Source organism: Paenibacillus glycanilyticus NBRC 16618 (assembly GCF_004000805.1).
Classification (GTDB): domain Bacteria; phylum Bacillota; class Bacilli; order Paenibacillales; family Paenibacillaceae; genus Pristimantibacillus; species Pristimantibacillus glycanilyticus.
This window is the reverse complement of sequence record NZ_BILY01000007.1, coordinates 1-57,671: the sequence shown is the minus strand read 5'-3', so window position 1 is coordinate 57,671 and position 57,671 is coordinate 1. Positions and strand designations below refer to the sequence as shown.

At 52.7% G+C, this 57,671-nt stretch carries 43 protein-coding genes (1 of these 43 running past the window's edge); 34 read left to right on the top strand and 9 right to left on the bottom strand.

Annotated elements, in window-relative coordinates; all coding sequences use genetic code 11:
- A protein-coding gene (locus PGL01S_RS07170; protein WP_127492928.1) for a glycoside hydrolase domain-containing protein crosses the window boundary here: on the top strand, positions 1-842 show its final stretch. The gene continues 4,972 nt to the left of window position 1, outside the view; the window shows 842 of its 5,814 coding nt (coding positions 4,973-5,814); its start codon lies beyond the left edge, outside the window; the stop codon is at positions 840-842.
- A 194-nt stretch (positions 843-1,036) separates the two neighbouring features.
- Here PGL01S_RS07170 and PGL01S_RS31230 read toward each other — a convergent pair whose 3' ends face one another.
- From PGL01S_RS31230 to tlp, 3 genes are all read right to left on the bottom strand, one after another.
- A complete protein-coding gene (locus tag PGL01S_RS31230; RefSeq protein WP_244935536.1) occupies positions 1,037-1,279 on the bottom strand; it encodes a type II toxin-antitoxin system death-on-curing family toxin in 243 nt (80 codons plus the stop codon).
- A 341-nt stretch (positions 1,280-1,620) separates the two neighbouring features.
- Positions 1,621-3,198, bottom strand: a complete 1,578-nt coding sequence (locus PGL01S_RS07160) for an acetate--CoA ligase (RefSeq protein WP_127492925.1) — start codon at positions 3,196-3,198, stop codon at positions 1,621-1,623.
- A 118-nt stretch (positions 3,199-3,316) separates the two neighbouring features.
- Positions 3,317-3,529 (bottom strand): small acid-soluble spore protein Tlp, encoded by a 213-nt coding sequence (gene tlp / locus PGL01S_RS07155; protein WP_127492923.1) that lies wholly within the window; start codon positions 3,527-3,529, stop codon positions 3,317-3,319.
- A gap of 233 nt (positions 3,530-3,762) precedes the next feature.
- On the opposite strand from tlp, the gene PGL01S_RS07150 reads away from it, so the two are divergent.
- From PGL01S_RS07150 to PGL01S_RS07095, 12 genes are all read left to right on the top strand, one after another.
- Positions 3,763-4,305: a YkvA family protein gene (locus tag PGL01S_RS07150; RefSeq protein WP_127492921.1), complete on the top strand. Its 543-nt coding sequence runs from the start codon at positions 3,763-3,765 to the stop codon at positions 4,303-4,305.
- Between the two features lie 95 nt (positions 4,306-4,400).
- Positions 4,401-4,880, top strand: a complete 480-nt coding sequence (locus PGL01S_RS07145) for a hypothetical protein (RefSeq protein ID WP_127492919.1) — start codon at positions 4,401-4,403, stop codon at positions 4,878-4,880.
- A 64-nt stretch (positions 4,881-4,944) separates the two neighbouring features.
- The gene (locus tag PGL01S_RS07140) at positions 4,945-5,871 is read left to right on the top strand and encodes an AraC family transcriptional regulator (RefSeq protein WP_127492917.1); all 927 of its coding nucleotides are present in this window, start codon (positions 4,945-4,947) and stop codon (positions 5,869-5,871) included.
- Between the two features lie 99 nt (positions 5,872-5,970).
- Positions 5,971-7,479, top strand: coding sequence for an alpha-glucosidase/alpha-galactosidase (locus PGL01S_RS07135; protein ID WP_127492915.1), 1,509 nt, complete (start codon positions 5,971-5,973; stop codon positions 7,477-7,479).
- A 542-nt stretch (positions 7,480-8,021) separates the two neighbouring features.
- The gene (gene xynA / locus PGL01S_RS07130) at positions 8,022-8,657 is read left to right on the top strand and encodes an endo-1,4-beta-xylanase XynA (RefSeq protein ID WP_116394279.1); all 636 of its coding nucleotides are present in this window, start codon (positions 8,022-8,024) and stop codon (positions 8,655-8,657) included.
- A 117-nt stretch (positions 8,658-8,774) separates the two neighbouring features.
- Positions 8,775-9,683, top strand: coding sequence for a formylglycine-generating enzyme family protein (locus PGL01S_RS07125; RefSeq protein ID WP_174806533.1), 909 nt, complete (start codon positions 8,775-8,777; stop codon positions 9,681-9,683).
- 134 nt (positions 9,684-9,817) lie between these two features.
- On the top strand, positions 9,818-10,474 hold the full coding sequence (locus PGL01S_RS07120) for a M48 family metallopeptidase (protein ID WP_127492913.1): 657 nt from the start codon (positions 9,818-9,820) through the stop codon (positions 10,472-10,474).
- 234 nt (positions 10,475-10,708) lie between these two features.
- On the top strand, positions 10,709-16,591 hold the full coding sequence (proA, locus tag PGL01S_RS07115; RefSeq protein ID WP_127492911.1) for an anti-phage protein ProA: 5,883 nt from the start codon (positions 10,709-10,711) through the stop codon (positions 16,589-16,591).
- A gap of 138 nt (positions 16,592-16,729) precedes the next feature.
- Positions 16,730-17,500, top strand: a complete 771-nt coding sequence (locus tag PGL01S_RS07110; protein ID WP_127492909.1) for an NUDIX domain-containing protein — start codon at positions 16,730-16,732, stop codon at positions 17,498-17,500.
- 82 nt (positions 17,501-17,582) lie between these two features.
- Entirely contained in the window at positions 17,583-18,260 is a 678-nt protein-coding gene (pnuC, locus tag PGL01S_RS07105) for a nicotinamide riboside transporter PnuC (RefSeq protein ID WP_244935535.1), read from the top strand.
- Positions 18,250-19,275 (top strand): AAA family ATPase, encoded by a 1,026-nt coding sequence (locus PGL01S_RS07100; RefSeq protein ID WP_127492906.1) that lies wholly within the window; start codon positions 18,250-18,252, stop codon positions 19,273-19,275. The genes pnuC and PGL01S_RS07100 overlap by 11 nt, the downstream gene beginning before the upstream one ends.
- Positions 19,275-20,156 (top strand): ADP-ribosylglycohydrolase family protein, encoded by an 882-nt coding sequence (locus tag PGL01S_RS07095; protein WP_244935534.1) that lies wholly within the window; start codon positions 19,275-19,277, stop codon positions 20,154-20,156. The genes PGL01S_RS07100 and PGL01S_RS07095 overlap by 1 nt, the downstream gene beginning before the upstream one ends.
- A 1,183-nt stretch (positions 20,157-21,339) precedes the next feature.
- Here PGL01S_RS07095 and PGL01S_RS07090 read toward each other — a convergent pair.
- The gene (locus PGL01S_RS07090; RefSeq protein ID WP_127492902.1) at positions 21,340-22,065 is read right to left on the bottom strand and encodes a TylF/MycF family methyltransferase; all 726 of its coding nucleotides are present in this window, start codon (positions 22,063-22,065) and stop codon (positions 21,340-21,342) included.
- 188 nt (positions 22,066-22,253) lie between these two features.
- Here PGL01S_RS07090 and PGL01S_RS07085 point away from each other — a divergent pair, with 188 nt between their 5' ends.
- The 15 genes from PGL01S_RS07085 to PGL01S_RS07015 all read left to right on the top strand — a co-directional run bounded on the left by PGL01S_RS07085 (position 22,254) and on the right by PGL01S_RS07015 (position 45,221).
- The gene (locus PGL01S_RS07085; protein ID WP_127492900.1) at positions 22,254-24,293 is read left to right on the top strand and encodes a glutaminase family protein; all 2,040 of its coding nucleotides are present in this window, start codon (positions 22,254-22,256) and stop codon (positions 24,291-24,293) included.
- Between the two features lie 162 nt (positions 24,294-24,455).
- Positions 24,456-25,589, top strand: coding sequence for a GntR family transcriptional regulator (locus tag PGL01S_RS07080; RefSeq protein WP_127492898.1), 1,134 nt, complete (start codon positions 24,456-24,458; stop codon positions 25,587-25,589).
- Positions 25,590-25,755: 166 nt separating this feature from the next.
- A complete protein-coding gene (locus PGL01S_RS07075) occupies positions 25,756-26,754 on the top strand; it encodes a carbohydrate ABC transporter permease (protein WP_116394290.1) in 999 nt (332 codons plus the stop codon).
- Entirely contained in the window at positions 26,751-27,674 is a 924-nt protein-coding gene (locus PGL01S_RS07070; RefSeq protein WP_127492896.1) for a carbohydrate ABC transporter permease, read from the top strand. The genes PGL01S_RS07075 and PGL01S_RS07070 overlap by 4 nt, the downstream gene beginning before the upstream one ends.
- Positions 27,675-27,767: 93 nt before the next feature.
- Positions 27,768-29,231 (top strand): extracellular solute-binding protein, encoded by a 1,464-nt coding sequence (locus PGL01S_RS07065; protein WP_127492894.1) that lies wholly within the window; start codon positions 27,768-27,770, stop codon positions 29,229-29,231.
- 276 nt (positions 29,232-29,507) lie between these two features.
- Positions 29,508-32,507, top strand: coding sequence for an alpha-mannosidase (locus PGL01S_RS07060; RefSeq protein WP_127492892.1), 3,000 nt, complete (start codon positions 29,508-29,510; stop codon positions 32,505-32,507).
- Between the two features lie 95 nt (positions 32,508-32,602).
- Positions 32,603-34,783, top strand: a complete 2,181-nt coding sequence (locus PGL01S_RS07055; protein WP_174806532.1) for a DUF4350 domain-containing protein — start codon at positions 32,603-32,605, stop codon at positions 34,781-34,783.
- A gap of 30 nt (positions 34,784-34,813) precedes the next feature.
- Positions 34,814-36,823, top strand: coding sequence for a GxGYxYP domain-containing protein (locus tag PGL01S_RS07050; RefSeq protein ID WP_127492890.1), 2,010 nt, complete (start codon positions 34,814-34,816; stop codon positions 36,821-36,823).
- 220 nt (positions 36,824-37,043) lie between these two features.
- Complete coding sequence (locus tag PGL01S_RS07045; RefSeq protein ID WP_127492888.1) at positions 37,044-38,750, top strand: sensor histidine kinase; 1,707 nt, start codon at positions 37,044-37,046, stop codon at positions 38,748-38,750.
- 2 nt (positions 38,751-38,752) lie between these two features.
- Positions 38,753-40,357: a response regulator transcription factor gene (locus PGL01S_RS07040; protein WP_127492886.1), complete on the top strand. Its 1,605-nt coding sequence runs from the start codon at positions 38,753-38,755 to the stop codon at positions 40,355-40,357.
- A gap of 101 nt (positions 40,358-40,458) precedes the next feature.
- Positions 40,459-41,439 carry an ABC transporter permease gene (locus PGL01S_RS07035; RefSeq protein WP_127492884.1) on the top strand — a complete coding sequence of 327 codons (981 nt, stop codon included), beginning with the start codon at positions 40,459-40,461 and terminating at the stop codon, positions 41,437-41,439.
- Between the two features lie 11 nt (positions 41,440-41,450).
- Complete coding sequence (locus PGL01S_RS07030) at positions 41,451-42,386, top strand: carbohydrate ABC transporter permease (protein WP_127492882.1); 936 nt, start codon at positions 41,451-41,453, stop codon at positions 42,384-42,386.
- 103 nt (positions 42,387-42,489) lie between these two features.
- On the top strand, positions 42,490-44,037 hold the full coding sequence (locus PGL01S_RS07025) for an ABC transporter substrate-binding protein (RefSeq protein ID WP_127492880.1): 1,548 nt from the start codon (positions 42,490-42,492) through the stop codon (positions 44,035-44,037).
- Positions 44,038-44,228: 191 nt separating this feature from the next.
- The gene (locus PGL01S_RS07020) at positions 44,229-44,777 is read left to right on the top strand and encodes a TetR/AcrR family transcriptional regulator (RefSeq protein ID WP_127493176.1); all 549 of its coding nucleotides are present in this window, start codon (positions 44,229-44,231) and stop codon (positions 44,775-44,777) included.
- Between the two features lie 18 nt (positions 44,778-44,795).
- Positions 44,796-45,221, top strand: coding sequence for an SRPBCC family protein (locus tag PGL01S_RS07015; protein WP_127492878.1), 426 nt, complete (start codon positions 44,796-44,798; stop codon positions 45,219-45,221).
- Positions 45,222-45,258: 37 nt separating this feature from the next.
- On the opposite strand, the gene PGL01S_RS07010 is transcribed toward PGL01S_RS07015, so the two are convergent.
- Positions 45,259-46,176 (bottom strand): AraC family transcriptional regulator, encoded by a 918-nt coding sequence (locus tag PGL01S_RS07010; RefSeq protein WP_127492876.1) that lies wholly within the window; start codon positions 46,174-46,176, stop codon positions 45,259-45,261.
- 209 nt (positions 46,177-46,385) lie between these two features.
- Here PGL01S_RS07010 and PGL01S_RS07005 point away from each other — a divergent pair, with 209 nt between their 5' ends.
- Positions 46,386-47,123 carry an SDR family oxidoreductase gene (locus tag PGL01S_RS07005; protein ID WP_127492874.1) on the top strand — a complete coding sequence of 246 codons (738 nt, stop codon included), beginning with the start codon at positions 46,386-46,388 and terminating at the stop codon, positions 47,121-47,123.
- Positions 47,124-47,460: 337 nt separating this feature from the next.
- On the opposite strand, the gene PGL01S_RS07000 is transcribed toward PGL01S_RS07005, so the two are convergent.
- Positions 47,461-48,213 carry a DeoR/GlpR family DNA-binding transcription regulator gene (locus PGL01S_RS07000; protein ID WP_127492872.1) on the bottom strand — a complete coding sequence of 251 codons (753 nt, stop codon included), beginning with the start codon at positions 48,211-48,213 and terminating at the stop codon, positions 47,461-47,463.
- A gap of 181 nt (positions 48,214-48,394) precedes the next feature.
- Here PGL01S_RS07000 and PGL01S_RS06995 point away from each other — a divergent pair, with 181 nt between their 5' ends.
- A complete protein-coding gene (locus PGL01S_RS06995; protein ID WP_127492870.1) occupies positions 48,395-50,041 on the top strand; it encodes a hypothetical protein in 1,647 nt (548 codons plus the stop codon).
- Positions 50,042-50,079: 38 nt separating this feature from the next.
- Here PGL01S_RS06995 and PGL01S_RS06990 read toward each other — a convergent pair whose 3' ends face one another.
- Together PGL01S_RS06990 and PGL01S_RS06985 are read right to left on the bottom strand one after the other, a co-directional pair.
- The gene (locus tag PGL01S_RS06990; protein ID WP_127492867.1) at positions 50,080-50,988 is read right to left on the bottom strand and encodes a sugar phosphate isomerase/epimerase; all 909 of its coding nucleotides are present in this window, start codon (positions 50,986-50,988) and stop codon (positions 50,080-50,082) included.
- A gap of 197 nt (positions 50,989-51,185) precedes the next feature.
- Positions 51,186-51,920: an MBL fold metallo-hydrolase gene (locus PGL01S_RS06985; protein WP_127492865.1), complete on the bottom strand. Its 735-nt coding sequence runs from the start codon at positions 51,918-51,920 to the stop codon at positions 51,186-51,188.
- A gap of 950 nt (positions 51,921-52,870) precedes the next feature.
- Between PGL01S_RS06985 and PGL01S_RS06980 the strand changes: the two genes are divergently transcribed.
- Both PGL01S_RS06980 and PGL01S_RS06975 read left to right on the top strand, forming a co-directional pair.
- Positions 52,871-53,305, top strand: a complete 435-nt coding sequence (locus PGL01S_RS06980) for an Rrf2 family transcriptional regulator (protein ID WP_116394308.1) — start codon at positions 52,871-52,873, stop codon at positions 53,303-53,305.
- A 27-nt stretch (positions 53,306-53,332) separates the two neighbouring features.
- On the top strand, positions 53,333-53,968 hold the full coding sequence (locus PGL01S_RS06975; protein WP_127492863.1) for an NAD(P)-dependent oxidoreductase: 636 nt from the start codon (positions 53,333-53,335) through the stop codon (positions 53,966-53,968).
- A 92-nt stretch (positions 53,969-54,060) separates the two neighbouring features.
- Here the strand turns inward: PGL01S_RS06975 and PGL01S_RS06970 are convergent, their stop codons facing one another.
- Positions 54,061-55,326 carry an MFS transporter gene (locus PGL01S_RS06970; RefSeq protein ID WP_127492860.1) on the bottom strand — a complete coding sequence of 422 codons (1,266 nt, stop codon included), beginning with the start codon at positions 55,324-55,326 and terminating at the stop codon, positions 54,061-54,063.
- Between the two features lie 188 nt (positions 55,327-55,514).
- Here PGL01S_RS06970 and PGL01S_RS06965 point away from each other — a divergent pair, with 188 nt between their 5' ends.
- Complete coding sequence (locus PGL01S_RS06965) at positions 55,515-56,684, top strand: exonuclease SbcCD subunit D (RefSeq protein WP_127492858.1); 1,170 nt, start codon at positions 55,515-55,517, stop codon at positions 56,682-56,684.
- Positions 56,681-57,671 (top strand): AAA family ATPase (locus tag PGL01S_RS06960; RefSeq protein WP_164775400.1); only part of this gene is annotated, 991 nt, incomplete at its 3' end. The genes PGL01S_RS06965 and PGL01S_RS06960, both read left to right, overlap by 4 nt.

Here is a 57,671-nt window from a genome sequence, read left to right as displayed (position 1 = left end):
TTGAGAACAATAATGGCGGCCAGACGATCGGCAATACGTACACAGGCGCATGGCTGGGCTTCAAGGACGTTGATTTTGGCTCGGAGAAAGGCAAAAACCAAGTATCCATTGTCTACGACGCACCAACGAATAGAGCCCCTGCGGATGTAAAAGCAGAGATCAGACTCGGCAGCCCAACAGGTACCTTGGTCGGAACGGTAGCGATCCCTAATACGGGCAGTACATGGGGTCAATACAATACGGCGACAGCGGATCTGAATACGACGATCAAAGGCAAGCAGGATTTGTATATCGTATTGACAGGCAGCACAACTTCGAGTCTGCTTTACGTAGGCAACTATGACAGCTTAACCTTTGGCTACAAGACGGTTCGCAGCGACTTTGCGAAGCTGGAGCTGGAATCGTACGACGAATGGACAACGGCTGTGAACCCGCTCAACAACAATACGCCGCTGAAGACGGAAGCGGGTAAAGGCGGAGCGGGCAAGCAAGTCGCGAACACGTTCAATGGCGCATGGTTGGCCTACAAACGAATGGACTTCGGTACGGAAGGTGTTAATACGTTCGCAGTTGAGTATGCGGGCAATACCACTAACTGTTTTACGAACTCCGCAGTTGAAATACGCCTCGGTAGTCCAACAGGTACGCTCGTAGGTAAAATCTCCACTCCTCCTACGGCAGGAAACTGGGCAACCTATGACACCGTAAGCAGTGCCTTGACGCAAAAGCTAACAGGCATTCAAGATGTATACCTGGTGCTTACCGGCTCGGTCGGCAATGGCGAGACAGGCAAGAAATACATCGGCAATTTCGATAACGCAGCATTTTCGTTAAAAGTATAAGGCACTAACAAGCACAGCCCCCAATCCTTTTGAAGGATTGGGGGCTGTGTTTATTTACTCACAATTATTTTGAAGCCAAATACTTAATTCATCTATATCCATCGTTTTAGTAGCGACTTTTATAGCTACTTCATACAACTCATCATCATCGGCAATTAGCTCTTGGTTGTGGATAGCAAGAAAAACATAACAAGTTAAGACGGCAGTGCGTGTTTATTTGCATCGTTAAATGCGTGAGCAGTGGCTAATGTATAAAAATAAACAGCGGCCTTCCTAAATAATCCGGGATAGAGTTCTTGTGAGAATGATTCCATGAAGGGTTGCTCAGCAATGAAATCAAGTCTTCCTCTATCCTTAATACCAGGTAGGCCGCCGTATACTTTTAATTGTTCATCATGAATTTGAATAATCTGCTCTGCGGTAAGTTGTACATACATTAACTTTTCGACAACCTTTTAAGTGTCTTGTCGTATTATTTCATGCCTTTTTTCATAGCTTCTTCAACGACCCGATCACTGGCAACGGTTGTTTTGATAGTTTCTTGTTTATTAGCCACATCCTTCTCCTCCTCTTTGCCCTCCAAGAACAGTCCTCCCCTACAAACGTGCTAGTAGAGAATATGTCCTTTAATAGGTTAATCATACCAATGCGATAGATGATTGCCTAGAATACGTTATTTACTGTCGCAAAAGAGCGCAATAACTATCGTAATAAACAAGCCGCTATTCAAAACTAAGTCTTAGTAAAAGCTTGGCTTGAATAGCGGCTGTTAATTCGCTTAAGAATTCAGAAACGCCTCGCGTTGGCGAAGCTCAATCCGGCGAATTTTTCCTGAGTTGGTTTTTGGCAGCTCGTTAATGAATTCGATTTTACGCGGATATTTGTATGGCGCCGTTACGGATTTGACGTGATCCTGCAGCTCTTTGACCAGCTCCGGGGAGCCGGAGATGCCGTCCCTCAACACGATAAACGCCTTCACGATATGGCCGCGGATTTCGTCCGGACTTGCGACTGCCGCACATTCCTTGACGGAGGGGTGCCGGAGCAAGGCTTCCTCAACCTCAAACGGTCCAATTGTATAGCCGGAGCTGATAATAATATCGTCCCCGCGGCCTTCGAACCACAGATAACCTTCCTCATCCTTGCTCGCGCGGTCGCCGGTGATGAAGTATGAACCAACAATGTTGGCGCCTTTGCGTTCGGGATCCTTGTAATACGACTTGAACAGGGCAGGCATGTCGGTATGAACGGCAATACTGCCGACCTCTCCCATCGGCTGGGGACGGCCTTCGTCATCAATAATCTCGACGAGACCCGGAACGATAGACTTGCCCATGGAGCCAATCTTGATCGGGGAATCCTTGAGATTGCCGATCAAGAGCGTATTTTCCGTCTGGCCGTAGCCGTCGCGGATGATGAAGCCGAACAGCTCCTCGAACTGTTTGATCACGGCTTGGTTAAGCGGCTCGCCTGCCGATACCGCGCTACGGATCGACGACAGGTCGTAACCGGATAAACCATCCGTCTTCGCCATAATGCGGTATTCCGTTGGCGTGCAGCACATCACCTGAACCTGGTTTTCCTGAATGATCCGCAAGTAACGCTCCGCGCTGAACGAACCGTTATAGATCAAGCCGGTTGCGCCACTGCCCAGCACGGATAAGAACGGCGTCCAGATCCATTTCTGCCAGCCGGGCGCAGCGGTTGCCCAGACCAGATCGGAGCTTTGGATACCAAGCCATGCAGCGGTGATGCGCAGATGCGCGTAGCCCCATCCGTGGCTGTGAACGACGCCTTTTGGATTGCCGGTTGTCCCCGACGTATAAGCGAGAATCGCCATATCATCGCGGTGGGTAGCCTCGGATTCGCGTTCCTCGGGCTGTCCTTCCACTAAAGAGCCAAGAGTAATCCAGCCGCCCGTTTGTCCGCCGCTTGCGTCAATCCGGAACTGAAGCGCCGGCAGCTCTTCCGTAATGTTGTCTACTTCAGCGGCACCTTCGGCCCAGGCGATAACCGCACGCGCTTCGGAATGCTGGAGGCGGTAGGAGAGATCCTTCGCCCGGAGCATTTCGGAGGATGGAATAATGACAAGGCCAAGCTTCAAGCAGGCTAAGTAGATCATATACGCTTCGATAGTTCTTGGGACCATGACGAGGACGCGGTCGCCTTTTACCAGACCTAGTTCGTTCAAGCCGCCCGCTAGCCGGTTCACCTGCTTCAGCAGGTCGTTATATGTAATTGACGTGGTATGGCCCTGATCGTCCAGCAAGCGGAGCGCAAGCTTGTCCGACTTGTGGCGCTCAATCTCAGAGCTGATGTTATAGTGTTCGGGTGCGATCCATTGATCGAAGTTCATTAGGGCCTACTCCTTTGTCGAGTGCGTGATTCGCAGCTAATTAGCGACAGTATAGCATAGGTTGCGAACATGAAAAAGAAGACTTCCGCCGAATGCGGAAGTCTTCTGTGCTTAACTGTTAGCCCTCTTCGTCTGCGAGCTCTTCTTCGAATTCCGCAACGCTTTCTCTGCGGCGTTCGTTCTTTTCCTCGAGCTGGTTTTGCTCCGTGCCGCTGATCTCCGAGCTGAACTCGTTCAAATACTGTTCAGTCTCCTGGATATTTTGCTGCGTGTTAGCGATATGCTCCTGCAGATGTTCTGCATTGTCCGCGCGATTGTCCGGCTTTGCCATACGTATACCTCTCCTTTATTCGTGTTGGTAGTCGGGCACCGCTTAGCACCCAACAGCTATTGTGACCCAAAGGCTGGATTTTTTATGCAAAAATAAACCAAAGTTAATTGTCTAAAGATTGGTTTTTCTGTTTAATGATATAAGAGGGCTTGTACAAGCCCGGCTTACGTCCAATCCAGCTGTATATCGGGAAGCGAATATAGAACTATTTTCAAATAGGAGGGCGGCTTTCTATGTCGGAAATTACGGTTGAATGTCCAAGTTGCGGTCACAAAAATCAGGTTGAAGCCCTGAAGCTGAGGCAGGCCAAATGCGAAGTATGCCACGAAAGCTTCATTCAAGAAGAGGTTATTCCGGCCGACTTATCGGATGAAGAGATTGCAAGCAGCGTAGAATCGCCTCCTTCGGTAAGGCAGGAGGAAGAGGTCGATACCGACTCCTGGTCCGCCAAGATTGGCGATTACGAGGAGCAAGTGAAATACGTAAACAAAGGCTTCTGGTCCAAGGTGAGAAAATACGCGGGCAAGGTGCCTTTCTCCCATGAAGCGGTGGCGATGTACTATTGCGCGATGGACCCCAATACCCCGGTAAAAGTAAAAGTTACCGCAATCAGCGCGCTAGCTTACTGGATTCTGCCGATCGATCTTGTGCCGGATATTTTCCCGGTTATCGGTTACGGGGATGATGCTACGGCGATTTTCGTTGCCTATAAGGCCATCAGTTCGCATATTACGGACGAGCACCGGGATAAGGCTGCAACCTTTTTTGCGAAATAACGGTTAAATATTTGTAAAGTACCTCGCTTATCGTTAGCGGGGTATTTGCATCGGAAAATGATTCAGTCAGGAAAGGGCTAGGAGGAAGCAGCAACGTGAATATGACGGAAGAGAGATGCGCGATAGTAACGGTAGAGGCAAGGCGGAAAAAGGTGCTGGCCTACATCCATTCGGATGCGGAGGGCTGGAAAGAGGCCGGGACGGCTCAGCAGCTCCAGCAGGTGTATGAACAGCATCGTCCGCTGTATTACGATATTTATATGGACCTCTGCAAAGGGGAATGGCTGGCGAGGGGCGAAGCCATGGAGCTGTCTGCAGCAGATGTGTGCGTGTTATTCCGAATGATTACCGAAGGCTTGTCCTGTACCTCCGAGATGATCTTCATGGCCAGATACAAGCAGGAGCTCGAGCCGGGCAACAAGAAGGATAGAGGCAGACTCGACAGCTACTATCGAAGATTGAAGGAACGCTTGAAGCTGTACGGCATTACAACCGAGCATTATACGGTGAAGCCGGGGACCAGGTATTTCGTCATCTATCCGGAGCAATGGAACGAGGAGAGCGGGAAGCGTTGACCTTCCTTGTCGGCAGGTATATGCTGACCTTAGTGGCTATACCGGTTGCAAAGGTGGGGAAAGCATGAATTCGAACAGCTTTTACGATGCAAAGTGGAGAGATGGGGAGTTCCGGCCCAAGATCATGGCGTATTACTACAAGCAGTGGGAGGATTTCCACATGGGCTTCCATCAGCACGACTGGACGGAGTTCATGTACGTTATTTCCGGAAACTGCACGGTGGAGACGAATAAGGACGTTATCGCGATGCGCAAAGGCGATCTTATTATGCTGGACGCCGGCGTACCGCATAGGCTGATCGTCGAGAGCGGCAGTCCGTGCCGGATGCTGAACGTAGAGTTTGGCTTTCAGCCCTGCGACGGCATCTACCCGTCCATGAATCAAATGGCCAATCATAATCCGATGTTCGCGAAGCTCTTGGAGCAGCGGCTCGATACCATTGTGCTGAGAGACTATGAAGATATTCAGGTGAACCTGCGGAATCTCGTGTTTGAGCTGGATCTGGGCGGCGAAGGCAAGGAGCAGGGGCGCGAGCTGATGACCAATCTTCTGATGTCCCAGCTGCTCGTCCGCGTTGGAAGGCTAGTTGCCGTTGAGGCGAAAAATAGCACGGAGCGCCAAATCCATCAATACGTGCGGCAAGCAACGGAATACATTCATCAATATTATGACACCGCTATTCAGGCCAAAGATATTGCGGCTGCCGTTAATCTTCATCCCGTGTATCTCCAGCGTATTTTCAAATCGAATATGAACAAGACCATTAATGAATATCTGGTGGACTTGCGTATGGATAAAGCCAAAATGCTGCTCGCCAGGACGGATGTGCCCATCATCGAGGTGGCTGATCATATCGGGCTGAACAGCCGCCAATATTTCAGCATGCTGTTCAAGAAAATGACGGGCATATCGCCTGCCGAATACCGCAAATCCAAGAATACGATCTCCAGCTGGACCGATTATGAAGTTGAAATAGTTGACAACATCTAACGCAAGCTGTTGCGAATGTGGAAACGCCTTCTTTTTCCGCCTGCTAGAATAAGGGTAAAGAAAGACAACACCCTTATAGGCGAAGAGGAGGCGTTTTTTATGAGTTTTAAGGTGGCGTTTGTAGGTGCGGGAAGTATCGGGTTCACGCGCGGCTTGATGAGAGACTTGCTCGCCGTGCCGGAGTTTAAGGATATTCAGGTTGCTTTTACAGACATTAACGAACATAATCTCGACATGGTGACCCAGCTTGTGCAGAGGGATATCAACGAAAATGGCTTGTCCATTGAGATCCAGGCCACAACCAACCGCAGAGAGGCGCTTAAGGATGCGCGTTACGTGTTCTGCGTGGTACGGATTGGCGGACTTGAAGCGTTCCAATACGATATCGACATTCCGCTCAAATACGGCATCGACCAATGCGTCGGCGATACGCTCTGCGCGGGCGGCATCATGTACGGCCAGCGCGGCATTGCCGAGATGCTGAACATCTGCAAGGACATCCGCGAGGTAGCGGAACCAAACGCGTTGCTCCTCAACTATGCGAACCCGATGGCGATGCTGACTTGGGCTTGCAACAAGTACGGCGGTGTACGTACCATCGGTCTCTGCCATGGCGTACAAGGCGGCCATCACCAGATCGCGCGCGCACTGGGCCGGGAGAAGAAGGATGTCGACATCATCTGCGCGGGCATTAACCATCAGACTTGGTATATCTCGGTTAAGACGGACGGTATTGACCGTACAGGGGATCTGTTGGAGGCATTCGAAGCGGTGCCGGAATTCGCTCAGACCGAAAAGGTCCGCATCGACATGCTGCGCCGCTTCGGCTACTACTCCACCGAATCCAACGGTCACTTGAGCGAATACGTGCCGTGGTACCGCAAACGCGCCGATGAGATCAAGGACTGGATCGATCTTGGCGTATGGATTAACGGCGAGACCGGCGGCTATCTCCGCGTCTGCACCGAAGGTCGCAACTGGTTCGAGACCGACTTCCCGAACTGGATGAAGGCAGAGCCGTTCAAGTACACGGCCGAGAACCGCGGCGAAGAGCATGGTTCTTACATTATTGAAGGCCTCGAGACAGGCCGGGTCTACCGCGGTCACTTCAACGTCGTGAATAACGGTGTGATCACCAACCTGCCGGACGATGCCATCATCGAAGCGCCAGGTTATGTCGACCGCAACGGCATCAACATGCCGGTTGTCGGCGACCTGCCGCTCGGCCCAGCAGCCGTCTGCAACGTCAGCATCTCCGTCCAACGCATGGCCGTAGAAGCCGCCGTCCACGGCGACGACAAGCTGCTCCGTCAAGCGATGATGATGGATCCGCTCACCGGAGCGGTGTGCAATCCGAAGGAAATTTGGCAGATGGCTGATGAGATGCTGGTTGCGCAGGCGAAGTGGCTGCCGCAGTATACGGAAGCAATTGCGGCAGCGGAGGAGCGGTTGGGACGAGGTAACTTGTTGCCAACACGGGAGAATTATCAAGGCGCTGCGCGCTTGAAGACGAAGTCGATCGAGGAGCTCAGCCAGGACCGGGAAGCGGCGACTCGCAACGCGATCGAGTCGGATAAGGCGAAGGAGCGGCCTGCGGCCGGGGTTTGAGGTAGTTAATTCACTCTTGCTAGTTAAGTCTACTATGTAATCTTTTGACTCAAGCTAAGAAGTGCATATGTTCCCGCATACGGTGCTTGTAGAAGTAATAAAAATACCGCAAATCGATCAGCAGTTGTAATATCGAAAATTTCTGAAACCAAATAGGATGCCATTTTCCAGAAGGAAATGGCATCCTATTTTAATATCTATTAAATTTACTCTGCTTCATTATAGTAAAGTTTGGAAACGCATTCATCCAATTAATTTTACATGTATTGAAACTATCTTTACCTCTTGCGAAGGTGGCCCAAAAATAAAAAATACTTACATACAAGTTAAATTCAAGGGGGATAACCCTTTAATTTGATCCTTATTATGAAAGCGTTTTCCTTCTATAATCTTGTTCAGAAGGAGGTGGCCGCCAAGCTTAGCAGAGAGGGTCAGACACAATAACAATCTACTTCATAGAGAATCAGCGCGCAGAGATGATTCACGTTAAGTCGTAGGTACAATGTTGTGACAAGCCATATCAAAATCCCAGGAGGTAGATTATGTTTAAGTTGAAAAAGAAGGTTATGACAGCAGTACTGGCAGCATCCATGAGTATCGGTTTATTCGCGGCAACGGCAAATGCGGCAACAGACTACTGGCAGAACTGGACGGATGGCGGCGGAACGGTGAACGCGGTTAACGGTTCCGGCGGCAACTATAGCGTGAATTGGTCGAATACCGGCAATTTCGTGGTAGGTAAAGGCTGGACTACCGGCTCGGCATCCCGGGTAATCAACTATAACGCGGGCGTATGGGCGCCAAGCGGCAATGGCTATCTGACTCTTTACGGCTGGACTAGAAACTCCCTGATCGAATATTACGTGGTAGACAGCTGGGGTACATACCGGCCTACCGGTACTTATAAAGGGACGGTGAGCAGCGACGGCGGCACTTACGACATCTATACGGCTCAACGCGTTAACGCGCCGTCCATTGATGGAACGGCTACCTTCACGCAATACTGGAGCGTCCGTCAATCGAAGAGAGCAACTGGCAGCAACGTCGCCATTACGTTCGCCAACCATGTTAACGCTTGGAAGAGCAAAGGCATGAACCTGGGCAGCAGCTGGTCCTACCAAGTCCTCGCGACGGAAGGCTATCAAAGCAGTGGCAGCTCGAACGTAACGGTGTGGTAATCTGCTAAGTTACTAAGAGTGCCTGATTGCTTTTTACCATAGTAAAAAAGAGCCAAGGCCGGCCGGTCACCCTGACGGCGGCCTTCTCTATTTCGAATGCTCAAAGGAGAATAACCGATGAGAAAGCTTTTAACCTGCTCTCTATTAGCAGTATTAATCTTGGTTAGCGCTTGCTCGGAGGAGCCGCAGCCGGACAAGGACGCGCAGAAAAAGCCTGTTCAAGACGCAGCCGTGGTTCAGCCTGCCAAGTCGGAGGACAATAAGGACGATAGCTTCGTGCTGGTGAAAGGCGGAGCTTTTGCCAATACGAAATCCAGCTACCATGGCAAAGACATCAAGCTTCCGGACTTCTATATCGGCAAATACGAGGTCACGCAGGAAGAATGGGTTAACGTGATGGGAAGCAACCCCTCCCAGTTCAGCGGCGCCAAGCTGCCGGTCGAGATGGTCAGCTGGTACGACGTCATTGAATATTGCAATGCGAGAAGCGCGAAGGAAGGGCTTAAGCCTTACTACAGCATCGACAAGAACGCGAAGGATCCGAATAACAAGAGCGAACACGATCAGCTCAAATGGACGGTTACAATTAATGAGGGCACCAACGGTTACCGGCTGCCGACGGAGGCGGAATGGGAATATGCCGCAAGCGGCGGACAGCAGAGCAAGAGCTTTACCTACAGCGGAAGCAATAATGTGAACGAAGTCGCCTGGTATTGGAGAAACGCCGGGGACAAGTATCTAGAGGGAGACTGGACCTGGCCTGCGATAGAGAACAATCACGATACGACCAAAACGATTGGCATCAAGAAGCCTAACGAATTAGGCTTATACGATATGACGGGGAATGTACGGGAATGGTGCTGGGACTGGTACGTTGGGCAGGATGTACCGCAAGGCGCGATGCGGGTCGTCAAAGGCGGCGGCTGGATTGGCGATATCGGCAGCGCCGTGTCTGCCTTCCGGGGCAAGTTCGAGCCTAACGGCTTTGGGCCGGATCAAGGGTTCAGATTGGTTCGTGGGGAGTAGACGGTGGCCACGCACATAGGCATTATTGTAAAAAGCACACCCTATCGGGAGCGAAGTTCGTGAAGAACCAGCGGCTGATGGGGTGTGCTTTGTGTTATTGTATACCTATACAATGATTAGGAACGATGGTGACTATGAAAATCCAGCTAGACAATTACACAATAGACGTGAACGTCCTTTATGGCGTCAGAAAGAAGCTGTATCTCCAGATGGATTCGATGGGGCATATTACGGTGAAGGCTCCTAACGATACAAGCGATGAAATGATTCAGCAGGCTGTGAAGCAGCATGAAAAGGAAATCGTGAGCAGACTGCAGGCTATTGAGAAGGTACAAGCAGCAGCGCCTAAGACCAGAGAGTATGAGGACGAAGGAAGATTCCTTCACCTTGGCAAGTATTATTCTCTCCATGAATTGATCGAGACGGAAGGCTTAACGGAAGAGGAGCTGAGGCTGAATCTCCGGAAGTTTTATTTTGCAAGCAGTAAGAAGGTTGTAGCGGAGCGGATTAAGCCCTATCAGGAGAAGCTGAAAGCAAAGCCTAAGTCCATTGACATTGTCGAATCGGCGACCAAGTGGGGAAGCTGCAGCTCCAGCAAAAAGCTCACCTTCAACTATCGCCTCGCGATGGCGCCGGTTGAAGTAATCGATTATGTCATTATCCATGAGCTCTGCCATCTTACGCATATGAACCATGACCGTTCATTCTGGCGTCTAGTCGGGAGCATCATGCCCGATTACAAGGACAAGGAAGCGTATCTGGCCCGTTACGGGCAGGCGATGACGCTGTAGTTGCCAGTTTTTATCTATAGACATGAATGTCGGGATGTAACAGTATAATAGTGGAGCGATCTGTTTAAAAAAGAGAGAGGAACAAAACGGTTCTTACAGCCCAACAACTGTAGGATCCCGTTTGCATCTCTCTCTTTTTTATGTCGAATTTAGCAGAAATCCTAATTCTTTAGTGCTATAGTAAATCTATTGACATCCAATGATAGAAACGGAAAGCAAGGAGGTTTAAGGCCTTTGGAAAATAAACGTATATCCTGCGACTGGTCCTACAGCGAGATTGTCAATTACGGCATCCAGCAGAATCATGTACCGGTCGTTCGATCGATAGAGATACATAATCATACGGAAGAAGATCTTGCTAACTTTACGGTCCGGATTACGGCCGAGCCGGATTTTGCTTACGAGTGGAGCAAAAGCTACAGCCTGCTGCCTGCCGGCCAATCGCTCAATCTCGGAACGGTAAATCTGCAGATGTCGGCGTCTTATCTAGCTAATCTGTCCGAACGGTTGACCGGGACGCTTACTTTGCAAGTGCTTCAAGGGGACTCGGAAGTCTACCGCGAGCGCGGGACGATAGCCGTATTAGCCTTCGATGAGTGGAGCGGGCTTGCCGTGCTGCCGGAGCTGACGGCGGCTTTTGTCATGCCGAATCATCATCATATTGCGTTGGTCGTCCGAGAGGCCGCGGATATTTTGGCCAAATGGACCGGAAGCTCCTCGTTCACCGCTTATCAGAGCAAGGATCCGAACAAGGTACGTACGCAAGCGGCTGCCATTTACGCAGCTTTGCAGAACCGGAAAATCGCGTATAACGTGGCGCCGCCAAGCTTTGAAGTCATTGGGCAGCGCGTACGTCTGCCGGAGACGATTTTTACGCATCGCATGGGGAATTGTCTGGACCTGTCTCTTCTCTACACGGCTTGTCTGGAGGCGGTTGGATTGCATCCGCTGCTCGTCTTCACGAAGGGGCATGCGTTCTCCGGCTTATGGCTGGAGGAGGAGACTTTTGCGGAAAGCGTGCAGGATGATATCTCCGTCCTAACGAAGCGGATCGCATCGGGAATGAACCAGATCTGCGTGGTGGAAGCGACGGCTTTCGTGGAGGGAGAGACGGCAAGCTTTGATCAAGCGGTTGGATTAGCCGAAAAACATCTCCAGGATCCCGATCAATTCGACTTACTGCTGGATATTCGAAGAGCCCGGTCTGCGGCGGTACGCCCGCTGCCGATTCGTACGGCTACGCCCGAAGGCTGGGTTGTAGAGCCTCAAGCGGTGACACCCGGCGAGACGGATGCCGCTGCGCCTGGGCTGGTTGATGTTTTCGAAAAACCGCTCGAAGTGGACGCTTTGTCGCAATCCCCACGCCAGAAGTTATGGGAACGCAGGCTGCTCGATCTGACGCTTAGGAATTCGCTTCTTAACTTCCGTTTGTCCAAGTCGAGTATTCCGGTTATTACCACTCAGTTAGGAGATTTGGAGGATGCGCTGGCAGACGGCGAGGAATTCCAGTTGCTTGCTAAGCCTAATGACTGGCAGAACAACGGCCGGAATGCGGATTTGTACCAGAGCATTAATAACGATCACCCGCTCGCTCAGCTTCTGAGAGAGGAGTTCAACCGGAAGCGTCTGCGCGTCGATCTGGATGCGGTGGAGCTGGAGAGAAGAATGGTGCATCTGTACCGTTCGGCCCGAGTCTCCCTTGAGGAAAATGGGGCCAATACGCTGTATCTGGCGCTGGGCCTTCTGAAATGGTATGAGACTCCGGTCAGCGAGCTGCCTCGTTATGCGCCAATCGCTTTGATCCCGGTTGATATTATCCGGAAGTCCTCGCGGCAAGGTTATGTCATCCGGGCAAGAGACGAAGAGCCGCAGATGAACATTACGCTGCTGGAGATGCTGAAGCAGGATTACGGCATCGAAATTGACGGGTTGGACCCTCTGCCTCGCGACGAGAAGGGCATTGCCCTGAAGCAGGTATTCCATGTGTTCCGCCATGCGCTTATTCAGGTGCCAAGGTGGGATGTGGAGGAAACCGCCTACCTGGGCTTGTTCTCCTTTGGCCAATTCGTCATGTGGAATGATATCCGCACGCATGCCGATAAGCTTGCCCGGAACAAAATCGTGGCCAGCCTGATGGAGGGCCAGTTGAAATGGGAAGAGCAGCCGGAGGAGACAACTCCGCTGGATCTGGATCATCCAACCCGGTTATCCATTCCGATTAGCGCGGATTCCTCGCAGTTATCGGCGGTTCGCGCGGCGGCAGGCGGCCAAAGCTTTGTGCTTCATGGCCCTCCGGGAACGGGCAAATCCCAGACGATTACGAACATGATTGCCAATGCGCTGGCGCAAGGGAAGCGGGTCTTGTTCGTCGCGGAGAAAATGGCGGCCTTATCCGTCGTCCAGCGCCGTTTGGAGCAGATTGGGCTTGGTCCGTTCTGCCTGGAGCTGCATTCGAATAAGAGCACGAAAAAATCCGTTCTGGATCAATTAGCTGCTGCTATCGAGGCGAAAAAGATTCCGGCACCAAATACCTGGAGCAGCCAAGCGGACCGCTTGTTCCAGCTCAGGAACGAGCTGAACGGTTATGTATCGGCCCTTCACCGTAAATATCCATTCGGGTTGACCCTATTCGAAGCAATAGCCGGGTACGAACAAGCGGGAGAGGCTCCTGCCGCCGTCCGTTTTGATGATGCTTCTATAGATGCCTTAACGCCGGAAAAGCTGATCCTCTGGAAGGATCTAGCGGCACGTCTGCAAATCGCGGGAGCGGATTGCGGGGATCCGCATCTTCATCCTTTGAGCGACGCCGAGCTTACCACCTATTCGCAAGCGATCAAATCGGAAGCGGATCAGGTGCTGAAGCGGTATATTCCGCTGCTGGACCAGCTGCGTGAAGCCGTAAGCCAGGCTGTGGAACGTCTGAAGCTAAATGGGCCTGCGGATAATCTCAGCTACCAGCGTCTTCAGGTGCTGATGCAGCTCTGCGAGCTGGCGAGCCGGGTTCCTGAGATCAAGCCGGCCTTCCTTCAGACTGCCGATGTCGAAGAGGCTGCAGCGCAGGTGAGGGCAACGGCCGAGCAAGGCAAGCGCAGAGATCAGCTCCGGACGAAGGTTTTCGCCAGATTCACCTCCGAAGTCACCGCGCTGGACGCAAAATCGGTTTTAGCGGAATGGGATCGGGCGGAGCTGCAATGGTTCCTGCCGAAGTGGTCGGGGCAAAAGCGTATTTTTAAACGACTAAAAGGTCTGGCAGTTAACGCCTCTTCCTTCTCTAAAGATCAGGTTAAGCCCGCTCTCGTGGAACTAACCGCCTGGCAGGAAGAAGAGTTGAAGCTGAAGACGATGAAAACAGCTGCAGCGCCTTATCTTGGTCAGGCATGGGCGGATGCGGAGGACGGCAAATGGGAGGAGCTTGCTGCTGCCTGCGATTGGGTAGAAAAGCTGCAAGCCACGTTTGTTCAATGGTCCGGCAGCCGGACTGCTGCGAATTCCTTGAGACAGCAAATGACGGATATCCTTCTGGACGGCCGTCATGATCAGGCTCAGATTACCCTCCTGCAAGGAGTAGGAAGTCTTGATCAACGGATTAAGGCGGATGAGTTAGAGCTAGCCAGACTGCTGAGCATTCCATTCGAGAAGCTGCGGACATCGGAGCATGCAGGGGAGTGGCTGGTATATATTGTAAAAAAAGCACAGCAATGGTCCACGCATATCGAGCGGCTGCGCGAATGGACGACTTGGCGCAGGGTCCGCACGGAAGCGGTAGAAGCAGGCTTGTTGTCTCTTATTACGCCGTATGAGGAAGGCCAGATCTCTAATGCCCTGCTGATTGCCGCTTATGAGAGAGGGCTGTACAAATCCATTGCCAACTACATGATTGCGAGGGATCAAAGCCTGCAGGCCTTCTCGGGCAAATTATTCGAGGATACGATTGAGCGGTTCAGAGCCGCGGACCAGCAGTATTTGAGCTTAACCCAGCAGGAGATTGCGGCACGTTTATCGGCCAAAATCCCGCAAATGACGGTGGAAGCCGCGCAAAGCTCCGAGGCGGGTATTTTGCAGAGAGCCATTCGCAGCGGGGGACGGAATCTCTCCATTCGCAAGCTGTTCGAGACGATCCCGAATCTTCTTCCAAGGCTGACGCCTTGCATGCTGATGAGCCCCATTTCGGTCGCGCAGTATTTGGATCCGAATGGTGCGAAGTTTGATTTGGTTATATTTGACGAAGCGTCCCAGGTACCGACGGCGCAGGCGGTTGGAGCGCTCGCGAGAGGGCATCAAGCCGTTATCGTAGGCGATCCGAAGCAGCTGCCGCCAACAAGCTTCTTCTCGAAGAACTCAAGCGATGCGGATGAGGAAGAAGCGCTGCAGGATATGGAAAGCATCTTGGACGACTGCTTGGCGCTTGGCATGCCGGAGCGGCATCTCACCTGGCATTACCGAAGCCGGCATGAGAGCCTGATTGCCTTCAGCAATGCGCATTATTACGAGAACAAGCTGATGACCTTCCCGTCTCCGGATGAGCCGGTCTCCAGCGTGACTCTTATACCAATCGAAGGCTATTATGACCGCGGACGTTCGAAGCAGAACCGGGCGGAGGGTGAAGCGGTTGTAGCGGAGATCATTCGCAGAGTGAAGGATCCGGTCTTGCGCCAGCGCAGTATTGGGGTGGTAACGTTTAGCTCCGTGCAGCAGACCCTGATCGAGGATCTGCTCGAGGAAGCGATGAAGCAGGATCAGGAGCTGGATCTGTTATTCGCGAAGCTTCCGGAGCCCATCTTTGTGAAAAACCTGGAGAACGTGCAGGGCGATGAGCGGGATGTGATCCTGTTCTCCGTAGGTTACGGACCGGATGCAGCCGGCAAGGTGAATCTGAACTTTGGACCGCTGAACCGGCAAGGCGGCTGGCGCCGTCTGAACGTCGCCGTATCCCGTGCCAGATATGAGATGCTGGTCTACTCGACGTTAATGTCGCATCATTTGAATGCGAGCAGGATCAGCGCGCAAGGCGTTCTGGGCCTCAAAGCTTTCCTGGATTACGCGGAAAAAGGCCAGCGAGCGCTGCCGGCAAGCTCAGCTGCCGAGCAAATTGCGCTTGTATCCAATCTTCATCGCAGTTTGGCCGACGAGCTGAAGGCTCTTGGTTATGAAACGGAGCAGCATGTAGGCGCGTCGGGCTACCGCATTGATCTCGGGGTACTTGATCCGGTGAATAAAGGGCAATATGTGCTTGGGATATTGCTTGACGGACCGATGTACCGGGATGCTGAGGCTGCCCGCGACCGGGATATTTTACGCGAGCAGGTGCTGGAGCAGCTTGGCTGGAACCTAGTTCGCGTATGGAGTCCGGAATGGTGGGAGAACAAGGGGAATGTGATCCGGCAGGTGGTCGGAGCTATTGAGCAAGCCAAGGAAAAAACGCCTGTGGCAGTGCCGGTTGCTCCTCCTGAACCGGTTGTAATGATTCATTCGGCGACCGCTTCTTCTACTGCTGAGGATGCGGATGTTGAGGAAGCTTCGGAAGAACCCGCAGCGGTTGAAGCCACGGGTAAGCAGGATTCATCGCTTTCGTATATCCCTTGCCAGCTTGAACCGGTTACGCTTGGAACAGACCTTTTCTATTCTCCCGCATCGACGGAGCTGATCCTTGGACAGATCAGGCAGGTCATCCGCGAGGAAGGGCCAATCAGCCGCAGTCTGCTGGCAAAGCGGGTGCTGCAGGCATGGGGAATTACCCGCCTAGGAGCTAAGCTTGATCAGCGTCTCACCGACCTGATTGTACGGCTGAAGCCTGTGGAGACGATCTCCGATGGAGCCGTGTTCTACTGGCCGGAAGGCAGCGAACCGTCAGGTTACGACCGGTACAGGGTTGCAACGGAAGAAGCAAGACGGGCGGCGGAAGAGCTGCCTGCGGAGGAAGTTGCTGCAGCGGTGAAGGCTGTGCTTGCTGCGCAAATCAGCCTGCCGCAAGAGGATCTGATCAAGCAGGTCGTTAAATTGCTCGGCTACGCAAGATCGGGCAATGCGCTTGACCGGGTGATCCGCAATGGCATTCAGAAAGCCATTGAGCTGGATTATGTGCAAGCCGATGAGCAGGAACGGATTATATTGAAATAAGGGAAAAGGGAATGACCGCCTACCTCGCGTATGGCGGTCATTTCTTTTTTTCCAGAAAGTGCTTGCACATTCCTTTTCATTATGTCATATTGATATTATCAAAGTGATAATATGAGTTACGGAGGAGGCCCAGTACCCTTGAACCTGAACGAAAACGAAACGAATTATTCCGCCAGCAACTACCGGACTCCCGATGGTGCGCCTACGGATATTGTTATTTTTACGATTACCTCACAGGAGAAAGAGACGGCAAAGAAAGCTCTTCCGAACAGGGAGCTTCAGGTGCTGCTGATTCGGCGGAAGGTATGGCCTTTTGCAGGTCAATGGGCATTGCCGGGCGGATTTACCCGCGAGACGGAGACCGTGGAGGAATGCGCGATTCGGGAGCTGAAGGAGGAAGCCGGTGTCCAGCAGGTGCACATGGAGTTCCTGAAGGTGTACAGCAAACCTGGGCGCGACCCGCGGGGCTGGATGATCAGTCATGCCTTCTGCGCGCTGGTGAACGAGCGATACCTACGAGACAGGCGGGCATCGGACGATGCGGAGGACGTGCAGCTTTTTCCACTAAGCGAAGTGCTCGAGATGGAGCTGGCTTTTGACCATCATGACATTATCCGTGACGCTTACCGGCGGATTCAGCAGCAGATGGTGACTGAGCCAATTGCCAAGGCGTTTTTGCCGGAGGAATTTACGATCGGGGAGCTGTATCAGATCATTCAGACGGTTGTGCCGGCGTTTGAAGAGAAGAATTTTATTCGCAAAGTAACCTCCACGCAAAGCCGCAAGGGTCTCATTGAAGAAGTCCGCCACACGGACGGAAGCTTGAAGCAATCCAATCAGTATTCGCAGCGTGCGGCGCAGCTGTACCGTTTTACCGGCTTTGTGCCGGAGCTTTCGATTTATAGTTAATGAATGCTTACGAAGTATGAATCATCACAAAAGGTTAGAGAATGTCCATTTCGGTGATCATTCATTTTAGGAGGAGATTAGCATGATGAAGCAAAATCTATCGATGCTTGGACTGCTTGCGGCGATTCTGGCGGTCGCTTATTTTACGTCGTCGAGCGCTATCGAGATTGCGGCTACAACAACCGGATTGGCGGCCGTATGGCTGACCGCGAAGGAGAAAATGTGGACCTGGCCGATAAGCCTGGTCAACGTAGCCTGCTTTTTCTATATGTTCCTGAACGTAAAGCTGTATGCGGATATGACGCTGCAGGTATTCTTTTTCGTGCTTAGCCTTTATGGCTGGGCCGTATGGATGACCAAGCGCGAAGGGGCGGCCGTTCGGCCGACAAGAACCTGGACTCCGCGAATGGCTGCGCCGCTCCTTGCGTTCCTGGTTGTTTTCACGGTGGCGTGGGGGTACATTCTTGAACGTTATACCGATGCGTCTATTCCTTATCTGGATGCTTTTATCGCAACCCTCAGCTTGGTCGCCCAGTTCCTGCTCTCGTACAAAATCTTGCAAAGCTGGTATTTCTGGATCGTCGTGGACGTTCTTTCGATTGGGATGTATTACTACAAGGAGCTGTACGCGACTTCGTTCTTATATGTTGTTTTTCTCGGCATTGCGATTATGGGGCTTGTGGAGTGGAAGCGGGAATATGCGCGGAGAGCTTCAGCTGTACAGGCGCTGCAAGATGAGGTGAACACGTATGCCGGCTAAAAAAGTAGGGCTGACGCTGGGCAAATTTGCTCCGTTTCACCGCGGACACCAGCATGTGGTGGAGACGGCGCTGCGAGAAGTCGACCATCTGATTGTCGTTTTTTACGACAGCCCCGAGGTGACCCCTGTGCCGTTATCGGTTCGGGCTCGCTGGATTCGCAAGCTGTATCCAGCCGTGGAAGTGCTGGAAGCTTGGGATGGTCCGTCGGACAGCGGGGATACGCCCGAGATCAAGCGTATACAGGAGAATTATATTCTGGGTTTGCTTGGTGGGCGAAAGGTTACGCATTTCTATTCCAGCGAATTCTACGGCGAGCATATGAGCGAAGCGCTTGGGGCGGTTAATCGTCAGGTCGATCCGCTTCGGGAGACGTTTCCCGTATCCGGCACGAAGGTGCGAGAGGGTCTGTTCGAAAATAAAAGCTTGGTGAATCCGATCGTTTACCGGGATCTTATTACGAACGCCGTATTCCTCGGAGCCCCTTCTACCGGCAAAACAACGCTTGCCGCCCGCATGACCGAAGAGCTGCAGACGGTATGGATGCCGGAGTATGGCCGGGAATATTGGGAGGAGCATCAGATCGAGCGCCGCTTGACGCTGGAACAACTGGTCGAGATTGCGGAGGGCCATCTGGAGCGGGAGGAGCGTTTGCTGCTTGAAGCAAAGGATGTGCTGTTTGTCGATACCAATGCGATCACGACTTATATGTTTTCTCTCTATTATCATGGTGAAGCTCATCCCAAGCTGGAGGAGCTGGCGGTCCGCTGCGCTTCGCGTTATGACCTCGTCTTCCTTTGCGAGGATGATATTCCTTATGACGATACGCCGGACCGTTCGGGTGAAGTGAAACGATCTATTTTTCAGAAGCAGATTGTGGCGGATCTGATTGAGCGCAAAATTCCATTTATTCCGCTTCGAGGCAGCCTGGAGGAGAGGGTGCAGCAGGTAAAAGCCGTTCTCGGGCGATACGAGAAATATAGAAATCCATATGAATGGATGGGGGGGTTACGATAATGCGGAACCGAATTCTGGGCGGTTTGTTTGGGGTTGCGGTTGGCGATGCGCTGGGCGGAACAACGGAGTTTATGAGCGAAGCGGAAATCCGGCGCAGGCACGGCTGGCTGGAGGAGATCGTTGGCGGAGGCGTCTGGCAGCTTGAAGCCGGAGAGATTACGGACGATACGGCAATGACGATAGCGGTAGCAAGGGGGATTTTGCGCAATCCGCAGGAACCAATTGAGGCGATCGGGGAGTATTTTATGGCGTGGAAGGCTAACCATCCGAAGGATATCGGGAATATTATCCGGACAGTGTTTGGCCTCTATGCCGGAAGCTGGCCGGAGGCGTCGAGAAGGGCTGGTATGTTGCTCGGCGGAAAAACGGCGGGGAACGGAACGTTGATGCGTTGTTTGCCAGTTGCTCTTGCTTATGGGGATGCGGCATTCATGGAAGAGGTAACGAGACGCCAGTCGGAGATGACGCATGAGGATCCGCTGGCGGCGGAAGCTTGTCTTATCTATAATCGGATTGCCGCTCGACTGCTGGAAGGGGAACAGCTGACTGCGGCTATCCGAGCCGAAATAATAGGAACCCGCTATGAAAAGATGCTGAACGGTGCTGCGCCGGCATCTCCGCCGGATGGCTTTGTTGTTCACACGATGGAATGGGTTGTCCATCATCTGCTTGCGGCGGAAAGCTTCGGGGATGTGGTGCAGCGTGCGGCAAACAAAGGCGGCGATTCCGATACGATTGGCGCCATCGCAGGCGGACTGGCCGGTATCTACTGGGGATATGACGGGATCCCGTCCAAGTATACGAATAAAATCCTGCTGAGACACGAGCTCATAGAGCTGGGAGACTCACTTCTTGCATTGCGAGAAAGTGAGAGGCAGTAGGTAAAAGATAGCAACATGATAAAGGGGCTGCCTGAAGTCATCTTAGATGACCTTAGGAGCTTCTTTTTCATTTGAATAGGTCAGCTGTTTGCAGCAGGTAGTAAGGGTGAACTCTCGATAGATTGGATTTCCTCCAGTAAATTTGCTCTTTTTTTGTTGCTTCTTCAACCTATGTTGGAATCATTCCACTAAATTTATGTTTTGAGGTTAATTAGGTGGATATGAGCCCATTTTGCTGTACGCAATCCAACTTAGGCACACGAACGCGGGTAGAATGTACCTTTACGCTGGAGTGAATCCAACGTAGGCCGCGTTGCTTCGCGGTCGAACGAGTGTTGATGGAAGGCTTAACGATGTGTCACATCGTCAAGCCTTCGGCGCGCGCCCGAATCAAGAACCTTGACGATACGCCGTATCGTTAAGTAGTCCCGCTGGGCGTGAAAAAAGGCGAAACTGGCCGATTTCGCCGAGCTTAACGATGTGCGACATCGTTTAGCCGCCGTCAACAGCCCGAATCAGGGACCTTAACGATATGCCATATCGTTAAGGAGTCACGCTGAGCGTGAAAAAGGGCGAAACTGGCCGATTTTGCCGACCCTAACGATGTGCGACATCGCTAAGCCACCGTCAGCGGCCCTATTCCGGTAGCTTAACGATATGCCATATCGTTAAGGAGTCCCACTGAGCGTGAAAAAGGGCGAAACTGGCCGATTTTGCCGACCCTAACGATGTGCGACATCGCTAAGCCACCGTCAGCGGCCCGATTCCGGCAGCTTAACGATATGCCGCATCGTTAAGGAGTTCCGCTGAGCGTGAAAAAGGGCGAAACTGGCCGATTTCGCCGACCTTAACGATGTGCGACATCGTTAAGGCGGCGTCTTGAGCCCAAACCAGAGATCTTAACGATATGCCATATCGTTAAGCAGTCACGCTGAGCGTGAAAAAGGGCGGATTCGGCCAATTTCGCCGACCTTAACGATGTGCGACATCGCTAAGCCGCCGTCAGCGGCCCGATTCCGGCAGCTTAACGATATGCCGCATCGTTAAGGAATCCGCTATGCGGGAAGCTGGGGCAGTCCAGCCAGATCCGGCCAGTTAGCTGCCAAATCAGGCCAGATCCGGCGGCCAACTGGCCGTAGCAAAAAGGAGCAACCAGCCGGTTGCTCCTTTTTGCTGCTCAAGCTTACTTCGTCTTTTTCCAATACACGCCGGTAATATCGATAGTCACGAGCGGGTCCGTGATGTTATGGGCAGCGCGAAAATCATGTACGGCTGCGGCGCAATAGCCGATGGAGTAGTCGTCAATGATGACATAGCCGCCGACGGATACTTTCGGATAGAGGTTGTTCAGCGCGTCCATGGTAGAGGAATACATGTCGCCGTCGAGGCGGGCAATGGCGATTTTTTCCGTTGGCGCAGTAGGCAGCGTGTCCTTGAACCAGCCTTTCAGGAAGACAACGCTGTCGTCCAGCAAGTCATATTTCTTAAAATTCCCCTGCACTTCCGGCAAGGAAACGCGCAAAAAGTCCTGCTCGTGGAATTTGGAGGTTGCGTCGATCGGATATTGCGGGTCCGGCTTTGGCAGCCCTTCGAAGGAATCGGCCACAAGCACCTTGCGGTTCCGTACGCCATGCGCTTTCAAATAGCCCGCCATAAAGATGCATGCTCCGCCGCGCCATACGCCGGTTTCAATAAAGTCTCCCTGAACGTTGTTGGCGATGACGTCATTCATCAGCATATGGAGGTTGTTCATCCGGATCCGGCCGATCATGCTATGCGCAATAATGGGCCAATCGAGGCCTTGAAGGCGGTTCTCCTTCGTGGCGCCGGGCTCATGCTCCAGCCAGATTTCAAATAGAATCGTTTTCTTCAATAATTCCAAATACATCTCAGCTGCTAGATTGGGCATAATCACAGTCCTTTTCATTCTTAGTGTTAAGGTATGAATATGAACCAAGCTTGGAATTGGATTGTGTGTAAGACTACTAGGGAGAAAAACCTGTACATCGCCCGTTTTTGCTCATTGACATAAAATTTAATATAGCATTATAATATATCCATTATAACAAATGTTAATATGATAAAGGAGTTGTTTTCATGAGCGCAATTCGCCCTCCTGCAGTCCCTCTCGTAACGGTAGATCCTTATTTCAGTGTATGGTCCCAAGCGGACCGTCTTACGGATGACTTTACCCGCCATTGGACGGGACAACGGCATGCCATGACCGGCTTGATCCGAATTGACGGCATGGTCGAGCGATTTGCAGGGCTGGTAGAGCCTAACGCTGAGCGATATTACACGGAACCGCAGGCGATGGAGCAAAAGAGCGTAACCGTATCTCCGCTCAGCACCGTTTACACGTTCCAATCGGCAGGAATCGAATTGACCGTCCGCTTTACGTCTCCGCTGCTTCTGAATGACCTGGACGTGCTGTCGAGACCGGCTTCCTACGTAGCGTTCGAAGTACGCTCGACCGACGGCGGGGAGCATGACGTACAGATCTACTTCGACGTTACCGGCGAATGGTGCGTGGATCAATCCAAGCAAGCCGTTATCAGCAAGAAAGAGGAAACGGACGGCCTGATCTCGTTGCAGATCGCTCATGAGACGCAAGAGCCCGTGAACCGTTCCGGCGATGACCACCGCATTGACTGGGGTTACTTCTACCTGAACGCGGAGAAATCCGATCAAGTGAGCGGCTACATAGCGCCTGCGCATATTCGCAAAAACTTTGTTCGCAACGAGAAATTGGCTGAATCTCCGGCACAGACGGAAGCGCAGATTGTTGCAGACGTTCAGCCGGTAATGGCGCTTGTCTACAACATTGGCAGCGTAGGCTCCGTAACGGAAAAACGCCTGGCCGTGCTCGCTTACGACGATGTGATTGCGATTGAATATTTCGGCGAGAAGCTGCAAGCTTACTGGAAACGAAAAGGACAAAGCACGGAGGAAATGATCGCGGCCGCATTCTCGGAGTACGAGAGCCTGCTCGAGCGCTGCGCTGCTTTCGATAAACAAATCATTGCCGAAGGCGAACAATCCGGCGGCAGCCGTTACGCGGATCTTCTCGCGTTATCCTACCGCCAGGCTATCGCTGCGCATAAGCTTGTCCTCGATACGGAAGGCGAGATTCTGTTCCTGTCCAAGGAATGCTACAGCAACGGCTGCATGGCTACGGTTGACGTCAGCTATCCATCCGTGCCGATGTTCCTGCTGTACGCACCGGAGCTGGTGGAAGGGATGATTCGTCCGATTCTGAAGTATGCGGAGAGCGATGCTTGGACCTTCGAATTCGCGCCGCATGATATCGGCCAATACCCGATCGGCAACGGACAGGTATACAGCGAGAACCAGCGCGAGGGACAAATGCCGGTTGAAGAATGCGGCAACATGCTTTGCATGGCGGCATCCGTCGCTCTTGCCGGCGGCAACCGCGACTACCTGTTCAGCCATATCGATATTTTGGGCGAGTGGGCGGACTACTTGACCGAGTTCGGCCTTGATCCGGAAAACCAGCTGTGCACGGATGACTTTGCCGGCCACCTTGCGCGCAACGCGAACCTGTCCGTGAAGGCGGTTATGGGCGTAGCGAGCTATTCGATCCTGAAGAAGCTGCAAGGCGATGAAGAAACGGCAGGCCGTTACATGGCCAAGGCGAAGGAAATGGCCGTGCAATGGGAGCAGCTTGCGGCGGATGGCGACCATACGAAGCTGGCTTTTGGCTCGGAAGGCACGTGGAGCCTCAAGTACAACCTGATCTGGGATGTGCTGTTCGGCACCGAGCTGTTCTCCAAAGAGATGATTAACAAGGAGATCAGCTGGTATAAAAAAATGAGCAACGATTACGGCACGCCGCTCGACAACCGTGCCAACTATACGAAGAACGACTGGCTTGTCTGGTCGGCCGCGCTGTCGGATAACCAGGACGACTTCGAGGAGCTGGTCAGCCCGATCTGGGATATGCTGAACGAGACGGAAGACCGCGTACAGTTCTCCGATTGGACGGATACGGTTACCGCGCGTCAAATCGGCTTCCAGCACCGGACGGTCGTTGGCGGCATCTTCATGAAGGTGCTGAAGGACAAAGGCGTTATGAAGGCATTCGAAGCGGTTTCTTCCGTCAACGGAGGAAAGTAAATTAAAGATCCTGTGACGGACAGGGGCGCATGCGAAGTGCGCCCTTGTTTTTGCTCTACGGAAGAAAATAGACAATTGTTTAAATAACTATTTTGTTAATAAACCCGAATATGGTATATTTGTTATAACCTATGAATTGCGGTCCGGATAGGAGGATTACGCGTGAGTCAAGATAGAGAGCCTCTGTATATTAAAATACAGAATCATTTCAAAGATCTGATCATCTCCAGGGAGCTCGTAGAGGACGATAAAATCCCGACGGAAAAAGATCTGATGGACGAATTCGACGTTAGTCGGATTACGGTTGTGAATGCACTTGCTGAACTAGCGAAGGATGGTTGGATCTACAGGATTCCGGGAAGAGGCAGCTTCGTCAAAGGCATCCCGGAAAAGCAGATGGCAGTCAGCCCGATCAGCGAAACGCGCGGAGAGCAGTCGGAACCTAAAGTGAAAATTGGTCTCGTGTTCCCGGTGCTTGCCGATTATTTTGCCATTCGCTTAATAGCGGGGATAACGGACGGCCTTAAGGCCAAAGGTTATTCGCTTGTTATTATGCTGACCAACAACTCCAAGGAGAAAGAGAAGGAAGTTATCCGGGAGATGAAGAACACCGTTGACGGGCTTATTATTTTCCCTGTCGACGCAGAGGTGTATAACGAAGAGATTATCGCGCTCAAAATGCAAAACTACCCGTTTGTCCTGATTGACCGGTATCTGCCGGGCGTGGAGACAAACGTTGTCGCATCGGACAGCGCGTTCGCGACGATGCTGGCGGTTGACCATCTGTGGGAGCTGGGACATCGCAATATCGCGATTTGCTCCGACTCTCCGCTTATGACGGTATCGGTAGACGAACGGATCCAAGGCTACCAGGAAGCCATGAAACAGAAGGAAGCGTTGATTAATCCGTCTCTCATTCTGAATGATATCCATATTAACGGCGGAGGCATGAGTGCTGAGCATCCATTCTACCGCTTCGTGAAAAATCAGATGGCGACCGCTTATATCGCGCTTAACTGCTCGCTTGGCGTTCAGATCTTATCGATTGCCAAGGAGGTTGGCCTTCGCGTTCCGGAGGATATTTCCATCGTGACGTTTGATAACCCGACGCCGCTGCTCGAGGAGTTCAGCCTGCTGACGCATATCGACCAGTCGGAATATCAAATGGGAGCCGAAGCGGTGCAGCTGCTGCTTCAAGTCATCGAGAATAAAGGCAAGCAGCCGATTAAGTTCGAGAAGAAAATCTTGAAGCCAACCCTGATTGAACGCAAAACCACGGCAAAAGCGAAAGCATAAGCCGTCATACAGGCAAAACATACGAGAAAACCTAATTCCCTTGCATCATAAGGGGTTGGGTTTTCTTTTTTTTTATTTGACTAATTTGATATAACAAATATAATTAATTGCATAAGGGTTTTATAGCATTTGAGAAAGTCTAAAACAAGCAAGGAGGAAGATGATTATGAACGACAGGAAAGTTGTAGAAACCGCATCTTTGCATCTGCCAGTCCAAAACGCATCAACAAAGTCCTCTCTCAAAAAGTTTGCGGTCAGACACAAAGATGCATTAATCGCGACGGCCATCTTGAGTCCAATGATACTGTGGTGGCTTGTCTTGTCGGGGTTCCCGACGCTATTTGGCTTTTTCCTCGGATTTTTCGACTGGATTGGCATTGCGGCTAATCCGAAGTTTGTCTGGTTTGACAACTACGTTCGATTTTTCCACGATCCGCTTTACTACGAAGCCTTATGGAGATCGATCTGGCTTGGGGGACTTGTTACCGCGATTACCCTGATTGCCGGCTTTGGAGCAGCTCTGCTAATGAATATGCCGCTGTTCGGTAAAGGAATCTACCGGTCCATCTGGTACATTCCGGCGGTTACGTCAACGGTTGCGACTACGCAGATTTTTAATCTCCTTCTCGATACCAACAATGGCGTTATTAATAACTTTCTGAAATCAATCGGCAAGGAACCCATCGTATGGCAATATTCCGTTTTCTGGGGCGTGTTCTGGATCGTTGTCTACTCCGTATGGAAGGGCGTAGGGGGCGCGGCGCTGATCTGGCTGGCGGGCTTGCAGTCCGTTGACGTCTCCTTGTACGAAGCGGCGGAAATCGACGGAGCGGGACGCTGGGGCAAGCTTTGGAACGTGACACTGCCAGGCTTGAAGCCGATTGCAACCTACATTGTCATTACAAGCTTGATTGGCGCGATTCAGATTTACGAGCAGGTGCTGTTCATGACGGGCGGCGGTCCTTACGGGAAAACGGAAGTGCTTGTATTCCGCATCTACCGCGACGCGTTCTGGGATTTCAACCTCGGCATGGCGGGAGCCTCCTCGCTTATTATGGCGGTTATCGTCTTTTTGGTTACCATCGCTTATTACCGCTGGTCGACGAATTCGGACAGAAGCACAACGATTAAGATCAAAGGGGTTAAAGGAGGTCCTAAAGCATGAAAGATTCCTTATCCAAAAAGCTGGCGTTTCAACTGAAGCCTGGCAATCTGTTTGCCCATCTGGTTTTGCTGGGTATCGGACTTGTCCTGTTATACCCTTTGGTCTTTATGATCCTGGCCGGCTTCTTCACGAAAGACGAGTTTACAAGCTCCATTATCGGGTTGTTACCGATTGCCAAAGCGCCAACCCTTCAGAACTTTTTAGTTCTGTTCTACGGCTCTGCCGATGCAGGCATACAGAAATATTTCATTAATTCCGGCTATCGCACAATTTACAACACCTTCTGGGCGCTTCTCACTTCTTTGCTGGCCGGGTACGTGTTCGCAAGGCTGCGTTTCAAAGGAAAGGATCAGCTGTTCCTTGTCCTGCTGGGGACGCAAATGATTCCGGGAACGATTGCCCTCATTCCGACTTATCTGGAATTTGCGCGCTTTCCGTTTGCCGGGGGCAACCATATTTTCACCGGGGGCTCCGGGATTCTCGACACGTGGTGGGTGTACTTCATCGGCGGACCAAGCTTGAATATCATGGGGGCATTCCTCGTTAAGCAGTCCATTGAGAAAATACCGTTCGAGCTCGATGAAGCGGCAAAAGTGGATGGTGCGGGCACCATGCGCATTATCTTCCAAATCATGCTTCCGCTGCAGCTGCCGATTATGGCGTTTATCGCCATTACGACAGCGCTGGCTACCTGGAATGACTTTGCCACGCCGTTCTTCTATACCTCTTCGGATAAGCTGCAGACGCTGCCTGCCGCGATAACAAGACTGTCCTCGGCTGCCGCGAGCCCGGGAGCTATTCCGAACTGGCCGCTTATTATTACGCTTGGTCTAGGCATGACGATTCCCGCGCTGCTTATTTTCTTCTTCTTCCAGAAGTACATCGTGCAGGGTCTCGCCAATACAGGCATAAAAGGTTAAGGGAAAATATTTGTTATAACATATTGAATATAACAAATAGTCATGATATATTAATGCCAAGAAGTCAGTTATCCTAATCTGGAGGGGTTCCATGTGAAAAGTACAAAGATCACATCCTTGCTTGTAACTGCACTATTAACGGTTTCATTATCAGCTTGCGGCGGTAACAATAACGGCAATAATTCGGCAGCAACCAACTCGCCGCAAAATTCGGCTACACCGGCTGAATCCGCCTCTGCTTCACCGTCTCCGTCGGAAAGCACGGACACGGGAACGGGCAATCCGGTAACGATTACGGTTCTGAACGAAGGAGCCGTGGGGATCGGGGTTGGCAAGCTGGACGATCTGTTCGCGCCAAAAGAGAAGGAATTGAAAGGGAAAGGCATTGACGTTACTTATACGCCGGGCAACCCGGTAGCGGCATTCCCGCTTCATTACCAGAAAATTATCGCAGGCAAACTGCATGAGAAAAATATTAGCGTGAAAACCGAAGACTGGGGCTGGGGCGAGCCGCTGATCCAGAAAGAGACAGCAGGCTTCCTCGCTAAAAACGTTCCCGATATTATCGTAGGCGAAACGCAAATGCCTGGCTTCGCGCAGCAAGGGCTGCTCGAGCCGTTCCCGGACGATATGGCTGCGGATATCCGCGCAAATGTATCGCCTGCGGCATGGAAGCCAATGGAGTACGACGGCAAAATTTACGGTCTTGCTTCGCAGCCTGGCGTAAGCAGCCTGTATTGGAATAAGAAGCTGGTGAAAGAAGCAGGCATCGACCCGGAGAAGCCGATTACTTCCTGGCAAGAGCTGGCTGACAATGCGAAGAAAGTAACGGAAGCGGGCAAAGGCAAGTTCTATGGCGGCGGTGTTTACGCGGGTCCTAACTTCGGCGGATACCTGCGCTACGGCGCGCTGATCGGAATTAACGGCGGTTCTTATGCCGATGCGAACGGCCAGCCGACCTTCAACTCCGATGCAAACGTAGAGACGGTTAATTTGCTCCGCGAGCTGAATGCGGATCATCCGGCCGGTCTGATGGTCAACAATACGGAAGGCACGTATTTCGATGCATGGAACAAAGGCCAGATTGCTTATCTGATCGACGGTCCTTGGCAAGTACAGCAGTGTAAAGACAATAAGCTGGAATGCGGCATGTCGCCAATTCCTCTGTCGCCTAACGGAGCGGCTGCCAACGTAACGATTGGCGCGGCTTTCCACTCGGTACCGAAGGACGCGAAGAACAAAGACGCGGCATTCGAGTATATCAAAGCGATGTACAGCAAGGAAATTCAGCAGCTGATTGCGGACTCCAACGTTCGTTCCCCGATTCTGAAGGAAATCGCTGAGGCACCTGATTACCAGCAAAAGCATCCGGAAATGTACCTGCATTACCAAGCGATGAACGGCAATGTCCAAGGTCTTCCTACCTTTGCGAAAGACAACTCCAAGGTATGGCAAGTATGGGGCGACGCAGTGGTGAAATCGCTGATGACCAAAGGCGACGTAAAAGCTATTCTCGACGACGCCCAAAAGAAAGCGGAACAAATTACCAAACAATAAAAATCAAAAAAGAGGACTTTCTTAACACGTCCTGTACGACCGGAGTGCTGATAACGTGGCTGAGCTCTAGGAGGAGAAGGTGTATGCTCTGGAGGAGCGTAAGCGTTCGCCTTTGCCTGAGGGAAATTTCATATAACAAATCTAATCCGATTTTTCCCTCAGGCAACAGCGGCCGGAAGAGGATACCCTTTTCCCCTAGTGCTCATAGCCAGTTAATCCAATCCTTCCGGCCACAGGACTGTTAATCAGTCCTCTTTTTTTCACAGGAGTGACTTTATGCCATACGAAACGAAACGAATCAAGCTGCAGAAAGCGAAGGATCTCCTTCCTCGCATACGCGAAGCGATCTACCAACCCGTCTCCGCGCTGAAAGTAACCGCCTGGGTAACGAAGGAGCCGGTGCCATACGCGGAGCGGACCTCCGGCGAGCTTGTCGAGCTTACGCCCGGCGCGAAATGGGGCAACCTGTGGGATTGCGCCTGGTTCCGGTTTGAAGGAATTGTCCCGGAAGCCGTTAGCGGGAAAAAAGCCGTCATGCTGATCGACGTTAACGGTGAGTTATGCCTCGTTGATAAAGAAGGCTCGCCGATGCAGGGCCTTACCAATATCAACTCCGAATTTGATTTCAGCCTTGGCCTGCCTGGCAAACGCGTCGTTGATCTTGGTTATGAAGCCGCTGGCCAGCAGATTGATCTGTGGGCGGATGCCGGCTGTAACGACCTGTTCGGCAGATACCGCAGCGGCACCTTGAAGGAAGCCGATATCGCGATCTGTTACGAGGAAATCCGGCAGCTGTATTACGATTACGAGGTGCTTATCGAGCTTGCCGAGCATACGCCGGAGAACGGTGCGAGAAGAGAACGCCTGATTCAAAGCCTCTATGACGCGGCTCATAAGCTGCAAGTGATTGATGAAGAGACTGCTCGGCAGGCGAGAGAAATTCTGGCCAAGGAGCTTGCCAAAAAAGGCGGGGATCCCGTTGTGACGGTCAGCGCAATCGGCCATGCGCATATCGACCTTGCGTGGCTGTGGCCAATCCGCGAGACGATCCGGAAAGGCGCACGCACCTTCTCTACCGTGCTTACGAACATGGAGAAATATCCGGATTACGTATTTGGCGCAAGCCAGCCGCAGCTCTATCAATGGATGAAAGAGTATTATCCGAAGCTGTACGACCGGATTAAGGAGCGTATTCAGGAAGGGCGCTGGGAAGTACAAGGCGCGATGTGGGTGGAGCCGGATACGAATATTTCCGGCGGCGAAGCATTGGTTCGCCAGATCCTGTACGGCAAACGGTTCTTCCAGCAGGAATTCGGCCAGGAGATGAAGGTGCTGTGGCTGCCGGACGTATTTGGCTATGCGGCCAGCTTGCCTCAGCTGCTCAGAAAGTCGGGCGTCGATTATATGATGACCCAGAAACTGTCGTGGAACGTGTACAACACGCATCCGCATCACAGCTTTGAATGGGAGGGTATTGACGGAAGCAAGGTGCTGGCGCATCTTCCGCCGGAGGATACGTACAACAGCCCGGGCGCGCCAAGATCGCTCGCCAAGATTGAGAACAGCTATCTCGACCGCAACGTGTCCGAGCATGCCTTAATGTTGTTCGGGATCGGCGACGGCGGCGGGGGACCGGGCGAGGAGCATCTGGAACGGCTGTCGCGCGAACATAATCTTCTTGGACTGCCGCCGGTTGTTCAAGAGTCTTCCTTGTCTTTCTTCCATAAGCTTGAGGAAGAGAGAGCGCGCTTCCAGACGTACCGCGGAGAGCTGTACCTGGAGAAGCATCAAGGTACGCTGACCTCGCAGGCCCGGAACAAATGGTATAACCGCAAGATGGAGAAATCGCTCCGCGAGCTTGAATTTGCAGCCTCCCTATTGCTCGCAATGGGTGAGAATGCGTACCCGTCCGAGGAGCTTGAAGGGATCTGGAAGGAAACACTGCTCTATCAGTTCCATGATATTTTGCCGGGCTCTTCGATTACTCGCGTCTTTGAAGAATCGCTGGAGCGTTATGCCGCAATGCATGGCCGCACGCGGGAGCTAATTGCGCAAACCTATGCCAGAGTGGCGGAGCTCGCGGGTGCCCGTGAAGGTCAGGCGGTTGTCTTTAACTCTTTGCCGTGGGAACGCGAAGAGGTTGTCGAGCATAAGGGCAGCCGTTATGCTGTGAAAGTGCCGGCAATGGGCTTTGCGTCTCTTGCAGAGGCGGAGCTTCGCCAAGAGCAGACGGAGCAATCCGGGCTTCGCGCAGGCGAGCAGCTTCTTGAGAACAAGAATCTGCTCATTCGCTTTGGACAGGACGGAAGCATCGAGTCGTTGTACGACAAAGCAGCAGGCCGGGAAGCGATTATGCTGGGCCAGAAGGCCAACGTGCTGACCGTGTATCACGACAGAGGCGATGCCTGGGATTTCCCTCGGGATTACCGAGAGACGGTGGCTGGCCGCATGAAGCTTGAAGAAAGCTCCTTCTCGGTGGAACAAGGCCAAGCGGTGCTGGAGCAGCATTACCGCTTCGGCGAATCCACGCTGGTACAGCGGATTGTGCTGGATGAAGAAGCAACCACCGTAAGCTTTGAATCCAAGGCGGATTGGAAGGAATCGGAGAAGATGCTTCGCGTCTCCTTCCCGGTTCAGGTCATGTCCGACCATGTGAACTGCGAGATTCAATTTGGTTATTTGAAGCGTCCGACAACAAGGAACACGATGATCGAATTTGTTCGCGATGAAATATGCGCGCATCAATATATTGACCTGTCGCAGCCGGACTACGGCGTAGCTCTGCTCAGCGACAGCAAATACGGCTACAGCGCGGAAAGGAACGTGCTGGACATTAATTTGCTCCGCAGTCCAAGCTATCCGGATCCGGTGGCCGACCGCGCGGAACATCAATTCGTCTATGCGGTTTATCCGCACCGTGGAGACTTTATCCAGGCGGAGGTATACCGCAAAGGGTATGAGCTGAATACGCCGCTGACGGTTGCCGAGCCTTCTCAAGCTTCTTCGGCAGCAGGACGCACGGCTTCCCTTGCCTCTCTTGTTCAAGTGAATCATCCGCATGTCATGATCGAAGCGGTGAAGAAAGCCGAGGATTCGGATGATCTCATTATCCGTCTGTACGAGGTGTCCGGAACGTTTGCCGAAACATCGGTTGGTTTCGGGATTCCGGTCTCGCTCGTCGAGGAAGTGGATCTGATGGAAAATACGATCGGAGAGGCTGGGGCGAAGCTGTCGTTCCAACCGTTCGAGATCAAGTCGCTTCGCGTGAAGCTCTAGTAACGGTTAGGTCAATCAGGAGGGAAGGCGTAACGGCTCCCTCCTGTTTTATTTTCGGCCAATAAGCGAATGGATAGAGGAAGGATGTTGCAGTCATGATCAGAAAGAATCGGCAGGAAGAGTTAACGGGCTTTCAGGAGGGTGGACCCTACCATCCGTCCTATGATTTGCAGACAGACTTCGTTATGGTCTATGGCATCCAAGGGGATTTTCAGGAACGGATCCGGACATGGAAGGAAAAAGGCTATGTGGTTCATCTCATGACGGGCGTATCCTGGGGCGGTTATCAGGACTATCTGAACGGTAAGGTCGACGGCCGGACGCATTGGGACGAAGCGCAGAAAAACCGAAAATATGAAAATATCATTCACGGCACCTCCGAGGATATTCCTTATATGGTACCTACAATTGCTTACGCCGATTTTCTGACCGAACGGATCCGGATCGCCGTAGACGCCGGCGTAGAGGCGATTCACCTGGAGGAGCCGGAATTCTGGGTGGAGGGCGGTTATTCGGATGCGTTCAAGCGCGAATGGGAGATCTATTACCGCGAGCCTTGGCAGGCTCCGCATGCTTCTGTAGATGCGCAGTATCGCGCTTCGAAGCTGAAGGCTTACCTGTATACCCGCACGCTTGACCGGATTTGCAGTACCCTCAAGGAATATGCGATGCAGAAGTACGGCCGCCGGATTCGCTTTTACGTGCCGACGCATAGCCTAATCAACTATACGCAATGGCGGATCGTCAGCCCGGAATCCAAGCTGCTTGAGCTGCCGGGTGTGGACGGCTATATCGCGCAGGTATGGACGGGTACGGCGCAAACGCCAAATGTGTATAACGGCGTCCGCAAGGAGCGTACGTTTGAGACGGCCTATCTGGAATACGGCATTATGCAGGAGCTTGTCCGCGGCACCGACCGCAGAATGTGGTTCCTGCATGACCCGATTGCCGACGACCCGAAGCATACGTGGAAGGACTACCGCAGCAATTATATCCGCACGCTGGTCGCGTCCCTGCTGCATCCGCATGTGAGCCGTTACGAGGTATGCCCTTGGCCGAGAAGAATTTATCAAGGGCAATACCCAAGAGAAGGCGGGAACGGCAAGGAAAGAATTCCGGCCGCTTACGCAACGGAGCTGCAAACGGTGTTAAACGTGCTTGGCACCATGGATGGGCTCGATGCGGAATGGCTGACGGACAGCCTGCAGGTAGGTCTGCTGCTCGCCGATTCGGCGATGTATCAGCGTAATCACCCGGATTGGAGCGAAGAAGCTACTTCCTTCAAATACGATGGCACGGAGGTTGCGTCGGCGCTTGGCAGCGAGTTTATGGAGCTGCTGGACTGGTCGCCGTTTTATGGCCTTGCGCTGCCGCTCCTCAAGCATGGCGCAGCCGTCCGTCCGGTTCAGCTCGACAATGCGGGAAGATTCCCGGGGTACCTGGACGATTACCGCGTCCTGGTGCTCAGCTATGAATATATGAAGCCGGAATCGTCCGGACTGCACAATGCGCTGGCGGAATGGGTGAAGGAAGGCGGCACGCTGGTCTACGTCGGAGACGGCAGCGACGACTTCCATACCGTCCGCGAATGGTGGAATCAGGGCAGCAAGAAGTTCGCTTCGCCAATGGAGCATCTATTCGCCAGTCTGGGCTTGGAAACGTCGCTGGCTCCGGGAGAATATGCCGTGGGCAAAGGCTGCCTGGCCTACTTGCCTCTGCATCCGTCGCAATGCGCGATCCTGCCGGAAGCGGGCGAGCAGCTGAGACAGACGGTAACCTCCGCTATTGCAACGGCAGAGAGCTCTCTTCGCTGGGTGAAAAAGAACGGCATGGCGCTGCGCAGAGGCCCTTATATTATTGCAGCCGTGCTGGATGAATCCGTGAGCGAAGAGCCTTATAAAATCTACGGCAAGCTGGTCGATCTGCTGGACGCGAACCTTCCCGTTGTGGATGAGGTTACGGTTAACGAAGGCGAGCAAGCGCTGCTCTATGACCTGAGCAAAGCGGGAGGCGGCGTACAGCTGATTGCGGCAGCTTCCCGTATCGACCGTATAGAAGAGAGTGATGACGGTTTTAGCTTTAAGGCTTACGGACCTGAAGGCATTCAGGCTGCCGCCAGATTCCAATGCCCGCGCAAGCCTAAAACCGTAGCTTTTAGCGCGACAGGGACCTCCATTCGGATGCCGCTGGCGTTCAAGTGGGACGAAGGCAGCTCGACGGTGCTTTTCCGTTACGAGAATGACCCGGCCGGCGTGTCGGTAAAGGTGATTTGGTAACGGGCTATTTTCAAGGGGGAGGAAAATCGAGTGAAGGGCAAAGGTAAAATCATTAGCATTTCCCTGGCGGTTATCCTCGTCGCTGCCGTATCCTCGTATCTGGCATGGCCGGAGAAGAAGGAAGGGGTCAGCTGGCCAAGCAAGCAGGCTTTGCCAACTTTTCAGGCCCCGGCCGAAACACTTGATCTCATCTATACGACAGACAGCTATTACTATCAGGCCGAGAACGAAGCGTTTGGGCATGACACGGGCAAAGCGGACGGAGACGGCTGGTTGGCGGATGCGGGAAGCGATGCTGCCGGCAAGGCGATGTTGGACGTAACGGGACGCAAGGAAATACCGGCGGGAGAAATAAAGGCCGCGTTTAATATGCAGGTCGGCAATTTTGCCGATGAGGATGGCGTTGTCGCCACGCTTGAGGTTCGGGATCAGACGGCGGATGCCGTTCTTGCCTCGATGGAAGTCCGCAACTGGGATTTCCGGCTGCCGAATGCGTCGCAAAGCTTTGAGCTTTCTTTTAACGCGCCGGGAGAAGGGCATGAGCTGGAGTTCAAGGTGTTATGGACCGGCAAATCCACGCTGAAGCTGTTTGATGTTGGCGTGTTCTGGCCGCTCCGCAAAGACGAGAACTTATTGTTCACCTCTTTGAAGGGTGTCGTGAATCAGACGAAGCCTCGCATTTATTCGTATACGGACAATGTCCGGGGCTCTACCGGTACCGCCCTGCTGGATGACTTGGGGCTGAAATATGCCGAGGTGAAGGATAACTGGGAGCTGCTGAACAAATACCGGTCCGAGCTGAAGGGGCTCATCGTCTACGATGATCAGCAGCCGGATACGATTAATCTGGCAACTACGATTGCGGGATTAAAAAACGCCATTGTCGCTCCGCCATCCCTCGTGGATAAGCTGACAGGCGCGCCGTATAATCTGCCAATCCTGGAGGACCTGCGCGGTAAATTCAGCTCCAAGCTGGAGGTCTACGGTTATTTGTATGACCACTATTGGAAGCAGACGACGCATAAAGCGATTGTTGGCCTGGACCCGGGCATCCAATCCTATCTTCGCGACTATGCAATGGGAATGGACGCCGCGGTGGTCTGGCTGAATCCGGCGGATGAGGGCGAGTCGGCGCTGCTGGATAAGTTCCTGCAGGATATGCCTTACGGGACGGGACTCTATCTCGGCTGGTGGCCGGATGAAGGGATGGGCGTCAAGAAGACGTCGGATTACGGACTGGCGACGGTGGCCAGCGACTTCTCCTCGAACCTTAGCGTGCTCAGCGGTACTTCGCGGTCGATAACGATGCCGAAGGCGCCGGTGAAGCCGAAGCTCGAGAATAAAGTGTATGTCTCGTTTATATTGAGTGACGGCGACAACCTGCAGTACATGGAGCATGCCTTCTGGAACGTGTGGAATACGCCGAACCGCGGAGAGGTGCCGCTTGGCTGGACGATCTCGCCGCTGATGGTCGATACGATGCCGGGCCTGCTCGATTATTTGTACAAAAACGCTACGCCTAACGATGCTTTTGTTTCCGGTCCGTCCGGCGTGGGTTACACGTACCCGAACTTCTGGGAGAAGGAAGACGGACTCGACCCCTTTATCGAGCGTACGAACGATTACATGCAGCAAGCGGGTCTAAACGTTCTGACGGTGTGGAATTACGTGAAGGGCGAGATTAAGCCGGAGGTAGCCGAAAAGCTCGCCAAGCATGCTCCGTCGCTGCTCGGATTTACTTCGCAGTTCGGTACCGGCACGATCGGGGTTTACGGCAACTCGATGCCGGGCCAGGAGTTAAACGTGGCCTACGGCAGCGCGGAGAGCGACCTGACAAGCGGCATTGCCGACGGTGTCGAGAAATGGGACGGCAAGTCGCCATCCTTCGTCTCCATACAGGCCAACCCTTGGCAGGTCAGCTATCAGAACTTTATCAACGCTATGAATCTATACAAAGATAACGCTGACGTTGTATTTGTCCGTCCGGATGTCTACTTCCAGCTGATGAGGGAGAGCAAGGGCCTTCCGGTGACGCCTTAAAAATATCGATAGAGACAGTCAAGCATCTGTTAGACGAGATGCTTGGCTGTTTTTTTATACGGATGTTAAGGAGGATTGATGGGTGAGGGGGAATAGGTCTAATGCTACCCTTGCTGAAAACGCTTTCGCTTGATAGACTGAACATATCTTTCCGGGCAGGAGGAGAGGCTTACTGAAGCTATCGATTAAGACCCAGCTGATCATCAGCTTTTTCGTCGTTATGATCCCCGGCGTGCTGTTCTTCATCGGCAATAACCTGTACGCCAAAAACGTCGTCCGCGACAAGGTAACCGAGACCTACCGGAATACGCTGGATATCTTCGCCGACCATACGGACCGGACGCTGAACGACATTACGAACTATTTAAACAAGCTTGGCGTCTACGATACCGACGTCGGCGTGCTCAATTCCTTCCCTCCGGGCAGCGACAACTACGTCCTGACCAAGATTCGCATCCAGCTTAAAATCAACCGCGACATTGGCTTATACAATATGATCGACACCATTTTTCTCTTTAACTCCAACGAACTCATCCTGAGCACCAGCTCCCAGAATCAGTACGGCATCCTCAAGAACGTCTTAAATGATAACGTCCGGCGCATCGTGGACGAGAGCACGCCGGGCCGCTGGCTGCTGTGGTACGACCGGAGAATCGAGGGCGGCAATTTTCTCGTGCAGGTAAGCGAGGTCCCTGATACCGGACTGTACGTCGGCGCGATTATCCGCATGTCGGAGATTGCCAATCAGCTGTCGATTCAATGGTCGCACGGCGATATCGGAGAAGCCGCCATCTACCGCTCGGACGGCACCCGTCTAGGCGGACAGGGAACGGACAGCCATGTGCAATTGAATCGGACAGACCTGATCCGCGAGAACGCGCCGTACCGGTTCGTGAAAGACGGGGAGACCGGCAAGCGGTACCTGATGATGAACCGGCCCAGCGAGGTAGCCGATATGACAACCAGCATACTAATTCCCGAGAGTTATATTTTGCAAGGCCTTCCCTATTTCCAATTGCTGACGTATGCGATGGCGTTTGGCGTCATCTTCATCTTCTCCCTCTACCTCTTCTTCATAAGGCGTACGCTGTTCAAGCCGCTGCAGCAGCTGATCAGCGGCATGAAGAAAATTTCGCTCGGCATGCTCGACGTTCGGCTGCGGACAAACAACACGCTGGAGTTCGTCTTCCTCGCGAACACCTTTAATAATATGGCGGAGCAGATCAAGAGCCTTCGAATCGGGATGTACGAGGAGCAGCTAAAGGCTCAGAAGATCGAGCTGAAGCAGCTGCAGGCGCAGATCAACCCTCATTTCTATATGAACAGCCTGAACATCATCTATAATTTCGCGGCATTGAAGGATACCGATTCGGTGAAAAAGATGGCGCTCCATCTGGGCGATTATTTCCGCTTCATCATGCGGGCCAACCGGGAGCTGATCACTCTTGAGGAGGAGCTGAAGCATATCGCGAACTATCTCGAGATCCAGAAGTTCCGTTTCCCGCACAAACTTGGCAGCGTATACGACATTCCGGGCTGCATGAAGGGCAGTCTGATGCCTGCCCTGTCGATCCAGCCGTTCGTGGAAAATGCGATCATCCATGGCTTCGTCAATCATCGCAAGCCTTTTGAGATCAGGATCCGCGGCGAGCTGCTCGAGGAGGAGGGGGCGTTTATGCAAATTACCGTGGAGGATAACGGCGGCGGCTTTCCCGAGGAGGTGCTGCGGCGGCTGAACGAGGGACAGGGTCTCCCTTCCGCGGATTCGAGCCGGCTCGGCATTGCCAACGTCATCCAGCGGCTCAAGCTGCGGTACGACGGTGCCGCGCGTGTCGATTTCCGAAATACAGACGAAGGCGGGGCGGCCGTCACGATCAGACTGCCGGTATCGACAGAGCCCGAGCTTCCGGAACCGAAAGGAGAATGACGATGTACAACCTGCTTGTAGTGGACGACGAGGATATAGCCATCCGCGGTATTGTCGAGGGTATCGACTGGTCATCCCTCCCCTTGTCGAATATTTTTACCGCATACGATGCCGAGGAGGCACGGCAGGTGTTCAGGAAGCACCCCATTCACGTCCTGATCTCCGACATCGACATCCCGCAGGAGAACGGCATCACTCTGCTCGCCTGGGTCAACGAGACTTCGCCTCAAACGGAGACCATTTTCCTGACCGGCCACGCCAATTTCAATTTCGCTCAGCAGGCCGTCCAGCTCGGCAGCTTCGACTATCTGCTCAAGCCGGTCGATCATGACGTGCTGAAGAGCTGCGTGGAGAAAGCCGTCGAAGCGATTCGCAGGCGCGAGCAGGAGGAGGCGTATCTTAAGACGTATGCCTACTATTTCGACCAGTGGAACCGCCAGCTTCCGCTGCTCGTCGAGCGCCTGTGGCAGGACGTTCTGGGACTGCGCATCCCAGCCTCGGCGGACAAGCTAGAGCCGCTGTTCGAGCTGTACGGCATTCCGCTTGACATCGGCAAGCGCGTACAGCCGCTCCTGATCAGCGTGGAGCAGTGGACGCAGGATTGGAACGCGCGCGACGAAGAAATTATGACCTACGCGCTGAAGAACGCCGCGGCGGACATTATACTGAGAGACCGCTCCGGCCACGTTATTCAAGACGCAGGCGGCATACTCTTCGCCCTCCTCTACGAGCCGTCGGGGGAAGACGAGAGTACCCTTGAGGAGCGGTGCGCGGAATATATCCGCAAATGCTCGGAATACCTGTACGCCGTCGTCTCCTGTTACATTGGCGAGGAAGCTCCCGTCGCCTCGCTGCGGTTCGGGGCTCAGAGCCTCGGCGAGCTGGAGCGCTCCAACGTCTGCCAGACCGGCCGGGTATTCCGTCTATCCGACTATAAGCGGGAGAAGAAGTCCATTACCGCCCAGCCGAATTTTCAGGAATGGTCGGCGCTCATCGAGCAGGGCAAGACATGCGAGCTGAAGCGCCACATCGAGGATTTGTTCGACCGCCTCAAGTATGGCCAGGTCGACCATGCCTATATGGTCAGCTACTATTTCGGGCTTGTCCACACCGTCTTTCAGGTGCTGCAGCGGCGCTCCGTACCCGCGGAAACGGTGTATGCGGAAGAGGAATGGCACAGCGGCGAGAACGCGATGAAGTCGCTCGGCGCCATGAAGGCATGGACGATCCAGTTTGCCGCCAAAGCCTCGGACTGCCTGGTTAAACAGGGAAAGGACGTGTCCAATACGATCGCCAAGGTACAGACGTACATCGAAGAGAACCTGCAGCATGACCTGAACCGGGAGGAGATCGCGAGGCATGTCTATTTAAACCCCGCCTATCTGTCGCGGCTGTTCCGCAAAGAGACGGGAAAGTCGCTTACCGACTACATGGTTGATCGGCGCATGCTAAGATCAATATCCGAGCTCAAGCTGACGAACCATAAAATCAGCGATATCGCGATATCCGTTGGATATGCGAGCTTCTCCCACTTCTCCAAGCAGTTCAAGCGTTCGACGGGAATGACGCCGCAAGATTACCGCAAGAAATACCAGAATGTTCGGTAAAAATGTCACCGGAGCAATAAGGTGGTAACGACGCCGCTAGAGTGCGGTGTCTTTTTTTGTGTACGATTATAGCCATAGTCGATAGACAAGGAGGACCTAACATGGCCAATGCGGAAGCGGCTCCGCTGCAAGCGACGGGAGCCAAGACGCGGAAAGGGACGCGGAAAAGGACGCTCACCTACCTGATCCGAAACTATTGGATGTTCTATTTGATGCTGCTTCCCGGGGTGCTGCTGCTCATTTTCAACAATTACATCCCCATGCTCGGTATTGTAATCGCATTCAAGTCGGTCCGGTTCGATATCGGTATTCTGAACAGTCCCTGGGCGGGACTTACCAACTTCAAATTTCTGTTTCAATCCAGCGACTCGTACATCATCATCCGCAACACGTTGCTGTACAATTCAGCGTTCATCGTGCTTAATCTGATTTTCCCGCTGGCTTTCGCCCTTATGTTGAACGAGATGAAGAACCGTTTCCTGTCCAAGCTGCATCAGACGATCATGTTCCTGCCGTACTTCCTCTCGATGACGGTCATCGCTTACCTGGTATACGGCTTCATGAGCGATGAGCACGGCTATCTGAATGGCACGCTTCTGCCTGCCCTCGGTCTCGACTCGGTCCGCTGGTACTTCACGAAGGAGGTATGGCCGTTCGTCCTGCCGCTCATTAATACATGGAAGAGCATGGGCTACTATACGGTCGTTTATATGGCGGCGATTATCGGCATCGACGACGAATATTACGAGGCGGCGACAATCGACGGAGCCAGCAAATGGCAGCAGATGACGAATATCACGATCCCTCTCATTATGCCGGTTATCACCATCATGACCCTGCTGCAAATCGGCCGGATATTCAACGCAGACTTCGGACTGTTCTTCCAGGTTCCGCGGGAATCCGGCACGTTGTTCCCCGTGACGAACGTTATCGACACCTACGTCTACCGTACGTTCCTCACCGTCGGCGACATCGGCCTCTCGTCTGCCGCCGGGCTGTTCCAATCCGTTGTAGGCTTCACGCTCGTCTTTCTATCCAACTGGGTCGTTCGCCGTATCAACAGCGACAACGCTCTATTCTAGGAGGGAACCGGATGGCTGCCATCTCCGACAAAACCACTGCGGGCTCGAATCCGAAAAACCGGTTGTCCGCCGCAGCTTCAAGCGGCATCAATATCTTCTTCATCCTCTATTCCGCCCTGTGCGTCATCCCGCTGCTGCTGCTGCTTTCCGTATCGTTTTCCGACGAGAAATCCGTCCTGACGCACGGCTACCGATTCATTCCGGAGAAGTTCAATCTGGCCGCCTATGCCTTCCTTTACAAGGACATCGGACAGATCGCGTATTCCTACGGAATCTCTATTACGGTTACGGTCGTCGGCACGGCGCTCAGCATGCTGATCATCGCGCTTTACGCCTATCCGATATCGCGCAGCCAATTTCCGCACGCCCGATTCTTCACCTTCTTCGTCTTCTTTACGATGCTCTTCTCCGGGGGGCTTGTTCCCTGGTATCTCGTCTACGTGCAGATGCTGAATCTGAAGGATACGCTCTGGGCGCTCATTATGCCGCTCCTGGTGTCCTCCTTCTGGGTTCTGATCGTAAGAACTTTTTTCAAGGAGACCATACCCGCTGCGGTACTGGAGTCGGCTAAGATCGACGGAGCCGGCGAGCTTCGGATTTTCATCCGCATCGTTCTTCCGCTCTCCATGCCGGTACTGGCGACGGTGGCGCTCTTCCAGACGCTGACGTATTGGAACGACTGGTTTCTAAGCCTGGTCTTCATCACCAACGATCACAACATCTCGGTTCAATACCTGCTCTACAAAATGCTTGCGAATATTCAGTATCTCTCCAGCAATCCGACGGCTGCGGCCGAGATTGCCAGGGCGGGCGGCATGTTCAACTTTCCCAGCGAAACCGTGCGGATGGCCCTTGTCGTGGTTGGTATCGGCCCGATCGTGTTCGCCTACCCGTTCTTCCAGAAATATTTCGTCCGCGGCCTGACGGTTGGCGCGGTGAAGGGCTAATTTCCTTTCCCGGCTATCCCGCCGGAACGATCTGCCTTGCATTTGGCTGTAGCCGGCAATCCGGTTAAGCATACAAATCAACTATTGGGAGGTCTATCTCTTTATGAAGCAGACGAGAAAAACAATTTCGCTGGTTGTCCTGCCCCTGCTCGTTATCGCCCTCTTCATGTCCGCATGCAGCAAAAACCAGCCATCCGGTTCCGGCGGCAATGAAGCGTCTGCCGGCAACGCCGGAGCCAGTGCGACGGCGAATGACGGCGGGAACGCGCCAGCCGATCTCAAGCCTTACAAGCTGAAGCTGGTGTACGAAGGGCCGCCGCAGGCGGACGAGGCGATGGTGGAGGATGCTCTGAACAAAATTTTGACGGAGAAAATCAACGCCACCATCGACATCGCACCGATCGACTGGGGGGCATGGGACGACAAGGTGAACCTGATGATTGCCTCCCGCGAGCCGGTAGACATTCTATTCACGGCGCAGTGGAACGGCTATTCGAAGAATGTCGCCAAGGGCGCCTATAAGGAGCTTGGCGATCTGCTGGACAAATACGGCCAAGGGATTGTCAGCTCGCTTGATCCATCGTTCCTCGAGGGCTCCAAAATCAACGGTAAAAACTATGGCATACCGACGAACAAGGAGCTCGCGTTCGCAGGCGGAGTCGTCTACCGCAAGGATATTGCCGATGAGCTGGGCCTTGACATGAGCACGGTGAAGACGGCAGAGGATCTGGACGCCATCTACAAGGTGGTGAAGGAAAAGAAACCGGATATGACTCCTCTCTATATGCAAGGCGGGTCGTTCGGGCAGCTGACCGAATTCGACTCCTTAGGCGACGGCACGATTCCCGGCGTCATCTCCAAGGAAGACAGCGACACGACGGTAAAGATGATGGAGGACTTCGATATTTACAAGCGTTATCTGAAGCTCGCCCGCGATTTCTTCCAGAAAGGCTATATCAACAAGGACGCCGCGACTACGCAGCTCTCGAGCGGCGACGCCTATAAGGGCGGCAACGTCTTCTCGACGATCGAGCCGCTCAAGCCCGGCAAGGCGGCGGAAATCGCCAATGCGGCCGGCATCGGAGGGAAGCTGGACCAAATCTATCTGACCGGCAAAACGGTCTCTACTTCCGAGACGGCAGGTGCCATGCTGGCGGTCTCGACGACGTCCAAGAACCCTGAACGGGCCATGATGTTCATTAACCTGCTTCACACCGACAAGGATATCGTCAACCTGCTGAACTTCGGCATCGAAGGGGTGCATTACACGCTCAGCGGCGACGTCATGACGCCTACCGATAAATCCGGCCAATACGCCCCCGGCGTCGCTTGGGAACTCGGCAACCAGTTCCTCAATCACGTGTGGAACACCGAAGCGCCAGACAAGTGGGAGCAGTTCAAGGCGTTCAACGAGGGAGCCAAGCCGTCGCCTGGTCTCGGCTTTGTCTTCAACAGCGATTCCGTGAAGGCGGAGGTCGGCGCGCTCGCGAACGTCATCAAGCAATACCAGAAGGCGCTGGAGACCGGCTCGGTCGACACCGACAAGGTCTTGCCCGAATATGTCGCGGCGCTGAAATCCGCCGGTGTCGAGAAGGTCATCGCCGAGAAGCAGAAGCAGTTCGACGCCTTCCTGGCTGCGAAGGGCAAATAAGAACAGCACAAAAAGCAAAAAGCCGTTGCTCCAGCTGCCCCGGGCGGAAGGAGCAACGGCTTTTTTTGCAGCGATTGCCGGAATAAATGTTTACATCTCTTTCCAAATCGACTATTCTTAAAACAAATGTTAGTGAGTACTAACATACAGACAGGTAAGGGTGAGCTTTTTTGGATAATAAGGTAAAACTCATGCAGGCCGCGATTGATTTGATGGCGGAGAAGGGTTATAAAGGCGTATCCACCAAAGAGATTGCCGCGGTGGCAGGCGTTAGCGAGATGACGTTATTCCGGAACTTCGCCAATAAGCTGAATTTGCTCGAAAAGGCCGTTGACTATTTCCATTATTCCATGGAAATGACACGGATTTTTCAAGAAGAAGTGGTATGGGATATGCGGGCAGACCTGCTGCTTGTAAGCGAAATGTATCATGAGGTGATGGAGCGCAACCGCAAGCTGTTTCTTATCGTTCTGGCGGACAATGATTTGGCCGGCATCAGGCAGAAAGCGCAGAAGCATCCCCGGATTTTGCTCGAGCTTCTGATGGATTACTTTAAGGAAATGCAAAGACAGGACAAAATGATCGACACGGATGCGGAGACGCAGGCCATCACATTTATGTGGATGAATTACGGGGCCTTTATCTCGCGGCTGTATACGGCCGAGGCCGTTACAAAGGTTACGAGAGAGGGGTTTGCGGAATCCAGCGTCGATTTGTTCGTACGTGCTCTAAGCCGATAAATTCGAGGAGGATGAAGAATGGGATATTCCGAAAAAATCGTTGGTAAAACGGCCTCGGCCGGTTTTCAGATCGGGGTTCGCAGGACCTTGCCTGTTTCCCCTGAGCGAGCTTGGGCATTTCTCACCTCGGCCGAAGGCTTGAGGTTATGGATTGGCAACGTCAAGAACTTAGCGATAGAAGCTGGCGAGACGTTTCAAAGCGCTGAAGGGATATCGGGAGAATTGCGAATTGTGAAGCCTCGGCAGCAGCTGCGCCTGAGGTGGACCAAGCCCGGCTGGGAGAAGACTTCGACCTTGCAAATCCGGCTCATCTCCAGCCATCCGGAGAAAACAACCGTCAGCTTCCATCAGGAAAATCTGGATCATGCGGCTACGAGGGAGCAGATGAAGCTGCATTGGGAAGATGTGCTGAACGTAATGCTGCAAAAAACCGAAGCGCGCTAATTATCCCCAAAAACAACAGGGCCATGACGATTGATCGTCATGGCCCTGTTATTGCTGAAGCGCGCTGCTCTTGAATATCGAGCATCGGCGGCCGTCCGTACATCCGGGCATATTCGCGGCTGAACTGGGACGGGCTTTCGTATCCAACGCGGAAGGCGGCTTCCGAAGCATGCACCGTTTCCGTCAGCATTAAGCGTCTTGCTTCCTGCAGGCGCAGCGTTTTCTGATATTGCAGCGGGCTCATTGACGTTACGCGCTTGAAATGTTTATGAAAAGCCGAGGTGCTGAGGCTTGCTTCCTTGGCCAGCTGCTCGATGACAAGCGGCTCCGCATATTGCCGGTTAATCATCCGAATCGCTTGCGCAATGTTATGCGAATGGCTGCCAACCATAGCGAAGGAGTGGATAAGCGAGCCATGCTCGCTTTGCAGCACGCGGTACAGGATCTCGCGGATAATAAGCGGTGCGAGAACCGGAATGTCCCCCGGCGTATCCAGCAGCTGAACAAGCCTGACGGCGGCTTCGAGCAAGCCTGGAGACGTGTGGTTCATTGTTATTCCCGGTGAGGCATCGGAAGGTGAGGCAGAGGCGCTGCTGCTTTCTTTTACAATATCGAGAATGACATCGGGGTCGAAGCTCAGCTTTAAGCTTAAATACGGGACCTCGGGCGAAGCCTCCACGATTTTGCTTATAATCGGCAGTTCGGCAGCAATAACAACAAAAGTCATCGGGTCATACCGGTACGTTTCATCTCCGAGAGTAGCCGTCTTTGCCCCTTGCGCCACAAGACAAAGGGAGGGCTTATAGACGGATTCCAGCGGTTCCGACAAATGGTCGGCATGCATCAATGACAGATTGGGAACAGAAGTAGGAAACGTGCCGCTTGACGGAGCATGGCGCAGGATCAAGTCCGCTAAGTGCCGCAAAGCCTGCTCCGTTCGCAAGGTTTCGTCCATGGCTTGTGAATTCCTTTCCGAAGAGGGATTGCTTTTATTTTAAAATAGAAATGCGCGAGTTTCACTATACTAAGCTTATCTTTCATTCGCGAAGAGAAATAGGCAAGGATTGAACGGTTCTGTTCTAATGGTATTCCCCTTGCATTCCTTATAATCAATGTTGTAGCCACTCCAATTAACTATCCGAAACATAAAGGAGCGAATGAATAATGAGTTTACAAGGAAAAGTCGCAATTGTCACCGGTGGTTCGAGAGGAATCGGACGCCAAATCGCCATTCACCTCGGCGAAGCCGGCGCGAAAGTTGTTGTCAATTATTCCTCCAACGAAGAGAAAGCAAACGAGGTTGTCCAATTAATCGAGCAAGCGGGCGGCGAAGCTGCTGCCATCCGCGGAAATATCGGCAAGGTCAGCGATGTGGAGGGACTGTTCTCGGAGGCGCTTGAGCGGTTCGGACGCGTGGATATTCTCGTGAATAATGCGGGGATTATGGATCTGGCGCCGATTATGAACGTAACGGAGGAAATGTTCGACCGGCAGTTCATGATCAATGTGAAAGGGACGTATTTCGCCTGCCAGCAAGCGATGAAGCATATGGCAAGCGGCGGGACGATTATTAACTTCTCTACCTCCGTATCAGGCGCGATGCTTCCGACATATAGCGTCTACGCCGCTACCAAAGGGGCTGTTGAACAGTTAACCCGTCAGCTGGCAAAGGAATTTGGCCCAAAAGATATTATCATCAACTGCATCGCGCCAGGGCAGGTGTCGACCGAGCTGTTCCTGAACGGCAAATCCGAGGAGCTTGTGGATTCGTTCCGCCGCATGAACGCGTTTGGGCGCCTTGGGGAGCCTGACGACATCGCCAATGCCGTTGAACTTCTCGTCAGCGATAAAGCCCGCTGGATTACCGGACAGACGCTTCGCGTGAACGGCGGATTCAACTGATAAAAAATCGCCAGCCTGCTGCTGTTTAGCATTCGGCTGGCGATTTTTATTTTTGGTTATTGCACAGGAGAAGGACTCAGAGCTACGTTGGATTTGGTCCAGTAAAAGGAGGCGTTTTTGCCCAAGTATGCGTTCTACGTTGGATTCACTACAGTAAAATCAGCTCCTATGAGCAATGCTGTTTGAATTTCTCCATTTTCACTGGAGTAAATCCATTATAGCCTTTCAAAGCCTTCCATTTAGCTTGCTTTCGTTGGAGCAATTCCAACGTACGAAGACAATGGAGGCGATAACGGTAATTGTAACAGTGATCGTAATGGAAGTTGCTGTGACGCTCTCAAATCTCCAACCGGACACCCGCTGCCCGGAATGCGGCAGCCGTTTCTTCCGGCAGGCCCTTATCGGTTAGGAGAGCCGTCAGCTCGGATAACCTCGCGAACGTACGAAGCGCGCTGTGGCCAAACTTATGATGGTCGGCAACTCCGTAGCATTCCCGGGCTGTCGTCATTAAAGCCTGCTTGAAATCGATCAAGTCGCCGGTATAGACGGACAAGCCATGCTCGAGATGTACGCCGGTAGCGGAAATAAACGCTTTATTAATGTTCAGGTTACGCACGTAAGCGACCGCTTCCGGACCCGCAAGAACGTTGCGGACGCGGTAACCGCCGGGGACGACGAGCCGGACGTTTTCTTTTCCCGCCAGCTCGCTGATGATGTATACATCGTTGGTAATGACGGTCACCGTCAAATCGTTCAGCCGCCTTGCGATCTCAAGGGTTGTGCTGCCGCCGTCCAGCGCAATAATGTCATTGCTGGAGATAAACCTCATCGCGGTTTCCGCAATGCCGGTTTTCTCGTCGGCATGCTTCGCGAGCGGCTCCTTCACCGGAAGAATGCCGAATTGATCGCTGTTTGCCAGCACGGCGCCGCCATGAACCCGTTTTACAAGGCCTTGTTCCTCCAGCTTCGTCAGATCCTCCCGGATCGTCTTGCCCGTTACGTTCAGCCGCTCGCTGAGCTCCGCAACCGTCACTTCCTTCTGCGTCAGCAGAACCTCCATAATACTCTCGTATCGGCGTAAATGGTTCATTTCATGCTCATCCGTTCTCATTGGTATTGCCATTATTTTAAACTTAGCTTGTCGTCTCGTCCATAGTTACTGGATGTGTAGTTAGGTTCAAATACAATTTTATTAATGATTATTTCTACTAAATGAACTAAAATAAACATAAATGAACTTTTTACGGGATAGAGAGGAGTAAACGATACTCATGAACGGACAACAGCAGCGTCAAATAGAGATCATTAAGGCGGCAGCCTTATCGGCACAGAGCTTGCCTATGCTCGCCAGCGGATTATGGTTCCATCACGATATACGGGATAACTTCTATTATGCCTCCTATTTATTTGCGGCAGCGGTGGACGAAGAAATTCAATCCCTACTGAACAATCCGGCCGACTCGAAAAAGAAAGCGGAAGGCGTGCTTGCACGGGTGCTGCAGCTTCAGCAAAAGGATCCGGATCAGCCGCTGTATGGCCATTTTCCGCTGAATTTGAATCCTTCGCCTGAGCTTGCGAAAGCCCATGAGCTCCCGGTCGAGCTGATGGGCAGCTTAATGGTTTATTTCTATGCGCGTTATGGACAACATCTGGGTCCGGAATTGCAGGAGGCCTTCGAGCGTGCGCTCCATCGTATTTATGAAGGAGGCTTTTACAGAAAGCCGCTGCAGCTGTTTCATCACCATGAGGCCAAATATACCGCGGCCAAGATCATATTCGGACAGCGCTATGAAGACCAGGAGCTGCTCGAAGACGGTATCGCTTCCCTGAAGCGCACCATGGAGCGGGTAACGGCCCAAGGAATGCCGGAGTATGGGGCGTTGCCATGGTTCTGGCATTGGGTTCAGGCGTTTACTTGCGCGTGGGAGCTGACGGCGGAGCCGGCGTTAAAGCAGCAGCTTGCCGGGATGCTCGATTATCTGTGGCGGGAGAGAGCGCTCTTTTACCTGAAGGGCGCTTGGGTTGGTGCCCATTCCCGGGGCTGGCCGCATGATGCGCCTGCTGACCGCAACGTCTTGCATGATTATGTGCAATTTGGAGATTTTCCGTTGGGAGATCGTATGCCTCGTACGGAGTACGCGGGCTTCCTCTGCTATCCTGCTCCGGAGGATGCTCTCCGGAGAGCGCTGGAGCGCAACCAGCCCGAGGTGGTCACAAAACAAATGATCAAAATTGATACCGGGGAAGAAATTCCGCTTCATTCGTATGCATATGTGACGAAGGACTATGCGGCCGGCGGCATTTGGGAGCGGGTAAAAGAGTTTGATAACGAGCAAATCCGGTGGATGGTCTCGTTCCCGGTTACGGGAGAGACAGGCGTCAATCAGCTGTATTTCTTCCATCCGGGGGAGGGCTGGAGAGAAGGGGATCCGCGGCATCAAAGCGAGTACACGGAGGTGCTGTACGACAAAAACCGGATACTGACGTTGTTCCCTGTCCCGGAGCATGCCGAGCAGCAAGAGATTATCGGCGTTCTTCCGAAAGGGACTTGGATTAGGCGAGCAGCGGGCCTGTATGGTCAGGTGCAAAATGGTTTTGTTTCTATTCTTCTGCATGGGCATTATACCTTCGAGGAGCTTGAGGACTATAATTTGGTTCGTTTGCAAGGAAAGCCTGCCGCGGCAGCGGTCGAAATATTGGGGCGGGATGAAGCGGAAAAGCTTGCAATCGGCAGCCTGGCTGCGTTCGCCGAGCGGATGGGCGGGGTAGAATTCATCTTGCAGCAAGCATCAAGACTTGGCGGCAAGCTAATCTATACCGGCATCAGCCATCAGGATCTGCTTGAGCTGATTGTCGCAAGTCCGGGGCAATCGGTCGCGAGAATAAACGGGGAAGAGATGAATTATTTCCGTTATTAAATACAAGAGGTGAATGAAGGTCCCTGACGGGGCTTCATTCACCTCTTTTTTTGGATCAGCTGGCTAGCCCAGCGGTAACACTCCTCAAGCTGTTCATCGGATGCATGCTCCGAGCGATGCTCGAACATGATTTTTACATCCGGATTCTCGCAGGAGATCATCCGCAAATACCGTTCAATGGGAGCCCAGCCTTCGCTTGGCTGCTGACCGGGAAGGACGGGAATCCGGCTCTGCCTTATTTGTCCGTCAACAATCTGCACATTGGATAAATGAATGGTTGCGGCATACTTGGCATATCGTCGAAGAATGGTCTCGGCATGGAAATAAGGATCAATTCGGTCCTGGATGTACAGCCTTGCGGTATCGAGGCAAAGCTTGATGCTGCTATATTCCTCCAGCTTGCGATGCAAATAGTCGTCTTCATAGACATAGCGGTTCAGGGCGTCAAATTCCAAGACAGGCGTAAATCCGTATCTGGTGCCCATAAGGGACAACCATTCAAATAAAGCATCGCTGTACGTCCGAAATTCAGCAAAGGAATATTCGCTTTCGAATTCGTATTCCATGCGGCTATCGAATCGCCAGTTAGACCAATCCGCGCGGTCATCCAGAATAACGGGCTTTGGATAATGAAAAAGCACATAGTCCGGCTGCATTCGCGAATGGATGTAAGCAAGCTCTTGCTCCGCTATGGAGTAGGCATCCGATCTTACGTTATCCTCCTTGGCGATAAGCAGCGGATCCCGAAGCGGGGTAATCCCCGCCCGCAGCGGAAAATGAATGCCGATCCGAAAGCCTGCAATATGTGATTCCCGGATCAGATTCTCAATATCCTGCTCGCTCCGGAATAGACAAGCTTCAATGCCGTAAAAATCGTGTTTATAATCCCTGTTATATTTGTTGTAGTCGAAATGTCCATACTGTCCGATAAGGAAAAGATGATTCATGAGTGTGATAGTTCCTTATCTGCCGAAACCCAGTAGGAGAAGGAGGAGCGACAAAAGCATCTCCAGAAATGAAGGTTTGTATGACATTGCGGAACATCCTTTCCGATTGTTTCTGGAAGTATTCTCCATCATAAAGCCTAGATCCTTTTGCCCATTAGAAAAAAAGGCTGACCCGATGGTCAGCCATTAACTTCTTATTATTGTGCCGCAAGCTCGGCGAGTCGCTCCATAACCTTCCGGTTATATAGTCCGCCATGGTAACAGATGATGGTCTGAATATCAAAATCAAGCAGTCCGGCGATGGAAGCTTGGGCAGTCAATGGGTCTAATGTGGTAGCGGGATCAGCTCCATATAGCTCGTCGTCTCTCACCATCAGAGCATCTCCGGCAATTAACGTACGGGAAGGCTTGTGGTAAAGACTGATATGTCCCGGCGTGTGGCCCGGGGTATCAATTATGGTAATTCCTCCGCCTAGCGGAAGAAGCTCGCCGCCACTTACTTCCCGGTCAACATTAGCCTTGGGCGGATTCAGCATCATCCGTTTTAGACCGTTGCGGAACGATTCGGGCACGGAGTCCGGCATCTTGTCGATGCTTGCAATAGCTTCGTCCGTGAAACGGATAAGCCTTTTGTTTCCTTGGATGTACGGTTTCTCAAGCGGATGCGCCCATACTTCGATTCCTGCACCGGAGGCTAATTCAGGCAAATTTCCGATATGATCGATATCTTGATGGGTAAGAATAATATGAGTAAGCCTGTCTGGACTGCCGCCCGTGGCTTCAATCGCGGCTTGGAGCTGGGAAAGCTGGGCGGGATAACCCGTATCCAGCAAAATTTGATGCTGATCGTCCCGGATAAGAACCGGATGAACGGTATCGATTGTGCCCATTACAGGGGCGCTTATCGACAGCATGGCAAGTTGGGCTTGCATAAAGGTCACACTCCTCGTACAAAATGAAGGGACCCGGCCGAGGTCATGTGACTATATTACAGACTCTTGGGAATGGTGTAAATAGAAAAATATTATATTATAACATATAAAAATATTTTTGTCAATACTCTAATTCTGGTTAAGTAGGATGGGCTTTAAGTAGCCTGCCGTTAGAGATTTACGTTGGAATTGGTACAGTAAAACTGAACGATATGGGTCCGTAGTAAGCGCTATATTGGATCGCATACAGGATAATCAACCAAATCAGCGATTGTAAAGCCAAAACGTCCATATTTACTGGATAAAATCCAATGTAAGCAACCAATTAAGTCATATTTCTTGATTTCATTGGACTGAATCCATTGTAGCTAATTTGCAGCAGCTTGCTATAAGCGACTTGACTTTTCATTTTGTTGTAACTACAATTGTTACAACGACCTGTCAATCAGATCCGGCCAGCGGAGGTTGTTTTTCGGTCCTGTCTCGATCTTGTCTCGGTTTTATTCGTCTTGTTCACTTAAACGGCAGGCGGAGTGTTGTTTCGAGTTGAGTGCGACTTTGTACGTTTGTTCCAACCATTGAAAATTTAATTCGAGGAACAAACTACATGGAGCAATCAACCGAAACAACCGTAGCCCAATCAACCGAAACAACCGTAGCCTCAACACTGAGCGTCCTTGACTTCTACCCCAGTTGTAACTACAATTGTCACAACAATATTGGCTTTGTGTTTGGTTGGCGTTCGGTTTTTTACTAGGTCTTGTGCTCGGTCTTGTGTTTGGTCTTAGGCACTTAAACGGCCAGCGGAGTGTTGTTTCGAGTTGAGTGCGACTTTGTACGTTTGTTCCAACCATTGAAAATTTAATCCGAGGAACAAACTACATGGAGCAATCAACCGAAACAACCGTAGCCCAATCAACCAAAACATTCGGAGCGTGGAGGTGACAATCATGAAAATCAGCAGCCGCTTCTCCATAGCGGTCCATATTTTATCGCTGCTGGAGATTTCCAAGGACGCTCATAACACTTCCGAATGGATTGCCGGCAGCGTCAACACGAACCCGGTTATTATCCGCCGGCTGTTGGGACAGTTGAAAAAGGCTGGCCTCGTTCAAGTCCGGGCAGGCACCGGCGGTGCGTATCTGACCAAGGAAATGAGCGAGATTACTTTGCTGGATATTTTCCGGGCGGTAGATGTCGTCGAGGAGGGACAGCTTTTTCATATTCACGAAGGGCCGAATCCCGACTGTCCGGTTGGAGCAAGCATTCAGGTTGTGCTGGAGCTCGTGCTGAAGAAGTCGCAGGATGCGATGGAGAGTGTTCTCGCGCAGATCACGCTGGAGGAACTGGTCGCGGATCTGATCAGGACGAATCAGAACAAATAATTTATTTCTTATTAGGAGGTTATTCATATGAAAATTGCAGTTGTAGGTGCTACAGGCAAAGCAGGTCAGTTTATTGTGAAAGAGGCGCTTAGCCGCGGACATGAAGTTACGGCGGTTGTTCGGAACCGTGCCAAGGTAACGGAGGAAGGCGTTCAAGTGATCGAGAAGGAAGTTTTCGATCTGACAACAGCCGACCTGCAAGGCTTTGACGTCGTCGTGAACGCTTTTGGCGCTCCGCTTGGCCAGGAACATCTGCATGTAACAGCCGGCAAAGCTTTGATCGATGCCTTGTCCGGAACGGATACGCGCTTGATCGTAATTGGCGGAGCAGGCAGCTTGTACGTGGACGAAGCCAAGACGGTTCAGCTCTTTAACACGCCTGATTTCCCCGAGATGTTCCTTGCTACGGCGAAGAACCAAGGTCAAAACCTCGAGGATCTGAAGCAATCGGCAGGTCTGAAATGGACCTTTGTCAGCCCGTCCGCTTTCTTTGATCCGGCAGGAGCGCGTACGGGTTCCTATACGACAGGCAAAGACCATCTGCTTGTGAATTCGAAAGGTCACAGCTATGTCAGCTACGTGGATTTTGCGATCGCCATTGTGGATGAAGCCGAGAATGCCGCGCATGTTAACGAACGTTTTACTGTGTCTTCCGAAAACTAAGCAAAAAGAAGAGGCTGCTCCCTTGACGGGGCAGCCTCTTCCTGCCTATAAACGCGGTCGCTCATCGTCGAGAGGCCTCGATAGAGGTTTTCTCATAGCAGAGCACCGCGTTTTTTCAGATGACGGTATAACGCAATCGACATGACCGAGCACAACAGGGCGCATGCCCCGATGAACATATAACCCGCTTGCAGGCCGGCAATGAGACCGGCCTTCGGATGAGCCTCTTCCGCAAAGCCGTCCTTGAACAGCTCGATAATGAGCCCGATCAGATAATTCCCCGCAACCGTCGCAATCCCCATTAAAGTCACCGTAAACGTAATAGCCGTATCGCTTTCCTTCGAGTAACGTCTGGCAATCAGAGCCATAACCGTCGGATAGATCGGCGCAATACCGATGCCGGCTGCCGCAAACAGGAAGGCTCCGGGCTCCCCGAGAATAACAGCCGCAATCGAGCAAAGACCGGAGAAGGCTGACAGCACGATGAGCGACATCGTATAGCCGATTTTATCGGTGACCGGACCAAGAACAAGTCGCGCAAAGGTAAAACAGAGGAAAAAGGCGGAGAGCATAGCCGCGGACGTATCGCTGCTCCAGTCATAGGCCTTCTCCAGAAAGTTGACGAGCCAGCTCCCGATTGACATCTCGGATACAACGCCAAGGGAGAGAACGCCCACAAGCAGCCAAGCCGCTTTATCCCGTACATATTCGCGCAGCGACAGACGCTCGCCATGCTTCTCTTCCTGCTTGGGCGCCTTGGCCAAGATGGTAGGAATCATCGGCAGCAAAGTCAGCGAAAGCATCAGGCAGTACATGCCGCGCCAGCCCAGCTCGGAGCTTGCGCCAAACAGATGAATTCCCATTAGATTAGCGGCCAGAAGCGGGGCGACAATCGAGCTGAGCCCATAGAAGAAATGGGCCAGATTCATCATCGTGCCGGTATTCCGGGTGAAGATCTGTGCGGCCAGAATCGCAAGGGCGATCTCTAGAAGCCCGTTGCCGATATACATGAAAAAGTAGGACAATACCATCGTGGAATAGCTGATAGAGAAGTACAGGCAGAAGCCGGATACGACCATCGAGCCAAAGGCGATAAGGGTCGTCAGCTTGATGCCGATTTTTTTGACCAGCCACCCCGTAAAGCTGCAAGCGATTAGATAGCCGAGAGAATTAAGGGCAAGCAGCATGCCGATCTGCGCTTCGTTCAGCGAGAAATCGGCCTGCATGCGCGGGATGGCAGGCCCTTTTATATTTTCCGAAAAGCCAAATATGAGAAAGCCGCCAAATACAACGGCCAAGAGCAGCGTGTAGTTGCTGAACAAGGACCGTTTTGACCGTGCTTCTAGTTCGGTTTGCATGTTATCCTCCTGTTTGGCGTCTAATTGAATCGATGAACAATCTATGAAGTCCGTCTACTAATGTACCATTGATAGGGCCTGGGGGAAATATTTTCAGGAAGGAAATCGGGAGAAAAAAGCGAATATATGTACGGTTACGGGTATCGAAAAAGATAGGTACATGAGTAGCGGAAGGGAATGTTCATAGAGTGAAATTTTTTCATACTGCAGACTGGCATTTAGGCAAGCTTGTGCAGGGTGTATATATGACGGAAGACCAGCGGTATGTGCTGGAGCAATTTGTAAGCGCGGTAGAGCTCGAACGGCCGGATGCCGTTATTATCGCAGGCGATCTGTACGACAGGGCCATCCCGCCGACGGAAGCGGTGGATCTGCTCGATGAGCTGCTGGAGAGGATCGTTGTTGGGCTGGATACGCCTGTGCTGGCGATCTCGGGTAACCATGACAGTCCGGACCGGATTGACTTCGGAACGGCCATGATGGAAAGCCGCGGGCTCCATATCGCCGGAAGATTAAGAACGGAACATAAGCCGGTTGTGCTGAAGGACGCGTTTGGCGAGGTGCATGTGCATCTGGTGCCTTATGCCGACCCGGCTCAAGTACGGATTACTTACGAAGACGAGAATATCCGGACGCATGATGAAGCCATGCGCGCGATCACGGAACGGATTGCTTCGCAAATGGACCCGGCTGCGAGACATATCGTTGTGGGACATGCTTTCGTGACGGCAACGGGCGCGGCGGAGCCTAATACAAGCGACTCGGAACGCCCGCTTTCGATTGGCGGAGCCGAGCATGTGCGGGCGGATTATTTTGCACCGTTCCATTATACCGCTCTTGGGCATCTGCATCAGGCGCATTTTGTCGGCAGCGAAAAAATCCGTTACGCGGGTTCTCCGCTCAAGTATTCGATCTCCGAGGAGCATCACAATAAAGGCTACCTCGTGGTGGAGATGGACGCGGACGGGAACGTGGCGATTGAGAAAAGAGAGCTGAAGCCGCTGCGCGATATGCGGCGGATTGCCGGTCCGATTGAAGAGATCGAGACCCATCCGGTGAACGAGGATTACGTCTTTGTTACGCTGCTGAACGACAACCCCGTCCTGTTCCCGATGGAGAAGGTTCGGGCGGTTTACCCGAATGCCCTCCATGTGGAGCGCAGGGTAACGGCCGTTCGCGGCATTGGCGAGGATGCCGAAGCCCCGGAGACGGCGGTGCGGAGGAGCGAAGCCGATCCGGTGAGCCTGTTCGAATCCTTTTATCTCGAAGTGAAGGGTGTAGCGCTCGATGAGCCGAAAAAACGGCTGTTCGCCGATACGTTTGGCGGATTGCTGCGAGAGGAGGGGGAAGCAGGGTGAGACCTCTCAAAATTACGATGACGGCCTTTGGCCCGTACCGCGATGCGGAGACCGTGGATTTCAGCGAGCTTGGGGAGCATCGCCTGTTTGTTATTTCGGGCAGTACCGGCGCAGGCAAAACAACGATTTTCGACGCGATCTGCTTTGCCTTATACGGAACCGCAAGCGGCGAGGACCGCTCGGAGCCCCGCATGCTGCGGAGCCACTTCGCCGATGACGAGAAGCATACCGCCGTTGAGCTGGATTTTGCCGTGGGACGACGGATGTACCGGGTATTCCGTCAGCTTCCCCACCGGAAGGGCACGAACAAAAGCGAGACGGGCGGCAAAGCCGAGCTGTACGAGCTGACGGGCGGCGAAGCCGTTCCGGCGGTGGACCGGTTTATGGTCGGCGACGTCAACGCCAAGCTGGAGACGATTATCGGCCTGACGAAGGAGCAGTTCAATCAGATCGTGATGCTGCCGCAGGGCGAATTCCGCAAGCTGCTCACTTCGGATACGGATAATAAAGAAGAGATTTTGCGCCGGATATTCCGGACGGAGCTGTATCAGCGGCTGGAGACGCGCTTCCAGCAGCAGAACCGGGAGCTTGGGGACCAGCTGAAGGAAGCGAAGATCCGCGTGGACCACTTCATGAAGCAGGCGGCGGATAACTTGCCGCGCAGGGAAGACAGCCAGCTTGCGTTGACGCTGGCTCAGGAGCTGTTCAATGCGGCGCAGCTGTCCGAAGCGCTGGAGCAGGAGATTGGCTATTACCGCCAGCTCATGGCGGAAGGCGAATCGGGCAAGCGCGAGCTGCAGCGGCAGCTTGGCGAGCAGGAGCAAGCGCTGCAAGGCGAGCTGGCGCTGCACGCGCGCTTTGCGGAGCTGGCAAGCGAGCGGGCGAAGCGGGAGCGGCTCGCGGCGCAAAGCGGCGAGCATGCGGAGCGCGAACGCCGGCTGCTGCTCGCGGAGCGCGCGGCGCAGCTGGCGCCGTACGCGGAGCAGG

Bases quoted from the DNA above. Each gene is read 5' to 3' on its own strand.
- PGL01S_RS31230 (WP_244935536.1), bottom strand. From the start codon at position 1,279: ATGTATGTACAACTTACCGCAGAGCAGATTATTCAAATTCATGATGAA.
- PGL01S_RS07160 (WP_127492925.1), bottom strand. From the start codon at position 3,198: ATGAACTTCGATCAATGGATCGCACCCGAACACTATAACATCAGCTCT.
- tlp (WP_127492923.1), bottom strand. From the start codon at position 3,529: ATGGCAAAGCCGGACAATCGCGCGGACAATGCAGAACATCTGCAGGAG.
- PGL01S_RS07150 (WP_127492921.1), top strand. From the start codon at position 3,763: ATGTCGGAAATTACGGTTGAATGTCCAAGTTGCGGTCACAAAAATCAG.
- PGL01S_RS07140 (WP_127492917.1), top strand. From the start codon at position 4,945: ATGAATTCGAACAGCTTTTACGATGCAAAGTGGAGAGATGGGGAGTTC.
- PGL01S_RS07135 (WP_127492915.1), top strand. From the start codon at position 5,971: ATGAGTTTTAAGGTGGCGTTTGTAGGTGCGGGAAGTATCGGGTTCACG.
- xynA (WP_116394279.1), top strand. From the start codon at position 8,022: ATGTTTAAGTTGAAAAAGAAGGTTATGACAGCAGTACTGGCAGCATCC.
- PGL01S_RS07125 (WP_174806533.1), top strand. From the start codon at position 8,775: ATGAGAAAGCTTTTAACCTGCTCTCTATTAGCAGTATTAATCTTGGTT.
- PGL01S_RS07120 (WP_127492913.1), top strand. From the start codon at position 9,818: ATGAAAATCCAGCTAGACAATTACACAATAGACGTGAACGTCCTTTAT.
- pnuC (WP_244935535.1), top strand. From the start codon at position 17,583: ATGATGAAGCAAAATCTATCGATGCTTGGACTGCTTGCGGCGATTCTG.
- PGL01S_RS07100 (WP_127492906.1), top strand. From the start codon at position 18,250: ATGCCGGCTAAAAAAGTAGGGCTGACGCTGGGCAAATTTGCTCCGTTT.
- PGL01S_RS07095 (WP_244935534.1), top strand. From the start codon at position 19,275: ATGCGGAACCGAATTCTGGGCGGTTTGTTTGGGGTTGCGGTTGGCGAT.
- PGL01S_RS07090 (WP_127492902.1), bottom strand. From the start codon at position 22,065: ATGCCCAATCTAGCAGCTGAGATGTATTTGGAATTATTGAAGAAAACG.
- PGL01S_RS07085 (WP_127492900.1), top strand. From the start codon at position 22,254: ATGAGCGCAATTCGCCCTCCTGCAGTCCCTCTCGTAACGGTAGATCCT.
- PGL01S_RS07075 (WP_116394290.1), top strand. From the start codon at position 25,756: ATGAACGACAGGAAAGTTGTAGAAACCGCATCTTTGCATCTGCCAGTC.
- PGL01S_RS07070 (WP_127492896.1), top strand. From the start codon at position 26,751: ATGAAAGATTCCTTATCCAAAAAGCTGGCGTTTCAACTGAAGCCTGGC.
- PGL01S_RS07060 (WP_127492892.1), top strand. From the start codon at position 29,508: ATGCCATACGAAACGAAACGAATCAAGCTGCAGAAAGCGAAGGATCTC.
- PGL01S_RS07055 (WP_174806532.1), top strand. From the start codon at position 32,603: ATGATCAGAAAGAATCGGCAGGAAGAGTTAACGGGCTTTCAGGAGGGT.
- PGL01S_RS07045 (WP_127492888.1), top strand. From the start codon at position 37,044: ATGATCCCCGGCGTGCTGTTCTTCATCGGCAATAACCTGTACGCCAAA.
- PGL01S_RS07040 (WP_127492886.1), top strand. From the start codon at position 38,753: ATGTACAACCTGCTTGTAGTGGACGACGAGGATATAGCCATCCGCGGT.
- PGL01S_RS07035 (WP_127492884.1), top strand. From the start codon at position 40,459: ATGGCCAATGCGGAAGCGGCTCCGCTGCAAGCGACGGGAGCCAAGACG.
- PGL01S_RS07030 (WP_127492882.1), top strand. From the start codon at position 41,451: ATGGCTGCCATCTCCGACAAAACCACTGCGGGCTCGAATCCGAAAAAC.
- PGL01S_RS07025 (WP_127492880.1), top strand. From the start codon at position 42,490: ATGAAGCAGACGAGAAAAACAATTTCGCTGGTTGTCCTGCCCCTGCTC.
- PGL01S_RS07020 (WP_127493176.1), top strand. From the start codon at position 44,229: ATGCAGGCCGCGATTGATTTGATGGCGGAGAAGGGTTATAAAGGCGTA.
- PGL01S_RS07015 (WP_127492878.1), top strand. From the start codon at position 44,796: ATGGGATATTCCGAAAAAATCGTTGGTAAAACGGCCTCGGCCGGTTTT.
- PGL01S_RS07010 (WP_127492876.1), bottom strand. From the start codon at position 46,176: ATGGACGAAACCTTGCGAACGGAGCAGGCTTTGCGGCACTTAGCGGAC.
- PGL01S_RS07005 (WP_127492874.1), top strand. From the start codon at position 46,386: ATGAGTTTACAAGGAAAAGTCGCAATTGTCACCGGTGGTTCGAGAGGA.
- PGL01S_RS07000 (WP_127492872.1), bottom strand. From the start codon at position 48,213: ATGAACCATTTACGCCGATACGAGAGTATTATGGAGGTTCTGCTGACG.
- PGL01S_RS06995 (WP_127492870.1), top strand. From the start codon at position 48,395: ATGAACGGACAACAGCAGCGTCAAATAGAGATCATTAAGGCGGCAGCC.
- PGL01S_RS06990 (WP_127492867.1), bottom strand. From the start codon at position 50,988: ATGAATCATCTTTTCCTTATCGGACAGTATGGACATTTCGACTACAAC.
- PGL01S_RS06985 (WP_127492865.1), bottom strand. From the start codon at position 51,920: ATGCAAGCCCAACTTGCCATGCTGTCGATAAGCGCCCCTGTAATGGGC.
- PGL01S_RS06980 (WP_116394308.1), top strand. From the start codon at position 52,871: ATGAAAATCAGCAGCCGCTTCTCCATAGCGGTCCATATTTTATCGCTG.
- PGL01S_RS06975 (WP_127492863.1), top strand. From the start codon at position 53,333: ATGAAAATTGCAGTTGTAGGTGCTACAGGCAAAGCAGGTCAGTTTATT.
- PGL01S_RS06970 (WP_127492860.1), bottom strand. From the start codon at position 55,326: ATGCAAACCGAACTAGAAGCACGGTCAAAACGGTCCTTGTTCAGCAAC.